Origin of the sequence: Pedobacter sp. L105 (genome assembly GCF_009765875.1) — a bacterium.
GTDB lineage: Bacteria > Bacteroidota > Bacteroidia > Sphingobacteriales > Sphingobacteriaceae > Pedobacter.
The window spans coordinates 584,205-641,875 of record NZ_LMUP01000009.1 but is presented as its reverse complement, the minus strand read 5'-3'; the positions used below and the strand labels follow the sequence as shown (position 1 = coordinate 641,875).

Sequence of the window (57,671 nt, the reverse complement as noted above, 5' to 3'; positions counted from 1 at the left end):
ATGATATCCATCAGCTGCTGCGATTTAGGAAACTCACCCTGGGCAATCTGCCCTGCGATCCATTCACTACCGATATTCGAGGTAAAAAGGATCAGTGAATTGGAAAAGTCACCTTCTTTACCTAACCTGTCATGCATATGCCCTTCGTCCAGGATCTGCAGAAAAGTATCAAATACCGATGGATGCGCTTTTTCTATCTCATCAAATAGCAACACCGAATAAGGCTGCTGCCTGATTTTATTTACTAAGAGCCCACCCTCTTCATAACCCACATACCCTGGAGGCGCCCCATAAAGCAAAGCAGCAGAATGCTCTTCTTTAAATTCCGACATATCGAAACGGATCATCGCCTTTTCATCATTAAAAAGAAATTCAGCAATGGACTTGGCTAATTCCGTTTTTCCTGTTCCTGTAGGTCCCAGTAAAAAGAATGATCCTATGGGCTGGCCTTTCTTGTTCAGTCCGCTCCTCGATTCAAGAATGGCGTCAGAAACAGCTTTTAAAGCCTGATCCTGCCCAACCACCCTCCTTTTCAGAAATTGTTCCATGTTCAGCAGTTTTTCTTTCTCCTGTGCCTGGATCTTTCCTAAAGGAATGCCTGTTTTGTAAGAAACGATAGAGGCAATATCCTGTTTACTCACTTCATCTGTTTTTTGTACAGCAAGTACCTGCAGGGCATCCAGGTTTCTCCTCAAATATTCCTGATATTCTTCTGGCTGTTCAAACGCTTCTGCCTGCGTTTCGTCTGTCAGCTGCCCCAGTAAAACCGGGCTCACTTTATCCTGAAGCTGGTGGTAGAGCCACTTATAATCTTCCAGCGTATTTTCTTCAAGTGCTGATAATTCAGCCAGTGATACGTTCAGTTCTTCCAAAACTTTCTCCGAAGTATCATTCATCATCTTCATCGCTGCCATGGTACGGTCTAACAGGTCAAATGCAGAATCAGGTAACCTGCGGTCTTTCATATAGCGTTTTGCCAGCCTTACACATTCAGGAATAGCTTCCGGATTGATTTTCAGCTGGTGATGTTCTTCGTATTTATCCGTTAATTTCTGCAGCATTTTGATTGCAGAAGCTTCATTAGGCTCATTAACCTGCAATACTTCAAACCTTCTGCTAAAGGCCTGTTCAGGTTCTATGATCTTACGGTATTCATCGATCGTAGTGGCACCGATCACTGTTATTTCTCCTCTTGCCAGCTCAGGCTTCAGCAAATTGCCAACCCCGCCCCCTATAGGGCCTTTGTTATCAAGTAAGGTATGGATCTCATCAATAAATAAGACAGCCTTATCAAATTGTTTAATTTCTTTTAATATATTTTTCAGACGGTCTTCAATTTCCCCTTTGTACGATGCACCCGCGATGAGTGATCCAAGGTCAAGCTCAAACAACTGTACGCCTTTTAGCAATGCAGGAACATTATCCGCAATAATATCCTGTGCAAAACCATCTACCAATGCAGTTTTTCCTACCCCCGCATCCCCCGTAATGATCACATTAGGCTTAGTCCTGCGGCAAAGGATCTCCATGATTTGCCTTGTTTCCTTATCCCTGCCAATGATCGGATCAGTTTTTCCATCTCTGGCAAGGGCAATTCTGTCAATACAGTATTTATGCAGGGCAGTTGCTGCACCCGCACTTTTCTCTGAATTTCCCGCTGCTGATTTGCCTGGTGCAACTACCTGCTGCAGCTCTTCATCCCTGATATACAGATCAAGCAACTCCCGTTCCTTGATTGGGAACGACTTCAATTGGTCTGGCTTAAATCCCACTGCAGGCTTACATAAAGCTGTAAGCACGCAAACAGGCGTAATCAAATCCAACCCAAGTTTTATCCTTACCAGATCAGCTTCTTCAAATACCATGGCAATTTCACGGCTACCTTTTACCTCATCCGGCGCAGCCGATATTTTGTCCAGCTCCTCGATCCTTACTTCGGCCCATTCACTAATGTATTCTTCATCTTTCCCTATCGACGATAGAAAACCTCTCAATCCAACTTCCTTATGCATCAGCCCTTTCAACAGGTGAGCGGCGGTAAATTCCGGATTATGATATTCTTTAGCTAAGGATTGTGCCACCCTTAAGGCTAATTTTACCGATTCACTAACGTTAGTAAGACTCATAATTAAGGGTTTTCCTTTTCGGTTTTCTGAACAAAATTGTTCTCAGTGATATAGTAGTAGTTTTTTCCGTTAGAAATGAATTGCTGACCAAACTGAACACCTCTCCTGATATTTTCGCTGGAGCTGATCAGGAACTTTAAATAAGCTTCGAAATCAACCTGTGGCATCCTGCTTTCCCTTTTCAGATCATTAACCTTGTATTTGGCCAGCAGCTCATTTTCTACAGGCAAACCGGTTACCATTTTTAAATAATTACCCAGTGTCATCGACCTGATCTCCCCTTTGGAAATGTCTTTAGCCAGCAGTACCCTTTGTATAGCGATATAATTTCCAACCAGTTTTTTTCTGAATGAAGACTGATCCATTTGAAGGTTTTGACCAATCATCATCGAAAGCACATCATTTAGCTGTTTGAATTCCATAGTATTGAGTACCAGAGCATACTGCATCATGCTTCTGTGTTTTTCCACCACATCAACAGGAACTGAAGAAGTCATGTAATATTTAAATCCGTTATGTGGCATATGGTCGGCAACCTCATCCGTTACAGGAGCCACTAGTTGCCCTTCTACGGCAGCCGACAGGTTTTTACGCTCAATACCGGTTAATCTGAATGCGCTGTCTAAAGAATTGATCTGGTTGCTGATATCCCTGTCAGTTTCTTTGATGAAACGGCGCATGGCAATATTCATGGATTCATTCGAATTCACGGAACCTTTGGTAGGGAAAACTACCCCCCCCTGGATCAAACTATTTTTTGGATAATCCAGATAATAAGAAATAGAATCCAGGCGGCTTGTATTATAAGCCTGCGTATCGCTCAGCCCTTCTCCTTTAACCAGAAATCTTCTTTTCTTTTTTGCGGCGTAAACTGCTGATTCAGAAACCAGCTTTTTAGATTGCAGTACAAAATTATTGAATGTTTCATCATAATCACTATACATCTGAATAGACAACAGCCTTGCGTCAGCAACACCAAACTCATTTACCAACTGGGTCAGCTGATTGCCGGAAGAAGTTTCATTCCCTGTACTTCCAACCAATATAATCAGGTTAGTTTCGTTAGGATGTTTTTTTATCAGGCTTAAACCTGCCCTCACACCGTCATATACAGGTTGATTGGCCACCCTGCCATCACAGCGCTCTGTTTTTTTAGCTTCAACCGTTAAAAAGTTCATTAACTTCCTGTAATCCGGGGATAATTCTGGTGTAGTTAATACGCCAGGTGTTGAGCAGCCTGATTCTCCACGGTATACCACAGCGCCATAACTCAATTTGTTATTCCTGCCGTACTCATTAAAAATATTTTCAAAAGACTGAATCGTATTGGTTAGCCCCGAAAAATATTTAGTCATTGGGCTTCCTCCGTCTACCACGAATATCACATTGATCTTATGGATATTTTTTCTAAGCGTAAGGTAATTCGGATAAGTCAGCGCCGCACCACTGATAGTAATGATTCTATTATCCGTTTTTTTATACACATCCCTTGCTGCTCCAACGGTAAAACTTCCTCCATCATCACCAATAATCGGAGCGGCTCTAAGGATAATATCGTTTGCATCCAGCAGTGGATCTACATGTACATTATTCAGTGTCATAGACACAGAATCACTCAGATCATCAGAATCATTTGCCGAAGGGGCGATATATAACCTGTCTCCCCAGCTGTGAACGGCATCTGCCGCAATCCATCCATAAATACTTTTTCTGGCACTGTCAGCTACCAGCTGATCTTCATTACCGATCAGGTATTTCTTCCCGTCTTCAGATTTTTTGAAAATATAACTAATTTCATGCAGCCTGATCTTTGTAGCTTTTTTCTTTAACTCCGGAGTGGTATATACATAAGCAGAATCCGTATTGTCATAGTAGAATTTCGATTGTACCAATGGTAATGTGCCATTGATAATTGCGATTGATTTTTCCGGATAACCTGATTTCTGGTTGGAATATGACCGTTGCCATAGTAATAATTTAGAAACCGGGATCCAGCCATAGCTAATTGCACTTTTCTTATCGTTGATCTTCCGACCCCTGATCATTCCAGCTTTATATTTGATCAGTTTCACGTAACCGTTTTGCTCTTTTGAAACATAAAATGGCTCCATGAAATTCAATTTTTTCATGATCAGACTTCCTCCCGGTGCTGTGGTAGTGTAATTTTCGTCCCTGTCTGAAAATACTACCCATGGCAGTTTAGTTTTACCGCCGCCATCACTCACATTTGTAGTTGAAGATGGCTTTTCAAAAGCTTTAGGCATATAATTTACTTTCTTTCCAAAGGCCGAGGGTGATTGTGCCATTACAAAAACAACCTGGATCAAAAGGATAGCAAGAGATATAATTCGTTTCATAGATCTATTTTTTTACGGTATTAGCTGAATGTTGTTTGATATTTAACAGGCTGGCGCAGGTAGAATTAGGGCTTATAGTTAATTGCGCTTCATCTACTACGATCTCGCCTCCGAAAGTTAATCCCATGCAGTAGGAATAAAAGTCGGTTGATTTTTTAACGCTGTCCTGCTCTACAGCCACAGTAACCTTCTCATTGTTACACAGGTATCTTCTGATCAGGTAATAGTAATTTGAATTAAAATCTGCTCCGTTGGCAATTGCCTGTAAGCGTGCCCTGATATCATCAATCACTTTGCGCTCCCCTTCCCCGGGTTCTACAATAGCTGTTTCCAGATCTGCATTGGGGTCTGTAATAAAAATGGTATGATAAATCGCCCTGCGGCTATTATCAGTATTTAACTTCACCAGGAACTTACCGGGTGTATGAAAAGTATATAACGCTGTTCTGCCTTTTACGTCAACCCTGTTCGTTTCCCCAAAAGACCACTGAAAAGTATTCGCTTTACCTTCAGCTTCCAGTCTTACTTCTTCATTGACCACGCCTGAAGTAGGGCCGCTGATACTAACAACCGTGTCTGGCAGAGCAATGACCGTATCCCGTACCGTTACAGGAAACTGCTCCCGCAGCTGTCCGTCTACGGTTAATCTTACAATGTAAGAGCCGGATTTAGCATAGCGGTAATTTCCGTTTTGGGTAGCTAATTTTGCTCCGTTACCAAATTCCCATAGCCACTTCTTAGCATTTTTTGTGTTATCTGTAAACACAAGGTCTTCGTTTAAATACAATTCATCTTTTAAGATCCTTGCATCAACAGTCCGTTTATCAAAAAGCGAACTTTTAAAGAGAAATATGATCCCGGCGAGGATCAAAATAGCAATAAAGATGTACAGAAAGACGTACCCCTGTGAATTACTGCTTACTGATTTTCCGTTAGTAGTGGTTTCGGACATAGGTGCTTTTATTTGTTTTTTATATGATTATCTTGGTTGATTACCTATTGTTTGCCTTAACTGGCGTGTAGAAAGTTTACAGTCTTCCAGTGATTTGCTGAGTTTATCTATATCACTGTTATTTCCTTTCAGTTCCCTTCTGTTATAAAAAAGATCATTGTATAACTGCGATGCCTCAAGAAATGACTTGTAACGCTGGTCGTAAGCTTTTCGCTCATAAACCGATTTAATGGATGCTAAAGAGTTTTTGATATCGTTCTCCAGAAAAACCGCCTGCACGCCAGGATCAAAAGTGATGATCTGCTTGTAAGTGCTGTCCACAGTTGCCCTTTGTTCCTTAACTGTAGATTCAAAATCGGCATCCTGCGAAAGTTTTTCTGCCAGATCCTGTTTAGAAACCATCCTTTCATCACCATAATCGTGAAAAAGGCCAAATCCCAACAATGCTGTAGTGAAGAGAAATATCCCTATAAAAAACAGGAACTGTTCCCTTCGTTCTTTTATACTCAGTTTAATCATAATTATCTTCTGAATTTGCCTGCTCTTAACTTATCGGCGGCCGACTGGTTTGTATGTAAACATGATTCCAGCTGCGTTCTGATATTTTCAATCTGAAATTTGGTAGTGAATAATGAATCTTCGATCCCCGCCATTTGCGTTACATCGTCAGACATCTTTTTGTATAAAAGAAAACTGCTGGTAGCCGGCTGCTGGTTTTTAAGGATCTCCTTAATTTTAAAATTATTGTTCTGAATATCTTCCAGCAGAATTGCCTGGTTATTTAACTCTTCAGAATTAATAGAGCTATACTTCGAGAGCTCGTTAAATTTTAACAGGATCATATCAAACCTGGTATTGATCTCTTTCCTTTTGGAAAGGAGCTGATCAGTTTTTTTCACTTTATCTTCCAGAATCTGATACTCGTATTTTGAAGCAATAAAAAAAAGATACACACAAATCAATGCGAATGAAATCAGCAAAACAAAGTTTAAAATGAAAAGCTGATAGGACCTGGTCAGTTCCTGAGCGTTTATGGGCTTCATAAAATAGAGACGTTATGAGATTGCATTTATTAATTTATATTACAACATTAAGCCAGCATGATCTAACAATATTCACTTGTTTGAAGTTTGGACGTAATATTGATTAACCTTTTACCAATTATTGTTCCATTGAATAGCAACATATGTCAGATTTCTTATACAATAAGCCATTTCGATTAATAAACATTTTTGAACACCGGGATTTGCAGGAAGCAGATGCGGGGAAGTCCATTTCACAGCACATTGAGCTAATTATCTTTACGCGTTTTGGAGAGCATAGGCACAACAGCAATTTTGGTTGCGAAATATGGGATCTGGATTTCGAACTGATCGTCAGCGAAACTACATGGGAAGAAAAATTCAGGCAATCCTTGCTAAAATCTATCACTGAATATGAAAACAGGCTGTATCAGGTAGAAGTAGAAATAAAAATGACCGAAGTAGAGAAGTCCTTTACTATCAGGAATGTTACAGAAATTAAGAAGAAAGTGGACATTTCCATACGAGGTAAAATCAATATTACAGGAGAAAAATACTATTTTAATACGTCATTGTTTTTAAGTCCGCTATCAAGTTAACACAAACTGTTCTATTTTAAAGATAGTATGATCTAAATTACATACAGTACTATAATTCTAAAAAACATATTATTTCAAATATCAATGAAAAACATATTTTATTCTTCAAAAGACGAAATTAGAAACAGGATTTTAAAAAATGCACGTGACTACTGGGGAATAAAGAATACCAATGATTTTGACCCTTTAGTTAAACTGTTGATTGAAGCACTGAGCACAGAGCTTTTTAACGTATCAAACGACGTAAAAAACCTTGAAAACAGGGTTCTGGATAAGATCTCACGTATCTTAGCATCAGATACATTAACCTCTGCATTACCCGCGCATGCTATCGCCCATGCCCGCCCTCATGAACCCTCAGAAATCATAGATACAAAAACACAGTTCTACTTTCGGAAAAAGTTAAAGGACATGAACGAAAACAGCACAGAAAACTCGGCAGACATCTTTTTTAGTCCTTTAAAGCCAATTAAGGTATTTAATGCAGAGGTAGTTTATCTGGCCAGCGGAAGCAACTTATTTCAGGTTGACAGTCAGCATCATAAATCACTTCTTACCCATACCAATCGGGGATCGGCCCTTGAACCGAACACTTTATACATAGGAATCCGCCCTCCTTCCACTTTAAAGATACTTAACGGTATTAGTTTTTATTTTGATTGGAGAAATTATGCAATCAATAACAACATATATGATCTTTTAGCCCTGTCTAAGTGGTCCGTAAACGGCCTTCCTGTAAACACAGCTTTAGATAAGTTCTATATCACCCCCGCGCTGAACTCAAATTCTCCGTTTGATAACCATGATATCCTGAACCTGCTCACAGAAGATGTGCACTCATTCTACGCAAACAGGTTCTTGACTATTGATGATGATCATCTTAATCCCCAGCACTTTAGTTTGCAATTATACCCCAAAGAATTTGAACAGCTCTTCCAGCCCGGCAGCCTGGTTAACTTAAAAAAGGAACTGCTGTGGTTAAAAGTTGTATTTCCGGCAGCAATCACAGAAGTAATGCTGGATGAGCTGCATATCTCTATCAATGCCTTTCCGGTGGTTAATAAAAGAATTCACGACTTTAAACACCGCCTTAAAATGATGACGAATATTATTCCGGTTAAAGTACAAGACCATGATCAGTTCCTCAGCGTTCATTCATTGGGAGATAAAATGGGCAACATTTATACAGAAATCCCTCACAGCCATGATGACGACAGCAGCGCAGGCTCTTTTTCCATCCGTTACGGCGGCTCAGAGCGATTTGATAACAGGAACGCGAAAGAGGTGGTAGATTATCTTTTCGAGCTGCTGAGGGATGAAAAAGCATCTTTTTCGGCCTATGGTTCAGACTTCCTGAACAGCTCTTTAAAAGAACTGGAACAGAACATCTCCATTATCCAGCAAAAAACCAAAGCGCAGCTCGCTACGATGAAAGAATTGCTGAACTATATCATTGTTAAACCGCTGAACAATGCGGATATCATGTTCCTTGAATTTTGGACAACCAATGCAGAAATGGGCAACCAGATCAGGTCAGGCAGCCGTTTACAATCATTTGAAAACAGCAAAATGATTCCTGACAGCATTTTCCTGCTGAGCAATACGCAGGGCGGAAGATCCAGATTAAATGCAGCTAACCGTGTTCAGGCTTTTAAATACGGCTTAACTACAGCAAATAGAATTGTTACACAGTCGGATGTGATTAATTTCTGTTCTTATGAACTTGGAAATAAGATCAAAGGACTAAAACTTGCCAAAGGATTAATGGTGGCGCAAAATCCAAAAGAAGGATTTATCAAAACTACGGATATCATCATTACTCCGGCAAATCAGCACGACCTCAACAAGGATGAATGGAAGTCAATTCTGGAACTTACGCAGTCAAAATTAGAAAACCGCAGTATCATGAACATCCACTACAGGCTGCTGCTGGCGTAATTAAACCACAATTTAAAGATAAACGGTAAAGCCAAGGAAAGAATTATTGCTTCCGGCACCTAGCGCACCAACCTGGTTTTCTAAATTGGGAACCAGTTTTATACTGATCTCATTTTGAACTGGCAAAAGATAAGAAACTGCCAGATCAATGATATAAGTACTTGGTGTTCCTGGCATAAAACGAACCAGTTTATCGGTATCTGCCGGCCCTACACTGATTACAATATCTTCATCATCAGTCAGAAAGCTATTGCCGATAGTAGAGTCTATACCCAGACTACCGAAACCCAGCCTGAACTGCATTTTCTCTTCAATTGGTGCCCGCTTCAGGTTCCTCAAACTCAACGCAGCCTGAACAGGCACTTTAAACAATAAAGACAGCAATTGTCCCAAAAAATCCAGATCGTTACGCTTCTCGCTGATCAATGGCAAGAGATGCATCCATATGATACTCTGTTCATTATCAAGCAATTCAAATTCCTTCCATTCCGCACCGAATATCCTCGTCAGATCATTATAAGTAGTTCTTTTATCCAGTCTGTTTTCATACAATTCAAGGATCGTCCTAAGATGATTCAACTCTGCTTCAAAAGGCATAAAAAATTTTCTCGCATCTTTTTCTTCTGCTCTCCGTGCCTGTACATCGGCTATCATTTCCTGTTCAGAAAGACCCGAACTACCTGTTGGTGGCTGATGAAAAAGCCCTTCAGGCAGCATATCATATAACCCTTCCCTATTCAATTCAATGACCAGGCAATCTTTGCGCTTGCTATCAGAATAATAAAACGAATAATTACCAAGGTCCTTTGCGTAAGCGCTTTGCCGCCCTCCAACGGGCAAAATAGCAATCTGATCAGTTTCAAAATCTCCATTCTCGATCAGCTCTGCCGCTTTTGTGATCGCCTTAAAGTCAGTATTCAGATCGTTCTTCAGCTGTAAATTTTGCTTCATGGATGATTTGCGTTTAGATAATAACACATACCTCTAATAATTATACCATTTTCATTAATGCAGAATTTCTTTAGCAGTTATGGCACTTGCATGAGCTTGTTTTTTATTATTTTTTTTTACTGTAAGCTCATGCAGGTTTTATGACATTTATTTTAAGGTATCATATTTGTGAAGACATCAAAATAAACATCAAGTATAATTTAATGGACGTTCAATCATTCTTTCTTCGATATTTACTATTTCCACTTATTTTCCTCGTTTCCGCAGCTTTGATTTCTATTGTAAATAAAAAGAATCAATTTCTTAACAACAAAAGACTAATCGTTAGTATCCTTATCTTAAGTATCATTCTCGCCTTACCAGGTTTTATGGGTTTTCTGAGCTTTGACTTTATGCCCTGGGGTTATATCATTTGCCAGATCTATTACCTGGGAACAGGCTGTCTCTTCGTTTACCTGGCTACCCGCTATTATCCAAAGGAACTGCTGGAAAGAAAATTCTTTTTCATATTTGCTGTCCTTATTAGTGCATTGCTCGGCTTTTTCCTATTTCAACTGGCCTTCAACTGGCTTAGTGATATCCACTTTGGAATCTGGGCAGCAACCAGTCTTATGACATTTATTATCCCCCTGCTATTCTGGTGGGCCTACGTTGCACTTATCAGTATTCCTACAGAAATCTACAAGATCTGGAAATACCCTGCCACCCCTATCCATATTGAAATGGATCACCTCGACTTTGACCATCTGCTTGTTTTGGAACTTGAATTATACAAGAATACTAACGATCCGGAACCAATTAAGGTAAAGGCTAAAGCACCAGAAAACATGATTTTCGGAGAGTGGTTCTATAAATTCATCGAGGATTACAATCTTAAATTCCCCAAAAGTCCGGTAAAATATTACAGTGACGAACAGGAATCCTATAAATGGATATTCTTTATCAAAACATCTTTCTTTAAAAAGAACGTATTCATCGACCCTGATCTTGATATCCTGAACAATGCCATTACTGAGAAGGTAACCATTTATGCCAAAAGAGTATCTGAAAACGCCAATAAACCACAAATAACGGGAGACGAATCAATTTTTATATAAACAGAAAACTATGATTTCACCATTAAAATATAAACCCGTAAACTGGGTGGATGGAATGAAGCTATCCAGCGATCACTTCGTTGCTACAGATCAGTTCAATCAGGATTTTGTAAGGGATGCCAGTTCGGTATTTCTCAGTAGTTTCAACTATGGCCTGCTTCCCCCCTTTGCCGGGCAGCGCAGCTCGCATGATATTGAGATTCTGGAAAAAGCCACAAATCATATTGAAGTTAGAGTTAGACACTGCAATGCAATTACCGCCGATGGTTGCAGGATTGATATTGTAGAGTCTTCAAACTTCGATAACCAGCTCAGCTATACTCACTATTTTAACAGTGACAATGCTGATTACTCTAAGGTTACATTATATAATGTCTTGCTAATGGTTAACCCTTTTGAGCGTATACCCTCTGGAAATCCAGATCCGGAAGACAATCCGCCAAGGTATCCTGATGTTACCAAAAGCTATAGCATTGCCATACTTCCCGCTGCCGAGATGGCCCCAAAAGCTACAGGCAGTTATCACCTAACCATCGGGCAGCTGATCCTGGAAAATGGAAGGATTACCATTAATTCAAATTATATCCCGCCAAGCAGCAATATGATTAGTCATCCCTCACTGATCAGATATTATGAATTGTTCAGTACCCAGATCAACGAATTGCAGCTGGCAGCTTTTAAGATCATCGATAAAACAAGCAGTAAAGACTCCATCACTCCCCTGGGAAAAAATATTAGGTTACTTTCAGAGAAACTGCTTGACTATATTGCCCAGATCTTTTTTAGCTACAGAAACTTTGGTTACCAGCAATCCCCGGTGCATGTTGTAGGTTACGGCTCAAATCTTGCCCACGTTTTTTTTACAGGAATCAAACTCATCGAATCTAAAGAACGTGAAGAAATGCTCAAATATTTTTACGAATGGCGGGACGTAACCCCGGGTAATTTTGAAGAATTGCTGGCACGTAATATCGAACTGGTTTATGACCATCAGAACATTTACGCAGCTATGTCTATGACAGAAGAGTTCTTAAGGGTAATGATCGCACTCTGGAATAAGCTGGGCACACTTGAATATATCGGTCAGCGAAAAGAAAACATTGTTGTTGCCGAACAGCAAATGGTACAGCAGGTTCAAACTAAAAGAACATGGACGCTGTTGGATTAAAAATTTAAGATGAACAACTATTACGGTTGAGTGGTGAACAATGCCAGAAGAAGTTAAACGACATCAAAACCAACAAAAAGCCTGCAAATCGAAAGACGAGCAGGTTTTTCTCATTTAATGGAAGTCTATTTGATCAATAAATTCTAACCTACCAATCACAGGTCTGAGCTACATCTACTACCCATGATGTTTTTCAATCAATTATCTTATTTAACATATCAAGAACATCCTGTCCCCGAAGGTTTTTAGCAATTATTTTTCCACTAGGATCAAGAAGGAAGTTTCTTGGAATTGCTATGAGTTTATAATATATCGAGACACCATTGTTCCACCCTTTCAAATCAGAAACATGCGTCCAATTTTGCAACCCATCTTTACTGATAGCCTCCAGCCAGTCACTTTTTTTACTATCTAGAGACACGCTGATAATATCAAACTTTTTATGATCATACTTTTTCATAGCGGCTACCAAATGAGGATTTTCCGCCCTGCATGGCTTACACCATGATGCCCAAAAGTCTACGAGTATATATTTACCCCTAAAATCTGAAAGCTTTATTGGGATACCACTTGTATCAGCTTGTACAAAGTCGGGCAATATTTTTCCTACATACAGATTTTCCTTAATAAATTTCAACTCGTTAAAATAAGTACCCTTTCTATTCGCATCAGGAATTAAATTAAATAAGCGGGAAATTTCATCATCTGACACATTATTCAATAATGTTGTAACCATCATATAGGTATTCAGTGGTGAGTCCACGTGATTCTCCACCCACGTTGTCAATGCCCTGTTCACTTCTTCTTGTGTAAATTCTCTCCTATTTGTAATGGGTAATATTGAATTATTATATAGGCCATTTATATTGTTACCAACCAAAGTGTAATTCACAAGCGAGCTATCTAAAAACTCGATTTCAGTTTTTTTGGGAAGTAAAAGTAAACTAACAAAATCGTTAGGACTATGATCATTTTTAAATCTAATATGGTATTGTTCCAGTGCTGTTGCGGGAATAGAGAAAAAGAATTTGCCATCTTTAATTATGCACTCTGTTTTTGTAGTAGGCAAGGTGTTAGGAAATGGATAAACTTTCTCCATCGTTATGATTTTTTCATCAAGCCGCTTGTCAATTTTACCAATAATAATCAAACTATCCTGAGCTTTAACAGCAAAAGAAGAAAGTATTGAAATCACACCAATAAAAAAAAACTGTTTAAATATTTTCATAATTCCCCGTACAAATAAACAATAGTTTAACAAAGTAATATGAAAGAAAATCAAACCACAAATATTGTTTAATAATTTAATCTCTAAATTACAAAGAATTACCAAACAATTTAACAAATTATTTTTATTTAGGTGCTTTTTTACATCAAATAACTCTTTACCGTTGTAAAACCCAATATGGTTTAGGTGAAAAAAGATATCCCTGTATTAACGACAAAGATCAATCACTGCTATCTCTTATTATCCGCTTATCCGCATGAACGAATGATAATAAAATAGGCTGCTCCAGGTAAAGCAGTAACCTATTTTTTATTAATACGAAGTTTCATCCGCTCCTATATCCACCCTGCTATGCTGAACTCTTGTTTGACTATCAATATCCAATTCATCTGTCGCAGCCGTAAAACCTGGAAGCCCTTTGTTGATACAAGCTGTAGCAGTGCTTAACAGATGCAGATTTGGCGTTGGCAGACTCGGGCTGGTAAAACCAGGCAGAGCATAAGTTGAATTTGCTTCAAGCCCTGTAGCAGCGGTAAATGCAGCTAAAGAGCCATACCACTGACCGTTAATACCTCCCCAATCAAAGCTAACAGTACTTGCGGATCCGGATGCAGAGTAATAATTGTTATAATTCATGGTCAGGTTGGTTGAAGTATAATTGAGTAAGGCAATCACCTCCATATCATTTCTGGACTGAATGATATTGTTAATGAAACTCAGGTGATCAGTATTCTGAATTAAAATCTCACCTCCATATCCTCCATCAGAAAAATTCTGAAAGAAGGTATTATTTGATACCGTAGAATTGGTCACCTTTCCTGCAGGCTGGTTAGAACCAATTAAAATACCACCTCCTTTGTTATTATAAATCAGGTTATCCCTAACGTTGATATTGTCTGCATTAAAATTATTGTTCTCACATCCCACAGTGATTCCTGCACCATTCGCATAAGATGTATTGCCTTCTATGTTGATATTAGCACCACCGTCAACATAAATCCCGCCAGAGGTAGCTACCTGCGAGACACAATTATAAACAGTGTTATGTTTTACATTGCCTGACCTGGCGTAATTGACCGCAGCCGGTGCACCCGTCCAGCTGTAATGACCGGTCATATCAATACCGATGTTAGGTATATCATGTACAGTATTACTTTCAATGAGGAAATTCTCTACGTTTCCAGATAAGGTGAGCCCCTCGCTGTACCCTGTATTACAGTTATATATCTCATTGCTTCCAATGTAAACCTGGCTGTAAGAAGTAGCGCCTGTTCCTACTACCGTTAACGGATTAGCATTATCAGTAGAGGTAGGAATAGTCGTAGGACTGGTTGTCCAGCCTACATTATATACTTTACAAGAAGTAACCTGCACATCAGTACCACTTCCTACGATGTAAATCCCAAATGCTCCTGCCCTGATATTATTGGTAAATCTGATGTTATTGATCCTGAGGTAACTTTTGCTGGTTACAGTGATCAAAGAATTTTGAGTTGATGCAGTGGTAGTGCTGCCATCTACAATCACTACTCCTGAATCATAATTGGTTAACGTGATCGGTGCGCCCGAAGCTCCGGAATGTGGCCAGTTGAGTCTTTCGTTATAGGTACCACCCGCTACCCATACAGTTGCTGCTACTCCTTCAGCAGTCTTATTCAAACCAGCCTGAATTGTTTTTAAAGGACTTGTTGCTACTGTGCCCGCGTTGGCATCATTTCCGGTCTGCGTATTTACATAATAATTGAGACCTGTTATGGCAATAGTCTTTTTACCAGCCAACTTTGACAGATTATCCTGCTCAGGGTTGACAGCTGATTTTTCACAACCACAGAGCACCACAAAGAGTAATGGAATAATAAAGAATTTTTTCATAGTAAATTGTTTAAGTTATTAAACTAAATTCCAATTTTAAATAGGCCGATGAAAACGTCTTTCTTAAAAACACAGAAAAAAGTGTTACGCAAACGATTGTTTTATCTTATGCAAACGGTTGTTCAATTTACTTACATTCAGTCATTTAAATAGATTATTTCTGAATCAAGGTTAAACTGATAATATTTATGGTCTGATTGTAAGTGATGCAGTTCTCCATTGATTAATTTCATTAGCACTTCAGCAGCTATTTTTCCCTGTTCAGCAGGAAACTGCTCGATAGATCCAAAGGGCTTATGATCATAGTATTTCCAGTCTGGCTGGTTTGCAAAACTGATAAACTTAAATTGATCAACCAGGCCTTTGGATTTGATCAGTGAAAAACAATCCAGTAAAACATTATCATTGAATACAATGATGGCAGATGGAGGATCGCTTAACTCAATCAAACTATTCATTGCAGCTATGTTTCCAGCCGGACTCAGGTCTGTAGTTTTCATCAAATCTGATCTTACTGGGATATGATGCTCGTTCAGTCCTTTGATATAGCCAATTAGTCTTTGCCGCGTTGCAGACAGATTAACAGGGCCGTTGATCAACGCAATTTTGAAGTGACGCTGCGCAACCAATGCATTGATCCCTTTTAAAAGACCTGTATGTAAGTTTGAAGCTACGTAATGAAGATATTTATCTTCCGGAACACAATCAAAGAAAACGACGGGAATATTCAGCTTTTCGAGATCGGTATAAGGCTGGAAAAATTTATGCTGCTTAGAAATAGAAACAATGATACCGTCTACCCTATGATCTATGAATTTTTGAAGTACTGTCATTTCTGTCTCTACATGATCGTGAGATTGTCCAATCATGATATTATAATTTTGGGCAGAAGCTACTTTTTCAATAGCATTAAGGGCTGTACTGAAAAATGGTTCTGATAAATTTGGTACGATCAGTCCGAGGGTATAAGATCTTTTTTGATTAAAAAAAATGGCCGACTTATTCAGGACAAAATTATTTTCCTTTGCAATCTTTTGTACCCTTTCCGTGGTAATACCACTTATGCTGGGATGCCCCTTAAGTGCCCTGGATACAGTGGAAGGTGATACGTTTAAAATCTTCGCAATCTCCTTTATTGTAATAAGTTTTTTGCCTTCCATAAATGAAAATAAAATTTGATTTAATCGCTCATTCTACCTTAAACTCATTAATATTTACTAAAAGCATTACCAAATAAAAACGATTAGAAATAAATGAGATAAATTTATACTAAAGATAATAATTATTTGCGTGTTCGTGCACAATTTAAATTGCATGATTATTATTTAAAATACCGATAATTGGAATTCCCCTTATGGCATTATTCCAATCTATGGTTCTGCTGTTGAAATCAAGATCAAAAAGAGAGGCTTGTACCTATCCTAAGCTGGTAAAAATTAATGTTTGATCCATTAAATTGAGTGGCTATCTGATTATTGTTTTGCAGGTATGAGTCATCAATCCCTTTAGATGTTTTTTTACAACCAATATCACCATTCAATAATAAGTTTAAAGATGAATTCAGCTTGTAGTTCAGACCGATATTACCTTCCAATACGTAACCGTTAGCATGCTGTTCAAAACTAATCGGATGCTTAAAAATTTCAATTAAATTCCAATTGGCTTTAGAATTATATTTTAGCAGCCCATAAGATATAGTCCCGAGAATAGATAAATTGGGCGTCAGATGATAACTGTTTTCCACGGAAAGCTGAGCACTCCTCCATTTTGCTTTGTAGGTGCTATTTAAGTTATCGAAATCAGAATTGAGGATATAAAAATTTTGAACAGAAGAGACATAATAAAATGCAGTTTTCAAACTAAAATCAGCTTTAGATATGAAATAAAATCCCGCTCCGGTTCGGAAATTTTCCAATTGTCCTTTGTCACTGGTAAAGGGTTCCTGATAAGTGATAAACTTACGATTGTCATCCTGATAATCTGCATCGTTACCCTGACCTGAAACTATCCCATTTTTCTGATAGTAGACGTTTAGTTCCAATCGTTTTAATGGTTTGTAAATGCCGTTAAAAAAAACACCCAGAGAAGTAATCTTTTTAAAAGTAAGTTCTGATAATATATTAGGTGATTGTCCTTGTAAGTTTCCGGCAATAGACCATTGAAAATTACTGATATCACCTACTCCACCAGCTTCAAGTGTGAAATTTCGGCTCTGACAATAACTTGCATGGACATTAAATAATACTAACAAAAAAAAGAAAATGAATTTTAGAATGATAAATTCTGCCGCACCTATAGTATTAGTTTCTATAATTTTGCCAGTTAAAGACAAAAAGTAGCGAATTCCTTCGCTACTTTTTGATATCACCAAATTTTCCAACTATTAAAAAGTATTTGTTAAACGGCAGCAATTTGGCGGGGTGGAATTACCATTGTTTAATTGCGCCTGAAGACTAAGGCGTTCCTGAGTTGTCATAACAGTACCATCAGGTTTATAAACTGTTGCTGCTAATTCAGAATATACATCTGATCTGGCAATATAAGGTATATAAAAAGTATTAATCCACGACTTGTCTAAAGTCGATAAATCAAAACCCTGATTAATATAAGTTCCATCTTTTTTGGTATACATTGGCTGATTAACATCATAAACTACCGTTGAAGCACCATTAACTCCGGATGTAAATGAATAATAGCCCATTACGGAATTAAAATCATAAGTTCCAAGCTCGTAATAATTTGTAGTTATTTTTGAAAACTGAGCTGCCCCGCTTGGTTTCAGGTTCGCTGTATTGATCGTAACATAAGTATCTCTATCCGGACGTTGCGCTTCATGAAACATACCAATGGCATGGCATATTTCATGTATGATGGCTTCCGGTTGAAACTGTACAAAATCAGCAAGATTGATTTTTTGCATGCCACCCTGGCGCCCTACGTATGAATCACTGACATCCACACTACCAGCATAATAAAAATCGACATAGGGATAGGCAAATCCATAAGTGGGATCTACCGTCGGCTGACCAGTAGCATTATAAAATCTTACATTGGATTCGTTTTGTATTTGGGTTAATACACTGCCAATCTCTGTTTTTAACCAGTCTGGCAGGTTCGCATCATAGGTAAATCTAACCATTGCCCACATATTATAGGACGTTGGATACTGGCTAAATGCTCTGGGAACAGCCTGATTATTGGGGCCGCTTTTCATCGGGATATTAAAGACAGGATTAATCGTTGTATCTGGCCCCAGATAGGTAGGTTGTTTGGTGAAAAATGAACCAGTTTCGTCCAGTGCTTTTAATTGTGTAGAGGATAACAATATATCTCCTCCCCAATAATAATTGTCACCTTTTTTTTCCACTACAGCTCCCGACTTTAGCGTAACCAGTGTCCCCGGACCAGCTTTTCCAAGAGGATCTACAGGATGTAAAGCATCTTTACCGTTAATTCCATCCTTTTTGGAACAGGAACTCATCGCAATGAGTAAAATTACCGATAGATAAAATAGTTGTTTTTTCATAAGTGAGAGGTTAATTTAAAAATGAGAGGTTAATTGATATGATTTGAACATTAATGCATGCTATGGGATTTCAACCTTTGTTTTAGATAGCACCTCGATCAGCGTATAAGTCTCGGCCGGGCCGTCAGCCATCGGTTTGGCTATAGGTGTTACCTGAACCTTAATTTTGTATTGATAGCCCTCCACATAATCAAATCCTTGAATAGTACCTTTTGCCAGCGTATACTTTTGATTGGATGAATCTTCAATAATGCTATAGTAATAGACAGCAGCAGGATTATCCGGAGAAGCCGGAGGAGCTGCTCCTCCTATCACTAATTTAGGCGCTACATTCATCGTTACTACTTTTCCTGAATTGTCGTTTTTCTTACAGCTTACCGCTGTTATCAGCAGCAACAAAACAGCAATTAATAATATATTTTTTGATCTGTAACCATGCATACAATTTTAATTAGAGGTTAATTATTATATAAATCTACACAATATTCCCGCATACGGGAAAATATTAAATGTAACTATTTCATTACAATCAAAAACGAGGTTTCTCCCGGTTATTAATTTTATACTGATTTAACTACAAAATACACTTGTATGTAGATAATTTATATATTTGAAATACATTAACTCTCAACTTATGTCTGCAACACACAACATCGATTTTAAAAAAGCATCATTTAAGGATTTCGAAACCATCGATGATTTAAATGCTTTTCAACGCGCCGAAATTTTCAAAGATTTTACTGATTATATGGAAAGTCAGGGGCACATGAACTATCGTTTTGTAACCAGTAATGGTTGCGGACCGGAAATGTGGGTAAAATCACCTTTCCAGGAAGCCCCTCAGAAATGTGTGAGCCTGGTTTCAAATGATTACTTAAATTTCACACAGCATCCTAAAGTTAAGGCAGCAGCCATCGAAGGGATACAAAAATATGGTACCGGGGCAGGCGCATCCCCACTGATAGGCGGCCATCACGAATACCACGTGATGCTGGAAGACAAACTTTCTACTTTTTTCAAACGGCCCAAAGATTCTTCAATCGTTTATACCACTGGTTATACAGCCAATAGCTCTACTTTATTAGCCCTGCTTAAAGCAGGGGACTGTGCAATTGTAGATATGGCCGTACATGCGAGTGTATATGAAGGATTACTGGAAACCAATGTCAAAAGGTTCCCGCACAATAGTCTTATCCATTTAGAACGTGCCCTGGCAGAAGCGCAGTCAAAATATTTCACTCGTATTGTTGTTATAGACGGTGTTTATTCACAGGATGGTGATCTTGCTAAAATGAAAGATATTTACGATCTGACAAAACAATATGGTGGTTTCTTAATGGTTGATGATGCGCACGGTATTGGTGTTTTAGGTGATACCGGCCGGGGGGCTATAGAAACCTTTAATCTGCTGGATAAGATTGATATCATTTCAGGTACGCTAAGTAAAGCATTTGGACATATTGGAGGATTTGTAATTTCAAAGCCAGAGGTAGCCAATTATCTTAAATTCCAATCGCGTCAGCAAGTTTTTTCTTCCACCTCTACCCCTGCTGCCGCTGGTTTGTTAAAGGCTATTGACCTGATTGATGAAGAACCTGAGTGGCGTAATCAACTGGCGGATAATGTTGCTTATTACAAAAAAGGACTCCTTGACCTCAAATTTGATATCGGCCTAACCGCCTCACCTATTATCCCCATCAAAATCGGCGACCCGCATAAAACGGGCGATGTTGCCAGAATGCTTCTAAAAGCGGGCGTATATGCCAACGCTATTGTTTATCCCGGTGTTTCCCGAAAGGATGCCAGAATAAGGACCAGTCTTATGGCCACACATACCCGTGAACATCTGGACAAGGCTTTAAATGCCTTCGCAGATGTAAACCAAAAGTTTCACATTGTTAAAAACGAGTAATCATCCCTCAGCGCATTTATTGGTGATAATTTATTGAAAATTAGAAGCAGTAAACGGATAATATTTAATTTAGTAAAATGATTAAAAAACGTTATCAGGGAGAATCAAATGATAAAGAGCGCTCTATGCAGAAATTGATTGATGCCGTAGGCGAAACCATTAAAACTAAAGGTTATACCGGTTTAACGGCCACCAATATTTCAAAGACTGCAGGTCTGAGTCGCCGTTTAATAACTTTTTATTTCAATTCAGTAGAAAATCTAATTGAAACCTACATTAAGGGAAAAGACTATTGGGTAACCGCTTCAGGTAATGCAGGTGCTTTATTAGAAAGCAAAAAGACTTCAGACACAAAAGAAATACTCGAAACCTTGCTGATCAATCAATTGGATTATTTCCACAGAGAGGATGAAATGCAAAAAGTTGTTCTCTGGCAAATTAGTGAACGCAGCAAGATCATGTTTGATATAGCAGAAGAAAGGGAAAAGCTGGGTTCGGTATTTTTTGATCTGGCTGATCCATTTTTTCAGAAAACGGATGTAGATATCAGGGCTGTATCCGGACTACTGGTGGCCGGAATCTATTATATGGTTTTGCATGCAAAATCTAACGACAGTTTGTTTTGCCAGATAGACATTAATTCGCCGGAAGGGCTGGCAAGGATAAAAAAAACAATTACTGCTATAGTGGATGACACCTATAAAAGAGCTCAAAATGAACTTGATTCTCTAAAAGAAAATGGCTAAATAATTACCTGCTTCCAGTTCAATTATTTAGCCGTTATCATGAGTTACATTTTTTTTACCATAAAATCAACGGGACTAGCCAGATTGGCGAAACATACCATGGATCATAATAGGGTTCATAATATTCAACAGTTTCGTAAACCTGCGTTTCCTCAGTACCACCACCTTGTTGTTCATCTTCTTTCTTTTGTTTGGCCTCTTCTTCCAACAGACTGATCATCAATTCCGAGCCCTGTTTGATCATATCTGTCAGTGCATCCAGGGCTAAATCCGAAGATTGGATAGCGGTCTTAACAATCTCTTCTATCTCGCTCCAGGTATTACTTGAAACCAGGTCCATCTGCCATCCGGTAGCGCTTGTATCAAACCTGTTCTCATTAATAAAACTCATGAACACAATTTCGGCCGGATTAACCTTTTTAAACTGTGCAACAGCAATACGCAGGTCGTCAAAACGCTGATCCTGCTTAAAATTATCCCAGGCATCATCTGTATCGAAATCAAAATACCGGGAAAAAGCAAATTCCCCTTTTTCAAGGTCTACAAATGAAAATACATCGTAAACCTTCAGGTATTCGGTATAACGCTGCATGAAATTATCAAATACCTCTGTCCCCTTAGCCGTGATAACATAGTTGATACCCGAAGTCTGAACATATCCTTTAGACATTAGCTCAACAAACAAAGGCTCCAGGATTTTATCATCTCCATTGGAAACCGTCTGAAACTTATGGTCGCCATTAACCAGTTCATTCAGCAGGATAATGGCTTTATAGGTCTTTTTATCGTCTTCAGTTAGCATCATTCTCTTTGTTTAATAATTTAGGTGCAGGTGCCTGCTGTAATTGTCTCTTTGCTCTGATTGCATCTAAAGCTGATGATGAACTGCCAGTATTTAAAACCTTATTGATCTCCTGTTCGGTTGATAAAGTAGAATCTTCAAGCTGTGCATAAGCAGCAGCGCGAAATTCCTGTGCTGAAGCTTTTTCATCCATGCGGTTCAATGTCTGCAACAAACCATCAGTATCCACATTCGATAAAGTTTTATTGATTTTCTCTGATACCTCGGCAGTTTTAGCGCGCGACTGAATCATTTTTGCACGTTCTTCAGTCTGAGCAATCTGATCTTTGATCTGTTTGATCTTCAGGTCCATCACATTTACAGCACTCTCTTCCTTTTCGGCCATAGCCGCATATTGATCAGCTTCTTTTACAGCATCGGCATGCGCCTGGGCAGCTTTGGCGGCGAGGTCATTTCCCTGAACCTCGTCCAGTTCTTTACTGTCTATTCGGTCCAGTAACTGGTTAGTTTTATGCTCCCATTCATCAGCCTTATTGCGGGCCTGTAATTCACTGGCGCGGTGCGACAGGGCAAGCGCCTTAATTTCGGCTTCGCCCTGAATGGCCTGCTGATAATTTGCACGCAGCTCGCGTAATATCTGATCCGCCATTTTAGATGGATCTTCCAATTTATCTACTGCGGCATTTGCTTCCGCTTTTCCAATTCTGAATAATCTGTCAAATATGCTCATAGTTGTATAATGATGTTTAATAATTAAATCGTTTTTACCAGCGACCTGCTGCTTTTATCTCCGTCTTCCAAACCCTGAACGGCTGCCACCAAAACTCCTGCGTGAGGAACCAAAGCCCGAACTTCTTGATGATGAACTGCTGCTTCCAAAACCTCCGCTGCGCACAGGCTGCGAATTATCACGCGTGTGAAAAGAACGTTGTGAGCCAGATGGTGAACTTAAGCTGCTTCTGCGTGGAGAACTTACTGCCGAACTGGTAGTTGGCCTGTAATTGGTGACCACACTGGTACGCGTATAATGTGATGGGTAACTGCCATAATGATACAATGGCATATAGTAGCTATGCGGACGCATCAGGTAGCTCAGCAATAGAAAGTCAGTGAACGAAAAACTAGAGTGATAATAGTTGTTATCACCTGCATAACTCGGATTACCCTGGATATTCAGATCAGCAGTATTGTTATTTGTTGGATCAACTTTAATGCTGGCCACTGTTACCGACTGACTGCTGCTGATATCATCGACTACCTGCAACTCGTTTTTACCAGGCTCAGTCACCTTCAGGTAATCAACCTTACCATCTTTATCCAGATCGAGGTTGTTGATACGGTTATTCGGATCATTAACTGCTTTTTCCAGCACCTGTGGATCAGTACTGGTCTTTACCAGATCACCCAATTTATTGACGTCAAAGCCAGCAGTAGTATTACTGGATATGCTTACATTATTTTGCTCCGGACTTTGTCTGCAACCTGTGACTGCAAAGGCAAAAGCTATGATTATCGCTATTTTTTTCATTGGAATATAATTGTTTTAGAAGTATTATTTTGTTGTTTTTATTGTTTTCCAGCTGCCATTGGCGGTTTTAAACATGATGAAGCTGTCATGTTATTTTGATTATAGTAAATCATTATGGTTTCATTTGTATTTGATATGCTTATGTAAATATATAATTTGTAATCTATCTAAAGCAGATTTTATTGAGTTTAGTTTGATCGCCAAAAAATGCTTACAGATGATATTTTATTTAGATACCGGCGGGATAAACTTGTTACAAAACCTTTCTCATTAAGTTCATATTTATTTTCCTTTAGAAGCAAATGTATAGCTATTGCTGGAGAAGACAAAAGTATAACTATAGACGGACAAGACAGGTTGAGCACTAGTTAAGCCTGGGTAGAGCCCGGAGTGATACCATATTGCTTCTGATCTCCCTCCAATATGACTCTAATGTTTTTACGGAATATATTGGAGTCATACTGGAGGGAGACTGTAGTGAGACTGCTCTCATTCCGAGCTCTACCCAGGCACTATCCGGGCATACCCAGAAAACACGTACAAACCTACAGGAAAGACCCGGCAAGTTCATTGAAGCTTGGCTAAGTCAGGTCGTATAAGATCTAATTTTCCCTGATTTTTTTGGCTAGTAGACTGGCAATTATTTCATTTCCTTTATCGGAAGGATGTAAACCGTCGTAAGTATAATTCATTGCGTCAACAGGATAAGGATAATCATCTGTTGCCGGATCAAAAGCGACACCCTTATAATCAGGATACTTATATTTTTTATAATTGCCTCTTAACGGATCTTTCAGCATTTTGAATTTCACTACATTGCCTGTATTGATACCACTTTTGTTAAACAAGTCGACCACCTTAACATGCTCGTAACTGCCTATTTGATTTACAGCATCTGCAAATTGTGAAAGCAGTTGTCCATTTTTAGCGTCGTATGATCCGGTGGCATTATTGTGGCTATCGGCAACATAAACGAAATCTCCCCGCTGCAATGGGGTAAGAAGGATAATTTTAGCTTCGGGATTTAAAGTTTTGATTTTATTGATGATGATACGATAGGCACCACATACGGTGTTAAGACCTGTGTTGTTTTTGTAATCATCAAGAGTACCCAGCGGCAAGCCTGCCCACCAGTCATTTGTGCCAAGGAGCACGGAATAAATATCGGTTTTTGTTAAGCCCAATTTGTCAATTTCCCTGGCTATTCTTATGGCAGTCCAGCCGTTATGACCCTGATTGATGTATTTGATATTTGGCAGTTTCTCTACGGTTCTGGTCAGATATCCTTTGCTCACCCTATTCCCTGTTTCGTTTAAATGATCGTTAAGATAAGTAATCGAATCGCCAATGGCTGTCCATGTAGTTTCAAACGGCTTAAAAGACGTAAAAGACAATAAAATGATGGCGAGTATGAGTTTTATTTTCATGTTAACTATCGTTTGATCTTCCCTCCTAATATCGAAAAAAGAATTTACGTTTTAGCTTCACCTTTGAATTTCATGCATCTCGCTCAAAATGAATACAAATTAAAACCTTACAATACTTTCAGGAACCCTTTTTTTCCGGGGCTAAAAAGTATTGTAGGATTACTCATACTGTCCTGAAATTTTGAATGGAAATCAAAACTGCCGATCAGCATATTGGTAAATTGGATGGTCTCGTCATTTTTGAAGACTATCTCAAAAGCTTCTATAAGATTAGGATTTTTGGATGGGCCTCTGTTTCCATAGGATCTGATTTCCTTTATTTCCGTTTTATGATAAACATTTACGGTGCGGGAGGTATAACCAAAAGAGAAAACATCGCTCCCTCTTGATATTTGCAGGTAATTATCCCGGTTAACAAAGGCATTGTAAAAGATCCTGAAGATAAAATAATAGAATAATACCGATGCAATTCCTAATACTAAACCACCCGGCCATCGACTATATTTAAAAAACAACGCAACATCTCCAATCGTTAAAAGAACAGCATAAACCAACAGCATTACATTAAGCATTAAAATACGCCATGGATTTTCCCTGTATTCAAAATAGCAGGTTTCAAAATGTGCCTTATTGCCTATATTAATCAGGTGTTTTTCGAACAGGGAAAGATCAAGGGCAGAATTAAAAAAATTGGTCACCATTTGGCTTACATCTTCCATTTCCTGGGCATGGTATTCGTATAAATGATTATCGTTGTCTAAATAATACAAGCAGTACTTACCATTAAAAAACAGCCCTATTTTTAAATAATTAACATCCTCATCCCGGATAGTTACCGATGGACCAGTCAACTGTACCGCTGTAAGTGTGCGTTCCATATCCCAGGGAAAAGTATTGATCAGTTCAAGCGTATCAGCAAGGCTTCTGTCTTTTTCATCAGTAAATTCTCCTTTTTCGTAAGTTTTATGCTGTACCTTTGAGTTAAATTGAGGCATCGATTAATCTAAATAATGCGTAAATATAACATTTTAAATCTTTTTATGTAATGAATCTTAAAATTGACAATAATATTTTACAAAACATATCAGGGTAAGAGTTGAGGCCAACACCTCTCTCACTTTTATCCAGCAAGATGAAACAGCGTAATATGTTTTAAATACTCTCTTTGAACGATCTGATAATGAAGCCCCGGAAAATACCCATGTGCTAGAGAATACTATCCCAAAAAACCAAAAATCACAAGTATTAGTACAAGTGTAAACCTATTTTAGTAAAATAACTAACCTGGTGTAAACTCTATTCAGTAATTAAATTTATCATTGTAAACCACAGGCAGTAAAAACAAATTTCATTGTAAACCCAATTTAGTAATTTACTTTCTTAATGTAAACTTATGTCAGTAAAGGACAGTGTAAAGCTAAAACAGGATTATACTTGAAGCCTGTATAGTTACTTTAGGATTTTATACACTAGGTGTATAACTAATCCAGGATTATCAATCATAAATGTATATTTATATTCGGACGAGACACAGATTTTCAGCAAAGATAAACAGATCTGGTTTGATTTTGACTTCGGTTTGGGTTGGTAGGGTGTTGGTAGGGTGTTGATAGGGGGTTGATAGGGGGTTGGTTCGGGTAATCGCCGAACCAACTCCGAAAATTAGCCGAAAGAACAACGTCCGAAAGCAAACCTATGTATGAACGAAATATAATGAAACCGAAAATGGATTTTCAAAATATAGTCATTGATTTTGGAAGGGTGCTTGTTTTGTTTGAGTCCATAGAGAGTCCGTATGAGTATGTTAAAAGTCCACACTGCTCAGCTAGTTAAATCGGGCGGGCTTTTAGCGGAGGGAAAAGGAAGGCAATCCGGAAAGCTACTTACTACCGGTAAAAACATTAAAAACATTAAATTGGTATCCCTATTCTTTACGGACAATCTGGCTATTCACCTCAATTTCTTTCAGTAACCCTGGTGAATTTACTGTGCTGCTGAATCCTTTATCCGGATTGGTCTGAGATATTTTAACAAGGTCGTTATTGGCCTGCTCCAATTGCCTGAAGAGTGTATTCACTTGTTTTAGATGTGAATTGTAAAACTTCACCTTATTGTTGTAGGTATTAATCTTATAGTTATTCTGAACCGCTGAAGCCTGTTTTGAAGTATCAGCAGCCATATACGCATAGGGCGATAAATTATTAACAGTTGTCTGTATCGGTACTAATGAAGGATTGTTATCTTTTGGATCTAAAGCCTGCAGACTTAACTGTACAGGATCTGGATTATAAGCTACCAAACTTTTATATTCATCTACGATCGCTGCAGTGAGATCATGCTGGTTAGCATAGATATTGGCTATGATATTGTTTTTTGTATTTTTCTTAAAGCTGTTGAACAACAAAGAAGTGAAGTCATAAGCCTTGGTGCGTAAAACGGCGCCCTGCACAGAATAGTAATTACTGAGCGTTTTATTTTTCGTGTACATCACCCCTAAATTGGTACTGAACACCTGAGCAGGTGTACTTAAAGAAAGGTCGGCTTCGTTCCCGAAATTATAATATTGCTTTCCATAAATTTCAAGATCATCTATCCGTTCATAGGAAGAAAGAAAATATAACCTGTAACGCTGATATTCCTGATCAGGATTATTAATCTGGGCATAACAGTTCTGCAAAAAGCCCTGAACAGCTTTATCATTAAACACCTGATAAATATCTGCCTCTGCAGTAGGCTTCCACCGCACTAACGAAAGCTTAGCTTTAAACTCCAGTTCAGCCGTATTGTTCACCCGCAGGGAATCAAACATTTTAGCCACAAAATATCCTACCTGGGCATTGGCCATCCCCCGCTTATCCGTATTTACCATGGCGTATAAACTATCCTGGATAGACAAATAGTTCTCACTGCTGTTCCAGAATGATGGTTCTAAGGGAGGAAGCAGCAACTGGTTTGTTTTCGTATCTACAAAGATAAATGTGCCCAAAGGATAAATATTCTGGAAGTTATTCTCCAGCAAAGAGAGACTGCTCATGGAGCTGGAATCCATCTTCAGAAGGAAATTAAGCACCTTATTGTGTTCCAGTTTCACACTCAGGCCTTCAATTGATTCGAAACTGGTAGTTTGCTTTTCAGGTATGATAATGGGAATGTAATAGATAGACCGGCTATTTTGCTTCAATACATCAAACGTCTTTTTGACCATCACCGATGTTTGATTTTCCGCGTCCTGACCATAAAAAGCAATCGTATCGCCTTTATCTATACTAACACTCTTTAACTTCTCCTCGCCCGGCTTTAAATTCAGGAACGCTTTTAATTTAAAACTGCCCGATTTTTCACTGATCCGGTAAAACACGGCTACATTCGATTTCGAGGTGTTTTTCACTTTAAATTTAAAACCTTCGGCATGGGCTATAAACGGTGAAAGACCACATACAAACATCACCACTGCGAGTCGGATGTGTTGATGAAAAGTAGTAGCTATAGATTTTAATGTTGGCTCAGATAAAATAGGAGTGGTCATTTTGATCAATTCAGGTAACAACATAGCTATAACGTGATCAGCGTGATTTTAGTTTTAATTTTCGTTTCCTCCTAAGGTCAATACTAGAACTTTTTAAAAATATTAACGGTATCCGTTTTCCATTCTATATACCCGAGCTTACCGCAATACTTAGCTACCTCCTGCTCTATTTCTCTTGGTACATCGTTTACCACTCGCCATTTAATCGTGTAACTGCTGGTATAACTGATATAAACTACCAGATCAGAACATCCAGGATAAGCGGCCCTGAGAGGTTTTAAATGTACATTTTGTAATTCCTGGGCAAGGCGCTCCAGCCTTTGGTTCATCATTTTTGATAAGGACAAACCTGTTCTTTGTGTATCTATAATAGAAAGTACAGTAATGATCATCTTATTTGAATCTAATTCACAAGTAGTAAAATCAAATACAATTACTACAATTATTAGCAAATATAATTATTAATACTTGTTAAATTAGCAATAGCATACTAATTCTTTACAATAACATTCGTCATTTACCTTATATCCCTCAAAATTAAATCGTTAAAAATAAAGAACCAATTAGGGAGAAGTCCTGATTGTTTTCAGTGGTTTAACTATTTTACGCCCAATGTTAATCAGAATATTTTTATCAGGTTTAGACTTGTGCTGATTTGTTCCTGAAATTAAGGAAGTCATCCCGTCCAGCATTCCCTTATACATAAAACCTAAAAAAGACATTCTCGGATCGCGCGTTACATTAATCGGCCCTTTTCTGAGTTTTCCATTTTTACCAGGGTTATCATTGGGCAGCAACGCATTGGCAACAAAGGAAAGTATTTTCTTCTTTTTCAGCGTGTCTGCTTTTTGATCGGGTTTTAACAAAGAGATCTTCATATGAGTGTAGTACAGATCGATATTCCCTTTTGCTGAGCGGTCATTGGCTTTCACCTTCAGCAGCATCTTCTCTACATTGGCCGATTCTATCGAGGTCATCGCCAAAGGAACAGATAAAGAATTAAGTGCACGGCCGTCCATTTTCCCTACACAGATCGTATAAGTGAATGCACCATTTTTAGCGGTTAAATTGAATTTAAAGAATACACTCAGGTTTGCCGCATCCATTACCCTCGAATGGATCACTGCGGTGGCATAATGATTTCTCTTTTTTTCTGCTGTGTTATTGGTAATATGATACACCCGGTTTTCAGCATGGGTCATAAAAAAATTAGCTACTTCCCCCGATTTCTTTGCTGCCATTTGATAACTGAGACTACTTTTATGCATAGTCAAGGTATCAATGGTCAAATCCAAAGCTAAACCCTGCAATCTTTCGTGCGGATATTTATGCTCCCGGACCGGAGGGATCTTTCTGGGTTTGAAATAATTGTTAAAGACCTCTCCTGTTGAATTGGCGATACTGATCTGGCCAATATGTAATTCCTGTTTTTTTAAAAAACGGTCTATATTTATACCAGACATCTTCATATCATTGAATACCATATGAATACGGTCTTTATCGTAGTTAACGGTTTTATAAAATGCGTTGGTACTTAAACGCGGTATAATGGATGTTAATTTAACCAGCAGCTGATGAGTTTTTAAAGACAGCTGAATACCGTTCAAATTGATATCATATAAACTATCCGGCGTTTTGATACGGCATCGACCGATATTCGCTAATGAATCAACCGTAATGCCCGACAAACTAAAAGTCAGATTTTTAAGGGCCGTGCGTTTTACTACTTGTTCATTTTCATTCAAATAGGTAAGGGTAATATTTTTCATCACCATGTGAGACACATTGATCCCTTTTAACAGGTTTTTGGCCATTTTTTTCAGTAAAGACGGAGATGAATTACTGACTGTATCGTTATAAAGACGGCGCTTATTGATAATTTTAACAACAGGATGAACAATACCAATAAATCCAATGGTGAATTTTCTGCCATTTTTAGTTTTGACAAACCTGAATTTCTTCAATATCAGGCTGTCGACACCCATTTTAAACTCGTTGTTAGGTGCTTTATGCCCATCTTCCAATTGTTTAAATACCAGGCTATCCGGAATGAGTTTTAAACCTGTAATCAAACCACTGCCCGATTTAACATCCAGCTCAAACCTGGAATAACTTATACTATACAGCCCATTACTTTCCCTGGTTATCAGTTTTTTCAATTCTTTGATCAGCAGCGGCTTAACAATTTTGCTATTCGGATTCTCCAGATCTTTTTTTAAAAAATACCAGCCTGCAACGGCAATGGCACATAAAAAGACCAGAATTCCAGGGAGCCATATCCAGATTTTATTACGTTTTGGTTTGATTTTGCGCTCCATAGCGGTATCATCATTAGCTATAAAATGATTCAGGTTTAGATAAAAAGAGATCGTTTTTTTGAGTCAGTCCATCGAAAAGATTCCCTGAAAGCATAAACAGGGATTCTTTTCAATAAACTTAAGATGGAATTGTTTTACAATCCAAAACAGTAAGCAACACGCAAACCTACCAGGCCATAGGGATCATCCTGACCAGAGTAATGATCATAGTGAACACCGAAATCCCATCTATTATTGGCATAACCTAAAGCGGGAGATAAAAGAAATTTGGTATTCCCAGCGCCGTCATGTTCCGTTTCCTCCTGGCCTACCCCAGCTTCCGCACCGAAATATATGTTTTTAGTGAAAAATTCCTTCACACCTGCTGTAACCCTGATCACGCCAAAACTGTTAAATTTAACATTTGTTCCGGGAATGTCTTTGCTAAAAAAGTGAAAGCCACCACCGGTAAGGGTAAGTGCAAATCTGTCGGTAACACCATATTGTATACGGCCATTGCCTCCCAAAGCGAAGTTAGAACCGATCCTCAAATTACCTGTGGGATCAGCAGCGTCAATGCCAAGGCTAAAACGGAAACTATGGGCAGCAGTAGTTTGGGCTTTTACATTCCTGCTGAACAGCAAAGCTGCAGCGATCAGGACTATGCCTGCTAATTTTGGTTGAGTTTTCATGGTAGTGATTTAAGCAACAGTACTTCTAGTACTGAATTTTTTAGCAATAGGTTGCCTGCAGCAAATTTTTCATTAGCTATGATCACGATCAGGTAAGGCCTTAACTAAAATTGAACCAGCAACACGGACTGTTGGTAAAAGCTAATTAAGCCTTTCATCCAACATTGGAAGGCTAAAATGAAAAACAGAACCACTACCAATCTCGCTCTCTGCCCAAATTTTACCCTCATGGATCTCTATAATTTCAGCACACAGATAAAGGCCAATGCCAAAGCCGGATATCAATTGGGTCTGGTTGCTTTCTACACGGTAGTAACGTTCAAATAAACGCTGTATATCTTCTGTTTTTATTCCAAAACCCTTATCCTGCACACTTACCTGTATGATGTCATTTAAGACCCGGTAGTGTATAGTGATCGTGCTGCCTAAAGGCGAATATTTAATGGCATTGCTTAACAGGTTAGAGATCACATTTCCAATTTTATCCAGATCAGCAAACAAGCTTACTGGCTCGGAAGGCAGAAAGAGAATCGTATGGCTGTTTTGTAAGACTAAAATATCTTCGAGGGTAGCTGTAATGAGATCATCCAGTCTGAAAGACTGTTTTTGAAGCGATATCTTTCCAGAATTGAGCCTTGAAACGTTTAAAAACCCATTGATCATCGTTGTCATCTTCTTTACCTGCAAGGCTGATTTATTCAATGCCCCCACAAAAAAAGCATTCCCTGTTTTTTCAGCTTTGGAATGTAATATTTGAACATAGCCATTCAGAGAAGTAAGGGGAGTTTTCAGTTCGTGGCTAACCATGCCAATAAAATCATTTTTACGTAATTCATCAAGCTTACGTTCAGTGATGTCCATAAACAAACCGGAATATTCAACAGGATTACCACTATTATCAAAAAATATCTTTCCAGTAGCTTTTACCCATTTACGCTCATTGGTATGGCACTGTGTGATAGAATATTCGGTATCACTTGGAAGATGACTTTCAACCGCATTTTTTAAAACATCCTGCAGCATCCCTCTATATTCGGGATCTATAGCTTCTATAATTTCATCCAGGCGCACCTCACCTTCCAGTGGAAAACCAAACATTTCTTTTACAAAATCTGATAAGATGATTTCATAAGTTAAAGGATTGAAGCTCCAGCTACCCATTTTTCCGGTTTCGATGGCCTGCTCCAGTTTCATCTGTGTTTCTGCCAGCTCATGATGGTCTGACTCCAGTTTTTCCAGTGACAGCTCCAATTGCTCTTTCGCATGGCTGAGCTGAATAGTTTTTTTCCTTAACTCTAATTGAGCCATTACTTGTTTGGCAAGAATGGTGAGGGCGTTGATTTGCTCAATTGTCAGTTCCCTGGTTTGATGATCAATGATACAGAGTGATCCTAAGGCAAAACCTTCACTGGAAACCAGCGGTACTCCCGCATAAAAAACAATATTGGTATCACCGGTAACCAGCGGATTGGCTGAAAACCGGTTATCCAGCGAAGCATCGGGTACAATTAGCAGCTCATTGGGAGATGTAATGGCATGGGCACAAAAAGAAAAATCTCTTGAGGTTTCACTAGCAGGCAACCCTTTATGTGATTTAAACCATTGCCGGTCCTGATCAACCAAACTTATTAACGCGATAGGTGTTTGACAAATGGCCGATGCCAATGCTGTCAGATCATCAAAGTCTTTTTCTTCTGCGGTGTCTAAAATGTGAAAAGAATGGAGTGCAGCCAGCCGTTCATTTTCATTTGACAGCAGAGGATATAAAGAGTTTTTTTCGGACATTAGGTTGCTATTGGCATTTAAAGTGACTGGAGTAAATAAAAGTTTAACCGCATATTAGATAAAGGTTACTCTTTTATAAACTAAAAATGAGCACTTTAGTTTTGATTAAAAGAATAAAAAGGGTGAATAAACGCATTGCACGCCGATAAAACGTAAAAATAGCATCACATTTATAGATGTAGCAGATATTATTTATAATTTAGCTCATATGGTTTACAATAAAGAGAAGATAAAACTTAAGAACATATTGAACTCAACTTTAAGTTTGGACACATTTGAAGAAGAACAAATGGAGGTTCTAAATGAGATTTTCAGGGAGTATTCAACTATTATCAACTTCCTCTACAAAAAACATCCCAACGTATTTGCAAATCAGTATAAACGTGACCTTCAGGAAATCAAAGAAAACAAGATGTTTACCAAAAAAAGTTATTCAGATGCAGCCCGCATACAAAATTTCGTTGTTTACAAAGATTCTGTAGCACAGGCTATTGAAAGTACGCTAGAATATCTTAACGATTACATCCATCAATAAGTATCAAGTGATGTGAAAGGGAATTTTAATGATTTGCCGGGAAGATTAACTTTTCCTTTTTTCGGTATATACTGCACCCCCTAAAACTAATACCAGCAGGATAGATCCGGCTAAAGAGATTTTTTCACCTGCATAGTACGAAACAGGGTGAAATATAAACTCGATTTGATGTTTACCAGCTGGAATTTCTGCAGCACGCAAAAGATAATTTGCCCTGAAATAAGGTTTCTCATTACCATCAATCAGCATTTTCCATCCATTTTTATAGTATATTTCTGAAAATACAGCAATGTTAGCTACCTGCGTATTACTCTGATAAATTAACTGATCGGGTGAGTAGCTTATCAATTCGATCTTTCCGTTTACTTTTCCTGTATCCTGCTGTTGATGGATCAAACTTTTATATTTTTGGTCCACAATAACCAGATCTTTGGGTGAGAATGCGGTTAAAGCATCCATTTCCTGATCTGCATTATCAACATATTTAACCTTGTTTACCAGCCAGGCATGACCACAGGCTTCTGGATTTTGCTGGACGGCTAAAGCCTGTGTCTTCTCATCCGAAGTAATGATATATTTGGTATTGAGCATGCTCAATACCGGAACATTGATTGTTTTACTGAATTGTGATTCGATTAATTCATCAAATCGTTTTAGCCTTACGGCAGAATAACCGCCAATAGATTTATGAAAATAAGGGGTACTCGCATCACTTGTAATACTTTTTGTTAGGTCCAGCACTTTATAATCAGGATCTTTATCCCGTAAAATCAACAAATCCACATCGCGAGGCTGAGGCGGAAGGTTATCCTGTTTTGCGGTAAAACTTTCATTATTGAGATAACGCTTATCTACGCCCCAAAGATCAATTAACACCAGAAACAAAAAGCCAAAGGATAAGATCTGAATGTTGATCTTATTTTTGATAAAAGCCCAGACCAGTAAAAAAGATAAGGTTATAAAAAAGAATGAACGTATAGCATCCGATTGTGCGGCGGAAGTCCGGTCGGCAATTAAAGCACTGCCAATCAAATTTGCTGTTGGAAGATCGATTTTAAGTGTTTGCGTGAGCTGATTAATGAAAGCCGGGTGATTCTCACTCCTGAACGATAATAACAGGCCAGGTGTAACTGCAATAATCAGGGTTATTCCGCCAGTGATATAAAAGGCGAACTTAGCTTTATTTAGTAACTCAATTTTATCTGGATTTACCACAATCTCCTTTAAGGCCAGCAGGGCTAAGATCGGAAAACATAAACCAGCTACGGCCAGAATAGATTCTACCGCCCGGAATTTATTATATAATGGAAAATAGTCAAAGAAAAGATCAGATACATAAGGCCAGTTTTTCCCAAATGACAGCAATAATGTTAAGACGATTACCCCTACCAGCCACCATTTCATCCGGGTTTTAACGATAAAAAGCCCAAAGACAAACAGGAAGCAGATCACTGCACCAAAATAAAACGATCCTTCAGTAAATGGCTTCTCTCCCCAATAGAGCGGCGCCTTGCTTTCTGAAATATAAGCAGCCTGATCTGCACTGGCGCCCATTCCCGTTAAAGCTTTGATCACGTTTGAATCTTTGTTAATGCTCCCTCTGGTACTGCCCCCGTAAGCATCCGGAATGATAAAAGTGATACACTCTTCCACGCCCTGGCTCCATTCATAAGCATAGTCCCTGGCTAATCCATTGGTAGGTTCTTTTGGGTCCTGGGTTAAATTGGAATGCCCGCGAATGGTTTCTTTAGCATATTCATAGGTACTCCATAAAGTGGAAGCATTTACAGCTACAGCGATTAAAATCGCAAACGACGCATAAGCCATTGCTTTGAAAAAATCGCCACTAAGTTTGTTTTTAACAGCATGATACAATTCAATTCCAACCAGGATCAGTATAGCCAGTAAAAGATAATAGGTCATCTGAATATGATTCGCTTTAATTTCCATAGCAAGGAAAAAGGCTGTTAAAGCCATTCCGGGAATATATCTCTTCCTGAAAAGAAGCAGCACACCGGCCAGTACGGGAGCAAAAAAAGCAATCGCAAATAATTGATTGGCATGTCCTGCGGCCACCAGGATCAGGTTATAAGAAGAAAAAGTAAAGGCAATTGCCCCCGTAGCTGCCAGCCAGGGATCGAGCCGGAGAACGCAAAATAATAGATAAGTACCCAGTAACAAGATCAGTACGGTACCAATTGGGTTGGGGAGGACATAATTGATTAGCTTCACTACCCAGGTAGTGATGTTATCCGTATAAGGCGCCCAGATCTGAAAGGCAGGCATCCCTCCATGGATCTGATTGGTCCACAGTATGGTAGTACCTTTTGCTTTATAGGCGTTAATTTCTGTCTGCGTTGATTGTGCCCTGGTTACATCATTCTGGCCCAAAGTTTTCCCGCTAAAAACAGGATTAAAGTAAACCAGGCAAATGGCTATAAAGAGTATACCAACTAAAAAATGAGTGCTGTTTCGCTTAAACCAATTGTTCATTCCGTGATTTTAATAACTGTCCGAATATAGAAAAATTAAATACAATGACAGAAAGCTTAATCTTTAAGTGCCAGTTCCAAAGCCTTTTCCAGCATTTCGTCCTTTCCTGAGCGGATACCAGATATTGAAGCAACGATCGGAATATCCGCCCCCCCTTTGGATGATGTTTACTGCCGTCATTATTCTTTATCAGCGTATGATACGCGATTTAAAACTTGATCATTCAGGATCTGGATGGAATGGATTGGGTAAAGATTTTATATCCGTTTGTCGACATTCAAACAAAAGCACATATAAAACACAAATAAGAAATAAAAATATCTTAAAAATAAGATACAAAACACTTTAGGGTAAAAAATGTTTTGTATTTTTGGATATGGTTAAAATAGCCATTACAAAGAAAGGGTTTGATGTTCATTTCAAGGGTACCTTCAAATCGGTAAAAGAAGTGATCAGGTTCATTATCCACTTGATCCTTTTTTAAGTAGCAATCGGGAGCCAGGCTCCCGATTCTTCTCTTTGTTATACAATATAATGTTTAAATAAATTAACTGATAAAAATTATGTTCAATCAACTTTTAGGATTCTTAAATGCCTGGATCCGCGGAGAAAACGCCGAGCTTCATATTGATACTACCTTTCATTTTTCATGGGCCTAGGTAGCTGTAATCAGCATAATTATTGGCTATACAGCATACTTAATCTTCAGGTAATATAAGGCAGGCACTTGTTACTAACAGGTTTCATTTATCACTACCGGCCATAAAAAAAGCCGTACAATGATCAATATGATCATTGTACGGCTCGTATCATTAGCTGGTTAATTATTCTTTTACCATGACATCATGTGCCCCGCCTTCCACTATGCTCACTGAAGAGACCAGCGTAAGTTTGGCTTTTTGTTTAAACTCACCAATGGTAGTGAATCCGCAGCTGCACATGGTTGATTTGATCTTACCCACAGTGATAGCCAGGTTATCTTTTAAACTTCCTGCATAAGGAACATAACTGTCTACACCTTCTTCAAATTTTAACCCGGTTGAACCGCCCATATCATAGCGTTCCCAATTACGGGCCCGATTGGAACCTTCACCCCAATATTCTTTCATGTAATTACCGTTTACCAGCAATTTACGGGTTGGACTTTCATCAAAACGGGCGAAATACCTGCCCATCATCATAAAATCTGCACCCATGGCCAATGCCAGTGCCATATGATAATCCTGGGCTATTCCTCCATCAGAACAAAGAGGAATATAAATTCCGGTTTCACTAAAGTACTCGTCTCTTGCTTCAGCAATTTCAATCAGGGCAGTAGCCTGGCCCCTTCCAATACCTTTTGTTTCCCTGGTAATACAGATAGAACCACCGCCTACACCAACTTTAACAAAGTCTGCTCCTGCCGCTACCAGGAATAAAAAGCCTTCTTTATCCACTACGTTGCCAGCGCCAACTTTAATGTTTTCACCAAATTCTTTTTTGATGTATTGCAGTGTTTCACGCAGCCACTCAGAGTAACCATCAGAGGAATCAATACACAACACATCCGCTCCGGCATTGATCAGGGCAGGAACCCTTTCTTTATAATCCCTTGTATTGATACCAGCGCCAACGATAAGTTTCTTTTGTGAGTCTGACAATTCAAAAGGATTGTCTTTATGATTATCGTAATCTTTTCTGAAAACAAAATACTTCAATTGATTATTTTCATCAATCACTGGCAGACTGTTCAATTTGTGCTCCCAGATGATGTCATTAGCTTCACTTAGAGAAACACCAACTTTTGCAGTAACCAGTTTAGAAAGCGGGGTCATAAAGTCTTCGACTTTTTTATCCATTGAATCTTTACCGATGCGGTAATCCCTGCCGGTAATTAAACCAACCAGTTTCCCTTCAGCAGTACCATTGTCAGTGATGGCTATAGTAGAGTGTCCGGTTTTTGATTTAAGGGCAATAACATCTTTTAATGTTTTCCCGGTGATCAGGTTAGCTGTGCTAATCACGAAGCCAGATTTATATTGTTTAACCTTTTCAATCATTTCTACCTGTTTCTCTATGGTTTGAGATCCGAAGATGAAAGATACACCACCGTTTTTTGCCAGGGCAATTGCCATCTGGTCGTCTGAAACGGACTGCATAATTGCAGAAACAAAAGGTACATTGAGTTCTATTGCAGATTTTTCGCCTTTTTTGTATTTAACCAAAGAGGTTTTTAAGGATACATTGTCGGGTACGCAATCAAAAGACGTGAGACCAGGTATAAGGAGAAATTCGCTAAAAGTTCTCGAGGTTTCTTTTAAGTATTGAGCCATTTGCAAAGATAAGCGGTTTAACCGAAAAAGCATCATCTATTAGTCGCCTGCACTCATTTTATTGAATTCACCCTATATTTTTTACGATTATATTATAATTACCATGTAGATCAGCGTAAACAAAAAGCTATTTATGCAATTGTGTCAATATGTTAATGCATATCCACCCTGCTCTACCGCAGCCTTAACTGCAGCTGCATATCCCGGTAAAATTTTTATCTGTACCAGTGCTACAATCTTGCCATTCTTTGCCTGGGACAAATCCAGTTATTTCAAAGCCCAAGTTTAGTCTTATAAAAAAACCGGGAACTTAGTTCCCGGCCTGGTAATAAATAGTATATCTTATCTTAAATTATTTGTACAAATCCGGTGCTGTATTCAGCATTGGAAACTGGCGCTGATGCCAGTATGGATAAACAGGGCGAATATCACTGGCAGCATCCAGCCTTTTCACCTGATCGGTAGTTAGGTTCCATCCTACTGCTTCCAGGTTTTGCTTTAGCTGCTCTTCATTTCTCGCACCAATAATAATATTGGCCACGGTTGGACGCTGTAATAACCAGTTCAAAGAGATCTGGGAAATTGTTTTACCGGTTTCTTCAGCTAACTCATCTAAAACATCAACAATGTTATATAAACGCTCATCATCAACTGAAGTACCGATTACAGGGTTACCACCCTGGGCAACTCTTGCATCTGAAGGGTACGACTGACCACGACGATACTTACCTGTTAATTTTCCACTTGATAAAGGACTCCATACAATGGTACCCACTTTTTCTTCAATTCCTAAAGGCATTAATTCCCATTCAAAATCGCGGTCGAGCAATGAATAATAAGCCTGATGAGCAATATATTTCGACCATCCGTAACGTTCTGATATGGACAATGATTTCATCAGGTGCCACCCAGAAAAATTAGAACAGGCAATGTAACGTACTTTACCACTTTGCACAAGGGTTTCCAGCGCTTTAAGTGTTTCTTCTATAGGCGTATTGGCATCAAAACCATGCATATGATAAATATCAATATGGTCGGTACCCAGTCTTTTTAAACTAGCTTCACAAGCGTTAATCAGATTGATACGGGAAGAACCATAGTCATTAATACCATCTCCCAGTGGGAAAGTAGCTTTGGTAGAAATCAACACCTTATCCCTCAGTCCTGTTAAAGCTTTACCCAGAATTTCTTCTGAAGTGCCATTGGAGTAACCATTTGCTGTATCAAAAAGGCTAACACCTGCATCAAGACACAGGTTAACCAAACGCGTAGCCTCATCTACCTGTGTATTTCCCCAGGCTTTGAAAAAATCATTGGTACCACCAAAAGTAGCTGTACCAAAACTTAATACGGGTACCCTTAGGCCCGAGTTTCCTAACTGTCTGTATTCCATTTTTTTTATAATTTATTATTAATCTTCAACCTGATTTAAAAGGATAAGATGAGAACCATCACCTACTAATTACCCTTCAGAAAATCAAGAAAAACCTTTGTATGTTTTGCATCCTGATGCAATTAAAAGCTTCTGCACAAATAAACACTTCAAAAAATACAATAATGTCATCCATTTCTACTTTAGTATTAAAAATAAACAGTTCGCATCCACTTCCTTTACTTCTTTCTTCGCATAACGTCTAGGCTGCTGCTTCAGATCTTGTACATCGTGGTAAAACGTTCATTCTGCGAGAATAGTAATCCTGTCTGATTTTTTCGGGTTTTGTCTGTGATTATCAGTATTTCAATTTAACGTTGATCCAAACAACCTACGGGCAAATATTGCAGCGCACTTTTTTCTGTAATCATGATATTGTTTAAGACCATAAGCAATTTGCGTCCTGTAAAACCGGTGCAGTTGAGGTTTTTACCAGAACCTGTTCAGCTAAAATGTATTCTCTGATTGCTACCCCTCCCGCTGGCGTATTCATTTGTATATCCAGCCCTACCAGTGATAACTTTTCCAGCTGCTCCAGCAATGAACTTCCCTGTTGTTTGGTTATTTTTTCCGGCAGATGGATTACCAGATCAAGGTCACTCGTGTCTTTAATGGAGGAAATACCTGTCGCCAGTTCAAAACCGGAACTGCCCGTTGGCCCCCATCCATATCCAGTCATCTGCATTACCGGTGCGATCAATGTTAAAGTCTGGATAGTTGCCGGCATAGTAAACGGATAAGCTATCTTCCAATGTGCAGGATTGATCAGGGAACCCGGTGTAATCACTTCCAGTATTTTGTCCGGATGAAGCCATGCTGCAAAGCGCTGCCCTCTTTCTGCTCCCCGTATGCCTACCGGAACACCATCAATAATATGTTCTGCCCTTCGTACCACTACATAAGGAGCTTTTACCAATGCAACTCGTACCCAATCAGGAAATGGGCAACCTGAATACAGGTCTTCCATTCCTTGAATACGCAGCAGATCATGCGGGTTTAGTTCCACTGTTCGGCTAGTTTTGTACGTACTAAAATTGAACTTATTCTTCCCTTTGTTATCGCCGGTTCAGTTTTCAGGCGCTGGCCAAGAGTAAAATCGCCAGCCGTTATTGCTTTTGCCAATTCATCGTTTACTTTTTTTACAGCATCTGCATCCGGTGCATCTGCATTTATGCCATCAATTAATACATCAACTGCACCAAGCGAATAAAAGTTAACAATATCATAAGCCATGGCAGGCACTTTTTTAGTCGCCTCTTCCAGTTCTGCTATAGTTCTTTTAGTGATTCGCGCAGCAGACTGTTTAGACATCGCCTGTACATTAATTTCCTGATCGTTCAAGGCAATCAGACGGCTGGATTGTAAACCATGCGCCAAAAATGCGCCTGATATTGCATTCCCTACAATTAAACCCGTTACAGCATGGCCTCTTAACCTTGCTGTAGCATAAGCATCTGTACTTGCAGCACAGGCATAATGGATACCTAACATCTCTTCATTATAACCATAAGCCTGACTTGGCACGTCAATAATAGCTACGATATTCCTTTTTACTGCATTTGTGGCATCCTCTTCAATTGCCTGACGGATATATTTTGCCAGTACCCAACCTTCCTGCAGCCCCACTTCTCCATGTACTGCACGCGGATAGCGGTTACTTGCATTGGAGACAACGGCGATAAATCTGGTCAGTTTACCATTGAATGGTATATCTGCCACCAATACACCTGGAAAATCACTCACTGAAACAGCGTTAGCTGTAAGCGCAGCAAACCAGGTGCGTCCGCGGCCGGGGGTTTTCGCATCTTCAATAACCGGCACTTCGTTCACCGGATTATTCAGATAACCAATTACTTCAGTTCTGGTATGTTTAACCTTAGGATCCAGCTGATTAATGGCAGAAAGAAAACGTTCTACCTGATGGGTACGCGGTGTAGTTGGTTTTTTATCTATAGCGGTTTGAATTGCCGCTCTGAAAGCGGTAATATCATCTTCCACCAGCTGATCAACCAGTCCTGTTTCAAAACGTGCTTTCCCACCAATAGTATCCCAGATCAGTTTACGGTCGCGGGAATTAAATTCCTGTATACCTGCTTCCTGCTCAATGACCTCCGGGCCGTTCAACCCAAACCGCGCGGTATTGGTCATGATCAGATCAGAGCATAATGCTGCCGTAATAGACATGCCGCCAAAGCTGCCTACATTCCCCGGAATTAACCCGATAACGGGCACGTAATCACGCAAGGCTACAATGGCCGACTGAATTTCTGAAATGATCAGCAAGCCGTAGTTTGCTTCCTGTAAACGAACACCGCCTGTATCAAAAATGATCACAGGAATGATCTTTTTGCCGTTTTTATTGTCGGCCAGTACCCTTTCCAGGGACCCTGCGATTTTACTTCCGCAAACCTCGCCTACACCGCCGCCCTGAAAGGCCCCTTCTATAGAAAGGACTATCATTTCCTGACCGTTAAAGGTGCCACGGGCAATCACCAATCCATCATCACTCTCCGGCACAATACCTTGTGGGGCGAGGTGCGGCGATTCCAATTGATCAAAAGGGCCTAATAACTCATTAAAACTATTTTCATCCAGCAGAGCCAGGGCACGCTCGCGTCCTTTTAACTCTATAAAGCTTGTGTTCATCATGATTATTTGATTTTATTTGCAAGTTCGAGTACTTGTGCCAGGCGCAGGCTCACTACGCCGGGGGTAGCGCCAAAGTCGTTCAGCGTAACTACAGCATCAATATCATTAAGCGCTATAAAACGCTCAAATACAGCTTTCCATATTTCCTGAAAGCCATCAGCAGCAGTACGTACAATAAATTCTGTTTGATTGTTATTTCCTGGTTCCAGGAGTATTTCCAGGTCGCCTGAACCAACTACCCCGACGTGGGCCCTTTGCGCAACTTTTTTACCCGCAGGGTATTTGAAAGAAAATGATTCCATCCGATTTAAATTTTATGGTGTAATATTTTTTGTAAAAAGATTGTCGCTGCCAGCAGATCTGCACTGCCACCGGGCGATATCCAGTGAGTGGTAATGTATCCATCAAGGAGCAGGTAAGCTTCCTGGTTTGCAATCAAACCCAGGCCGCCTTTATTCAGGATGTCCTGAGCCCTATGCTGCATTTCATGTAAAACATCCATATCACTTCTGTTAAGAATGCAGGTGTCATCTGTCACGGCCATTAAAGCAAGCAGCACATTTAACGTTCGTATATCTTCAGGTTCATCGTTATACTTTTTCCATGCCGGGAAAGCTATTTGCTGCAATGCAGGAAAACATGCGATAGCTTCCTCACGAGCACTGCGCACAGGATAACGTTTACGTACTTTAGTACCATTGGTTTGATGCACAGGCATAAACCGGTCTTCGAAGCCGGCAATAGCACCAGCGGCAGAAAGCAGCGCATTGAGCGTAACATTCTTAGCAGTTTTATGTGAAAGCAGCATTCCCGCAGCGCCTGTCAATAGTCCTAATGTCCAGATGGCGCCCTTATGGGTGTTGACCTGTCCGGTAACTTCCAGCATCTTTTGCTCGCCATAACGGCCTATGGCTGCCAGCTGCTCTCTCAGGTATTGAGAAGGCTCTTTCTCTATCGACGCAATGGCCATCTCATAAAAAGTGATGTATAATGAAATGGCAGATTTTTCCATCAGTTCCAATGTCAGGTCATGATGACATCCGTTGTTATAGCTATCTACCAGACCCGGTTTAGGACTAAGCCGTACTTCTTCCAGCAGTGCTTCTACCGCAAACCGGGCCAGTTGCTTTGCAATTTTTGTTGCCGGATTTATACTTTGAAGAATTAACATAAGCTGATATTTTAATAGACGAAAGGTTAGATTACCAGTTTTTGAATTTTGCCGGCGGGTTATATAAACCTCCAGACCATTCTACCAGTTCCTGTACAGTTTTAGCAGCTAACAGGGAACGTTTTGCTTCCGTACGCTGTACCCCCAGATCTTCAGGATAAGCTACCACGCCTTTTTCTCTTAAAGAACGGATGATACCGGCGTTTGCGGTAAGCCCAACAGGTGTTACCCCGGCAATAGCACTCAATGCCTGGCGGCGTTCCTCTTCGCCCTCTGCTTTATAGATGTAAGCCACGCCTTCTTCTGTGACCACATGGGTAACGTCGTCACCATAAATCATCACAGGGGCAATATCCAGATGGGCTTTTTTGGCTACTTCAATGGCATCCAGGGTTTCAACAAAAACCGGTGTATTGCCATTCTGGAAAGTTTCTACAGTTTGTACTACTAACTTGCGTCCCTTAGCCAGTGGATCATTTGTAGTGATCATATCCAGCCAGGCTTCAGACGAATGTCTTCGCCCCCTTGGGTCATGCCCCATGTTCGGCGCGCCGCCAAAACCTGCCAGCCTTCCGGAGATCACAGTAGATGAATTTCCATTCCTGTCTATCTGCAACGTAGAACCTACAAACATATCCACCGCATACTGCCCGGCTACCTGCGCAAAAGCACGGTTTGAACGAAGGGACCCGTCTTTACCGGTAAAGAAAACATCAGGTCTTGCCGCGCAGTAGGCTTCCATCCCTACCTCGCCTCCAAAACAGTGTACTGTGTCTACCCAACCACTCTCAATAGCAGGGATCAGCGTTGGATGAGGATTTAAAACCCAGTTGGTAGCAATTTTGCCTTTCAAACCTAATTTTTCTGCGTACGTAGGCAGCAGTAATTCAATAGCAGCAGTATTAAAACCTATACCATGGTTCAGTGTTTTTACCTTGTGTTTTTCATATACACCACGGATAGTCATCATACCAATCAGAATATGTAATTCTGTAATTAATTTAGGATCACGTGTAAATAGTGCTTCTAACTGATAAGGTTTATCGGCCTCCACTACAAAGTCTACCCATGAACCCGGAATATCTATCCTTGGCAGTACGTCTACGATTTCGTTTACCTGAACAATGACAATTCCATCTTTAAAAGCTGTTGCTTCCACAATGGCAGGCGTTTCTTCTGTATTGGGACCTGTGTATAAATTACCGAAACGGTCGGCCTTATCCGCAGCCACCAGAGCCACGTTAGGGATCAGATCAATGAATAACCGGCCATACAATTCCAGATAAGTGTGGATACCGCCAATTTCTAATGTATTATCCTCTATCATTTGTGAAACACGAAGGCTTTGAGGCCCTGAAAATGAGAAATCTATCTTTTTTGCAATACCTTTTTCAAAAACATCCAAATGTTCGGGGCGTGATATGCTGGACATGATCATATGCAGGTTGTTTACCTTTTTAGCATCGACCTGAGCCAATGATTCTGATAAAAAAGACGCCTGCTTCTGGTTATCACCTTCCAATACCACACGGTCTCCAGGCTGAAGCAAATGCTCCAGTGCTTCCACTATGTTCTCTTTTTTGAGCACTGAATTAGTTGTTAAATGTGCAATGCTTTTAATCCTGCGTGCTTTTTCATCGCGCTTTGTAGTCCATGACGTTCCAGACATTTTAACCTCCTGTTATTTATATGTAATTGATATTAATTTTGTTCATGCTGATAGTTGTTCCATAACCAGACAACGGTATCGATATTTGTTTCTTCCAGTTCTATCACCTGCGCTTCAGGAAAGGTTGACCCAGCCATTTTTGACAGTACTCCCGAAGGAGCCATTTCTATAAAAATCCTTGCGCCCAATTCATAAAGCAGCGTAGTGGCGTCATACCATCTTACTGTTGCAGCCACACTTTTCCATAAATCGGTTTTGATCGCTTCCGCGGTTTTTAATAACCTGCCGTTATGATTGGATGCATATGGAATTTGTGGTTCTGATAACTGCAGCGGGGCTAATTGTTTTGCCAAAGCCACTGATACATCATCCAGCAAGGGACAATGTGAGGGCACTGATACATTGAGCAGCTGTGCTTTTCTGATGCCGGCTTTTTGTAAGGTTATTATCAGGCTATTCAGGCTTTCGATTTCCCCTGCTACCACCTGCTGATCAGCAGTATTGATATTGGACAGGTAAACTTCCGGATGAGCGGCATTGTGCTCTTGTATATAAGCCTGCAGGCGCGTTGCTGAGAACCCTACCATTGCCGCCATTCCATAACCTTTAGGGTAGGCTTGTTCCATCAGCATTCCCCGTTTATGCACTAGCCTTAATGCCTGCTCAAAAGATAGCACCTCAGCTACAACTGCGGCAGCAAAGGCACCTACAGAATGTCCGGCTACATAATCTGCTTTAATACCTTTAGCCAATAGCCTTTTTGCAGAAACCACACCAATAATCAACAGGCACAGCTGCACGTAGACTGTTGATGTTAATCTTTCTTCCGTATCCAGGGTATAAACAGACACACCCAATACTTTTTCAGCGATGCCGAAGATCTCCGCTACTGCAGGATCATTTAAAGGAAGTTCCTTTAACATACCTGCTCTCTGAGAGCCCTGACCCGGAAATAGAAAAACAGTTTTCATATTTAATTAAGATCTATACATCAGTTCATCTGATGATTTGAGTGAAAAGATGTCAGATTTATTTATAAATTACCACCACAATACATCAGTTCATCTGATGACTATAGTTAAACCTTTTAAGGTTTTTTGTGCATTGTTAAACTTATTTTAACTGCTTTTTCAGTATCCTGTTCAATAATACTCTCCAATAGTTCTTTATGCAGCAGCGTTAAACGATGCATAGATATTGGGGCTGCATATTGATCACCAATAGATTTTTTTAGCTGTTGTTCTGCAAAGGTTTTATATAATTCTACCAGTATTGGGTTCTTACAGGCCTCTGCAATACTGATGTGAAAATTGATATCTTCTTCCAGCCAAAGTGCCAAATTGTTCTGATCTGCGGCTTTATTCCTTTTCTCCAGGCAGCTTTGTATATTTGCTATATCTTTTTTTGTACGGTTAAGCGCTGCTTTTTCAACAATCTTAAGTTCAAGCAACTCCCGGACTTCCTCTACATCTTTATCCCTTGCTGTATGCAAACGTTTTGATAATGGTTCAGCTACCGTATTTTTTGAAGCTACAAAAGTACCTACCCCCTGCTGTACCCGCACCGTACCAATATTTTCTAATTTACGGATAGCTTCCCTGATGCTGGATCGTCCTACTCCAAACTCTTTCATCAGTTCAGGTTCAGTAGGTAATTGCTGCTCCAGTTTATAAGCACCAGATACAATCTGTTCCTGCAATCGTTCTGCAACTACTTCTGAAAGGCTTTTTCTAACAATTAATTCACTCATATTGATCCTATCATCTGATGACTCAAAGGTATAACCCAACGCTTATATTTCATAGAAAGTATTGTTTAAGTTATGTCATTAAATTATTCTTCCTATCAGATGCTTTCAGGACTATTAGCAGTCCCTGTAGAAGGTTCATATTATTTAATCCATTTTACAATGTTTTAGAGTGATTTGTTATTTCATTTGGAGCACACTATTATTAATCGTAATATTGCAATATAGATTATGGGACTTACAAAATCAGAAATATTTACTGAAGAGCAAAACAGACTGGCTGTATTGTTGAAAGCAATGGCCCATCCTGCAAGAATAGCTATCCTACAATACATCATTCAGTCTAATGCTTGTATTTGCGGAGATTTAGTAGATGAGTTAGGATTGGCGCAAGCCACTATCTCCCAACATTTGAAAGAGCTGAAAACTTCAGGGATAATTCAAGGTACTATCGAAGGTGTCTCCGTATGTTATTGCATCAACCCTGTTATTTGGGCAGATCTGCGAAAGCAGCTTTCAGGCTTTTTCGATTCTTACAATTTTAAAACTGGTTGCTGCTAAAAAAATTTGGACAAATAGATCGTAATATTACAATAGAATCAGACAATATAAATCAATATTATGGATAAATTAAAGGCAATAAATTGGAAAACTTTTAAAGAAGCCTTGGAAGAAAATCCTGCCCTGACATTGCAATTTCAATATGCAGAAAATAAATGGGTGGACGCTTCTTACCATATCACCGAAATAAAACAGGCTCCGATTGTGTCTGTAGATTGTGGCGGCGTGATGAATAGCTGGACAGAAATCATCGTACAATTGTGGGAACCTCAAAATGAAGATCAGGACAGAGCGATGGACGTAACTAAAGCCTTATCTATCATAAACCTTGTTGAAAAATCACTGCCTCTAAATCCACTGGGCACAGTTAAAATTGAATTTGGGAATTCACAATTTGATACCAGGCAGATGTTTCCGAATAGTTTTATCATTTCTGAAGGAAATCTGATTATCGACTTGCGTCCTGACGCGGTACAATGTAAAGCCATTGAAAGAGGTGGAAGTTGCGGCATTACAGCCGCTGGTGAAGAATGTTGTGCTCCTGAAAAACCTAAAGTAGAATTAAAAAATCTGGCGATAACCGGAGATGTATGTACACCAGGCTCCGGATGTTGTTAAACTGATTAAATGAACGGATTAAAGCAAGAAAATAGATGAAAAACATATTAGTGTTATGTACAGGAAATAGTTGTCGTAGCCAATTGGCAGAGGGATACCTTAGGTACTTTGCCGGAGATAAAGCAACGATCTACAGTGCAGGAATAGAAACACATGGTGTAAATCCAAAGGCAATCCAAGTGATGGCAGAAGATCATATTGATATTTCTGGCCATACGTCAAACCATGTGGATGAATATCTATCTATTCAATTCGATGATGTGATTACTGTTTGTGATAACGCAAATGAGGCTTGTCCGTTTTTCCCCGGTGGTGTTACACGTTTCCACGAAAATTTCCCCGACCCTGCAAAAGCAACTGGATCAGCAGAAGAAATTATGGATGAATTTAGAAGGGTCCGCGATTTAATTAAAGTTTATTCATTGAATTTTGTTCAGACACAAATTAAAAATCAGGTTACGCCATAGGGATTCATTGCCCTTATCCTCTTTAGATGATTATTGTAAAACAGCAATAAACAATTGTATAATATCCAACATAAAAAAAATCAATGTCAGCTAACATTTGCGCACCGGCTAGCGAAAGAAAAAAGCTTAGCTTTTTAGATCGCTTCCTCACTTTATGGATTTTCGTAGCAATGGGAGCAGGAATTTCTATAGGATTCTTTATTCCTTCCTCTTCTGGTTTTATTAATTCTTTTTCAAGCGGCACTACTAATATTCCACTCGCTATTGGTTTAATTTTGATGATGTATCCCCCATTGTCGAAAGTGAAATATGAAAAAATGAGAGAAGTATTCAAAGACACTAAGGTATTGTCCGTTTCATTGCTGTTAAATTGGATTGTCGGGCCTTTTCTGATGTTTTTTCTGGCAATTACCTTTCTGAGGGATTATCCTGAATATATGACTGGACTGATCTTGATCGGACTTGCAAGATGTATTGCAATGGTGGTGGTATGGAATGAACTGGCTGAGGGAAACAGGGAATATGCAGCTGGCCTTATTGCCTTAAACAGTATTTTTCAGGTATTGCTGTATGGTGTGTTAGCCTATGTCTTCATCACCGTGCTTCCTCCATATTTTGGATTAAAAGGTTTGACAATTCATATTACTATCGGAGAAATTGCTAAAAGCGTAGGTATTTATCTTGGGCTTCCTTTTGCGATGGGTCTCATCACACGCTATAGCCTGATCAGTTTAAAAGGTGAAGAATGGTTTCAAAACAAATTTGTACCCTTTATTTCACCAATTACCCTTATCGCACTGCTATTTACCATTGTGATCATGTTTAGCCTCAAAGGCGAATTGATTGTTCACATTCCAATGGATGTAGTAAGGATTGCTATCCCATTAGTGATCTATTTCTCCATTATGTTTGTATTTAGCTTTTTCGCCGGACGTTATTTCGGAGCCGACTATTCAAGGAGTACTTCGATAGCGTTCACCGCAACGGGAAACAACTTCGAATTGGCTATAGCAGTTGCTATAGGTGTGTTTGGAATAAATTCAGGTGAAGCGTTTGCAGGTGTTATTGGGCCTTTAGTTGAGGTACCTGCTTTGATTGCGCTAGTGAATTTAGCTTTTTGGTTCCGAAAGAAATACTTTAAGGCCGTACCAAATAATATTGCTTAGTATAATTGTAAATAAAAAAGACCTCATTTATAATAATCCTGGTTAGCTATTGTAATGCCCCGATTAAGTCAATTAAGGACCAGTGCAATATCCAACCAGGACGCTGAAAAAATTAAATCAGGATTAAAATATCATTTCACGGTTCCAAGAATATGTGCTTAGCTTACCAGTATTGAACTCCGGTTAGCCTCGCCATTGCGAGCTGTGCAATACAAAGCTGATATTCATACTGCAGGTGGGTTAATTCTGCCCGCTGAACGTTAGTACTGGCGTTGGTCAGCTCCAAATTTGTTCCAATCCCATTTCTATATCTGCTTTGCGCCAGCTTTTGTGCTTCCTTAGCTTCCTGGATCTGTTGCGCCGCGTTGACCAGACTTGATTTGTTGCTGTTGATATCTATCAATGCCTGTTGAATATCTTTTCTATAGGTGTTATTTAATGTTTCTTCAGAGAGTCTCGTTTGCAGGACCTGGCTTTTTGATAAGCGTACTTGTTTTCTAGCTCGTCCGCCCGCATAAATAGGTATGTTGAGGGTAATCCCTGCTGAATAGTTGAACCTGAACTGGTCAATCTCCGGTGTATAACCATTGGCGTACCCTGTCCCTGCATTTAAAGTTAAAGAAGGTTTTCCGTTGGTGCGGCTTACTTTAAGGTCGGCCTCGGCCTGCAGGATCTTGTCTTTGATCAATTTAAATTCCGGGTTACTGTTCTGTGCATTTTCCAATGCTTCATCTGTATTTTTGTGGTTTTCTACAGGAAAGACAAAATCTGAAGATCTAAGAGTTACTTTACTGCCTGTGGTATACTCCATCAAGGCATATTGTTTATCCAGGCTATTTTGCAAGTCTATTTTCCTATTACCTTCCTGATCGATATTCGATTGAATAGAAAGTACGTCATATTTTAAAGCATCCCCATTTTTAAATTTTACTTCCGTATCTTTTTTATTGGCGTCGAGGAAGTTAATTACGCTATCCTGAATAGCAATCGCTTCTTTATAATAGGCTATCTGGTAATAAATACTGCTTACCTGGAAAGCCATTTGATTACGATTGTAATCCAGGTTATCCTTAGCATATTGGAGGCCAGTTTTTGCACGGTCTACTCCTGCTTTTACCACACCAAAATCCCAAAGTGCATAACTGGCATTCACCATGGTACTATAATTATTGTTAGGCATAATTTGGAAATTAACCACCTGGTTTGCCAGGGGAAGGTTAATTTCGGAGACAGGATTCATATACCGGTAACTCCCCGTGGCCTCTACAGAAGGAAGCCCCGCTGCTTTTGCCAGTTCAATGCGCTGCTGTTCTACATCCAGCGCCTGGCCCAGTTCTTTAAACTCCGGGAAATAAACAAAGGACTGGTTGATTAGTGTTTTAAGATCTGTTGTGTTTTCCTGAGCACGCAAGGCTGAAGAAACAGAAAGGATAAATATAATAGTGAATAATTTTTTCATGTTTTTTTGATTAATATTAATGCGCCGCTGCAGCTACCCTTGCCCTTGTTTCTGCATCCATTGTTTCATTTTTAAGCAGCAGCATAAATGGAATTGTGCAGACAAAGAATAAAGCAATCAGCAGGAAACCATCCAGGTAGGCCTGCATCTGTGCCTGATTAGATACACTATAATCCAGAGAACTGTAAGCAGCCTGTCTGGCCAGGTGAGGGTTAATACCTTTGGCGATCATTCCATTTGTTAAACCATTGATCCGTTGTATCAGTAAAGGGTTATTTCCCTGAAGATTGGATACCAGATCCGAACGGTGAGTGGCGAAACGTCTGGTGGCATATGTATTCATGATAGCTATACCGAATGCTCCGCCCAGCTGGCGAAACATATTATTCAGTGATATCCCGTAAGGCATGTCCGAGGGTTTTAGTCCTACTACGGCCTGACTTAATAAGGGTACTGTCAAACAGCCTGTTCCTACCCCGCGGCAAATCTGAGTAATGATAAACCACCATTTATTGGCATCAGGAGCAGCCTGTGAGGCAGTATAACCATGCGCAATGAACAGGGCAAATCCCAGCGATACGAAATAAATAGGCTTAACCCCTTTACCCAAACCGGCACCAATAAAAGGCATAGCAAAAATGGTAACCAATGCACCTGGAATCATAGATAGCCCTGCTTCTGTGGGTGTATAACCCATTACCCGCTGCACCATTACCGGAAAGAGATAAACCGAGCCAAACAAACCAAAACCACAAACAAAGGTGAGTACATTACTGCCGATCAGGTTACGGCTTTTCATCACCCTTAAATTGATAGCCGGGTTTTTAGTATGCAGTTCCCACCAGATAAACAGGCCTAAACCAGTTACTACCGCAAGGCTCAGGTAACGGATCAGTTCATCTTCAAACCAATCGTCAGACTGTCCTTTTTCTAAAATATACTGCAAAGCGCCAATACCAACGGTAAGTGATAGAATACCTACATAATCAATTGGGATAGATTTTTTATCAATATTGTATTCATCAGGTTTTCTGTCCACAAACTTCCAGGTAAGCAATGCTGCCGCAATACCAATAGGAATATTGATATCAAAGATGAGTGCCCAATGGTAATTATCTACGATATAACCGCCCAGAATAGGGCCAATAGTTGGCCCAATCACGATCCCCATCCCGAAGATACCGCCCGCGATACCTTTCTCTTCTGGTTTAAACTGGTCGAACAATATCCCCTGCGAAACAGAGAGCAGTGCCCCACCTCCTATTCCCTGCATAAAGCGCCAGAATACCAGCATCCAAAGCGATGATGAATTGCCGCACATATAAGAAGCAAAAGTGAAGATGATGATAGATACCAGATAGTAATTCTTCCTGCCAAAATATCTGCTTAAAAACCCCGTTAAGGGGATAATGATTACGTTGGCAATTGCATAAGCTGTTACTACCCATGAAGCATCCTCCAGTGTTGCCCCCAGTGTCCCGCTGATATTGTTCAAGGCAACGTTGACAATAGAAGTATCGATCAACTCCATGATCGCGGCCGTGATACAGGTAATCACAATGATTATTTTAATGAATTTATTTTTATTGCCATCCATTTTCTGAGGTGTTTAGTAAAGAATAATCATCTATTTTACTTTTACATCCACGTCCACGCTTAATCCGGCTTTCAGGATATCTTTCAGCGTTTCTGCTTTGTCAATAGTAATTGTGACGGGAACCCGCTGGGTAACTTTTACAAAGTTCCCTGTAGAATTATCCGGAGGAAGCAAAGAGAATTTTGCACCCGTCGCATCACTAAAACCAGCAATTTTACCGGTGATATCCTGGTCGGGATATCCATCGATGACAATCTTTACCGTCTGACCAACTTTCATGTATTCAATCTGCGTTTCTTTAAAGTTGGCCACGATCCAGTATCGGTCGTTACTCACTACACTAAATAACTGCTGCCCTTGTTGCACAAACTGGCCTGTTTTAAGATTCGTCTTGCCTACCTTTCCACTAGCCGGTGCGATGATCTTTGTATAAGTAAGATTGAGCCTGGCTTGGTCGAGCGCAATTTCCTTTGCCCCTATGGTAGCTTTTGAACGCTGGATCTGGGCTTTGGCACTTCCTGTTTGCATACCGGCCTGCTTAAGCTTGCTCTTGTTGGAAACCAGCATTTGAACTGCTGTCTGATAAGAAGACCTGCTTCTTTCATATTGACGCTGTGTAATAGAACCTTCTTTGAATAAAGATTCGTCGCGGGCAATGTCCCGTTTAGCCTGTTGCAGCGTCACTTCTTCCACACTGATGTCCGCAGCAGCCACATCTTTATCAGATCCAATGGTAGGAAGTTTTGATTCGGCGCTAGTCAGATCGGCCTGGGCGGCTAAGAGATCAGCTTCTGCCTGTTTCACTGCCAGCAGGTATTCGCGGTCGTCAATTACAGCAATGGTATCTCCTTTTTTAACCTGCTGATAATCCAATAGTTTAAAATCACTAATATATCCGGACACCCTGCTAAGGACAGGTACCGAATTAGATTCTATCTGGGCATTATCTGTATCTTCATATTTTAGCGCGTGGCCGATTTTTGTAAAGGCGATATAACCTAATACAATAACAGCTACTCCAATAAGAATTGGTTTTAATACTTTACTGGTTGGTGACGGGATTTTTTCTTCTGGTTCCATAAGTCATATTTAACACCACAAATGTAAACTTAGTTGACTATATTAGTCAACTAAGTTTACATTATTATTTTACAAAATTATCAAAATGATATTGGTATGACATTTTAATTTTACTGTAATAGTTGAGATTTAATCCTAATTTTACAACATGGAACCGATTGATGATAACGAAAGATTAATGTTTAGGTTAATCTATTATGTTAAACGCCTTACTGATAAATGGGCAGTTTTACGTTTGCCAGAAATGACGGCTGTAGATTTTAACGTGACCTTTTTGCCTTATTTTATGAATATTGGAAACACTGGTATTTCCAATCACGAACTGGTGAACAAGATAAAAGTAACCAAACAAGGTGTTAGCAAAACGGTAAAAGAATTGGAAAATTTAGGTTTAGCCTATACCGGGAAAGATGAAAATGATGCAAGGTCAATTATGATTTACCTGACTGAAGATGGCAAAGCTTTATATGCAGCAGTAAAAAAAATGGCAGATGAGTTATCCCAGGAATATATTAAATTGGTTGGAGCAAAAAAATACGATAGTTTTATTGATACCCTGATAAAAATTGCGAGTTTCCACGAGGGCCTTGATCAATCATAACGTGCATTTACTGTCTCGCAGCGTTCAAAATTATAGCTGAATAAATTTTCTTCATCATGATTAGTACCGTAGGGACAATGAACAAGATTTTTACAGCAGTGACCTGCGTGATAGCTGGATGGCCAAAGCCAAAAGTAGCACACCGCAATTGATAGAAAAAATTAACCATCCGGTTGGAGTAGTAAAACTGGTTCATGATCAGGCTGCTTTCCATGGATGGAAAGCGTCAGCTTCAGGAGCTATAGATAGAGTTGTTTAATGCAGGCTATTGTAGTGGCATAAAAACAAAAAAGCTGGAACCCAATCCCATATCACTTTTGAAATCTATCCTGCCTCCCTGCCGCTCTGTAAATTCCTTGCACAAAACCAGGCCTAAGCCAACTCCCCTTTCATTATTGGTACCAAATGAGGGTTCAGACTTAACGGAAAAAATCTTTTGCTGCTGATCTTGCGACATACCATTCCCGTTGTCGTTGACGGTTATTCTACATTCGTCTGCTATTATTTGGGCGTCTATAGTTATCAGGCCTCCATATGGGGTAAACTTCACCGCGTTACTGATTAGATTGCGTACCACCAATTGAAGCATATCTACATCAGCTATGATCACCAGTTGAGGTGAAATGTTATAGCTCAGGATGATATCCTTTTTTGAGGCATGTGTTTTTTCCATTTCCAGGGTACCTAAAAGTACGGTAAGGAGATTTACTTCCAGCAAATGTACTGAAGGGCCTTCCATTTGTGATTTCGACCAATACAACAGATTAGAAAGCATTTCCATAGCATTATCGGTGGCTTTGAGCAATGATTTTTCCAGTACCGGGCGGTCTGCACTCTCCACATCATTTTCATTCAGTAACAATAGGTAGTTCTGTATATTCATCAGCGGCATCCGCAGGTCGTGCGATATGATCGACATCAATTTATTTTTTTCTGCGTTACTTTTTTCCAGCAGATCTTTTTGCACCAGGATCTGTTCCTTGCTGATCTCTACGGCCAGTGTTTTTTCTTCAGCAGCTTTCTTCTCTTTATCATAACTCTGCCTGATGAATTTAATGATGATATATATCGCCACTACAGGGATAGGAAATGCTGTAACCCTATCAATAAACTGCCCCCTGCCCGCAATAAAAGGATGTTTTACCAAAAAGGGATACTCAAATTCAATAATGTGTAATATTAAAAAACATAACAAATACATCATTAGCCATTTGGCGTGCTGGCTATAAGGTGAAATGGCAAATACGAGTAACAGATATACAGGCCATATTAAATCGGTAGACCCGTCAATACCCGAATTTGTAAAATAATTGACGGAAAAGATTAAGATACCCATCAACCCAAATACCGCGTTATTATACTGTTTGCCATGAAATCTGGAGTAATAATACTGGTAGAAAAAAAACAAGCCGAATATTAACGCGGATAGAGAACCAGTATATAGACCTTCATAAAAATTATAAGGAACGTAGATACCATTCAGAATTATTAAACCGATACTGATAGAATGAAATATCCTGGTTTCCAATGGGAACATCGAAGGGCTCCCTATCAGCTCAAACCATAAAGTACTTTTTCTTTTTATAGATGGATGGTTTAAAATACTGTCGAATTTTAGCATGCAAAAATTTTAAGGCGGATTCTTCTCAACTTGGAGATTAATAAATGACTAATATAACGCAGAATTAGGTGAATTTACTTAAAATGCTGAAATCAATTCAGCATATTGTAAACTGTTTCATTAAATGGATCTTTTAAATTAGCTATCTGTTATTTCATATCCGGAATAGTACTGGCGATCGCTCAGTACTATTATTTTCCTTTGTTCACAATTAAGAATCAGAGCTCATCAGCACTCTAAATTCGGCTCATTTTATCTGAGCCTAACCAGCTATAAATGAAGATGATATTAAATGAAAATAAATGAACCAAAAATGAATTCATTTTAAGATGAATACATTTTACAATTGCCGGATGAAAATAAAAACTTTTAACATAGTCCTGCCATTGAGTATAAAAAAGGGATTGATCCTTTTTGTTATCGTTATTGGTTTAGGGGCTCCGGCATATTGTCAAACCCTCTATGTAGATGCTGCTAAAGGCCGTAACGGAGCGAAAGGAACAGTTGATGCCCCGCTGGCAAGCCTGGAAGAGGCCGTCAGAAGAACCCATGATTTCAAAGGAAACCAGCCTGTAGTGATTCGTTTAAATCCAGGCCTTTATGTGATTAAGAATAAACTAGATATCAAAACAGCTGGTGGAACAGGGAATAACCAGCCTTATAACATTGAGGCAGTCATTATGCCTGGGGCTGCTGGTTATGAACCTTACAAAATGCCTGTCATTCAATCCGTATGCGGTACTAATGATACCTTACAGTTCCCCCATTGCGAAGCTTTATTGGTAGAGAAAAACAATGTGCACATCGCAGGAATCAAATTTGTGGGTAATCCGAATCCTGAAGTCCATACCTATTACCCGATCAGAAGGGCCGATAAAACACTCAAAGGGCTTTCAGTATCACAATGTTATTTTATAGGGGAGAAAAACTCATCGGCAATTC

Annotated in this window: 50 protein-coding genes (1 of these 50 only partly in view); 14 read left to right on the top strand and 36 right to left on the bottom strand. The window is 39.4% G+C overall.

What is annotated here, in order from left to right:
- The 5 genes in view from GSQ84_RS21155 to GSQ84_RS21135 are tightly spaced (at most 27 nt apart) and all read right to left on the bottom strand, a layout consistent with a single transcriptional unit that may run on beyond the window.
- Positions 1–2,126, bottom strand: the 5' portion of a protein-coding gene (locus GSQ84_RS21155; protein ID WP_158799326.1) for an ATP-dependent Clp protease ATP-binding subunit. Its footprint begins 382 nt before the window's first position; 2,126 of the gene's 2,508 nt are visible here — the first part of the coding sequence; the start codon lies at positions 2,124–2,126; its stop codon lies beyond the left edge, outside the window.
- Between the two features lie 2 nt (positions 2,127–2,128).
- A complete protein-coding gene (gene tssR, locus GSQ84_RS21150; protein WP_158799325.1) occupies positions 2,129–4,483 on the bottom strand; it encodes a type VI secretion system protein TssR domain-containing protein in 2,355 nt (784 codons plus the stop codon).
- A gap of 4 nt (positions 4,484–4,487) precedes the next feature.
- Positions 4,488–5,435 (bottom strand): PKD domain-containing protein, encoded by a 948-nt coding sequence (locus GSQ84_RS21145; protein WP_158799324.1) that lies wholly within the window; start codon positions 5,433–5,435, stop codon positions 4,488–4,490.
- 27 nt (positions 5,436–5,462) lie between these two features.
- Complete coding sequence (locus GSQ84_RS21140; RefSeq protein WP_158799323.1) at positions 5,463–5,954, bottom strand: type VI secretion system transmembrane protein TssO; 492 nt, start codon at positions 5,952–5,954, stop codon at positions 5,463–5,465.
- A 2-nt stretch (positions 5,955–5,956) separates the two neighbouring features.
- Positions 5,957–6,478, bottom strand: a complete 522-nt coding sequence (locus GSQ84_RS21135) for a hypothetical protein (protein ID WP_158799322.1) — start codon at positions 6,476–6,478, stop codon at positions 5,957–5,959.
- Positions 6,479–6,621: 143 nt separating this feature from the next.
- On the opposite strand from GSQ84_RS21135, the gene GSQ84_RS21130 reads away from it, so the two are divergent.
- Together GSQ84_RS21130 and GSQ84_RS21125 are read left to right on the top strand one after the other, a co-directional pair.
- Positions 6,622–7,056: a GPW/gp25 family protein gene (locus GSQ84_RS21130; RefSeq protein WP_158799321.1), complete on the top strand. Its 435-nt coding sequence runs from the start codon at positions 6,622–6,624 to the stop codon at positions 7,054–7,056.
- A gap of 84 nt (positions 7,057–7,140) precedes the next feature.
- On the top strand, positions 7,141–8,994 hold the full coding sequence (locus GSQ84_RS21125) for a type VI secretion system baseplate subunit TssF (RefSeq protein ID WP_158799320.1): 1,854 nt from the start codon (positions 7,141–7,143) through the stop codon (positions 8,992–8,994).
- 12 nt (positions 8,995–9,006) lie between these two features.
- On the opposite strand, the gene GSQ84_RS21120 is transcribed toward GSQ84_RS21125, so the two are convergent.
- On the bottom strand, positions 9,007–9,945 hold the full coding sequence (locus tag GSQ84_RS21120; RefSeq protein WP_158799319.1) for a type VI secretion system baseplate subunit TssG: 939 nt from the start codon (positions 9,943–9,945) through the stop codon (positions 9,007–9,009).
- 203 nt (positions 9,946–10,148) lie between these two features.
- Between GSQ84_RS21120 and GSQ84_RS21115 the strand changes: the two genes are divergently transcribed.
- Entirely contained in the window at positions 10,149–11,042 is an 894-nt protein-coding gene (locus GSQ84_RS21115; protein WP_158799318.1) for a TssN family type VI secretion system protein, read from the top strand.
- A 10-nt stretch (positions 11,043–11,052) separates the two neighbouring features.
- Positions 11,053–12,210: a hypothetical protein gene (locus tag GSQ84_RS21110; protein WP_158799317.1), complete on the top strand. Its 1,158-nt coding sequence runs from the start codon at positions 11,053–11,055 to the stop codon at positions 12,208–12,210.
- 193 nt (positions 12,211–12,403) lie between these two features.
- Here the strand turns inward: GSQ84_RS21110 and GSQ84_RS21105 are convergent, their stop codons facing one another.
- The 6 genes from GSQ84_RS21105 to GSQ84_RS21080 all read right to left on the bottom strand — a co-directional run bounded on the left by GSQ84_RS21105 (position 12,404) and on the right by GSQ84_RS21080 (position 19,277).
- Positions 12,404–13,438: a TlpA disulfide reductase family protein gene (locus GSQ84_RS21105; RefSeq protein ID WP_158799316.1), complete on the bottom strand. Its 1,035-nt coding sequence runs from the start codon at positions 13,436–13,438 to the stop codon at positions 12,404–12,406.
- A gap of 312 nt (positions 13,439–13,750) precedes the next feature.
- Positions 13,751–15,310: a right-handed parallel beta-helix repeat-containing protein gene (locus tag GSQ84_RS21100; RefSeq protein WP_158799315.1), complete on the bottom strand. Its 1,560-nt coding sequence runs from the start codon at positions 15,308–15,310 to the stop codon at positions 13,751–13,753.
- A 137-nt stretch (positions 15,311–15,447) separates the two neighbouring features.
- Complete coding sequence (locus tag GSQ84_RS21095) at positions 15,448–16,485, bottom strand: LacI family DNA-binding transcriptional regulator (protein ID WP_256377538.1); 1,038 nt, start codon at positions 16,483–16,485, stop codon at positions 15,448–15,450.
- A gap of 221 nt (positions 16,486–16,706) precedes the next feature.
- Entirely contained in the window at positions 16,707–17,561 is an 855-nt protein-coding gene (locus GSQ84_RS21090; RefSeq protein WP_158799313.1) for a hypothetical protein, read from the bottom strand.
- A gap of 132 nt (positions 17,562–17,693) precedes the next feature.
- Positions 17,694–18,836, bottom strand: a complete 1,143-nt coding sequence (locus GSQ84_RS21085) for a M12 family metallopeptidase (protein WP_158799312.1) — start codon at positions 18,834–18,836, stop codon at positions 17,694–17,696.
- Between the two features lie 60 nt (positions 18,837–18,896).
- A complete protein-coding gene (locus tag GSQ84_RS21080; RefSeq protein WP_158799311.1) occupies positions 18,897–19,277 on the bottom strand; it encodes a DUF4377 domain-containing protein in 381 nt (126 codons plus the stop codon).
- A gap of 193 nt (positions 19,278–19,470) precedes the next feature.
- Between GSQ84_RS21080 and GSQ84_RS21075 the strand changes: the two genes are divergently transcribed.
- Together GSQ84_RS21075 and GSQ84_RS21070 are read left to right on the top strand one after the other, a co-directional pair.
- Entirely contained in the window at positions 19,471–20,748 is a 1,278-nt protein-coding gene (locus GSQ84_RS21075; RefSeq protein ID WP_158799310.1) for an aminotransferase class I/II-fold pyridoxal phosphate-dependent enzyme, read from the top strand.
- 77 nt (positions 20,749–20,825) lie between these two features.
- Entirely contained in the window at positions 20,826–21,494 is a 669-nt protein-coding gene (locus GSQ84_RS21070) for a TetR/AcrR family transcriptional regulator (protein WP_158799309.1), read from the top strand.
- 55 nt (positions 21,495–21,549) lie between these two features.
- Here the strand turns inward: GSQ84_RS21070 and GSQ84_RS21065 are convergent, their stop codons facing one another.
- From GSQ84_RS21065 to GSQ84_RS21020, 10 genes are all read right to left on the bottom strand, one after another.
- On the bottom strand, positions 21,550–22,299 hold the full coding sequence (locus tag GSQ84_RS21065; RefSeq protein ID WP_158799308.1) for a hypothetical protein: 750 nt from the start codon (positions 22,297–22,299) through the stop codon (positions 21,550–21,552).
- On the bottom strand, positions 22,286–23,026 hold the full coding sequence (locus GSQ84_RS21060; protein WP_158799307.1) for a PspA/IM30 family protein: 741 nt from the start codon (positions 23,024–23,026) through the stop codon (positions 22,286–22,288). The genes GSQ84_RS21065 and GSQ84_RS21060 overlap by 14 nt, the downstream gene beginning before the upstream one ends.
- Before the next feature lie 54 nt (positions 23,027–23,080).
- Positions 23,081–23,824: a hypothetical protein gene (locus GSQ84_RS21055; protein WP_158799306.1), complete on the bottom strand. Its 744-nt coding sequence runs from the start codon at positions 23,822–23,824 to the stop codon at positions 23,081–23,083.
- Positions 23,825–24,426: 602 nt separating this feature from the next.
- A complete protein-coding gene (locus GSQ84_RS21050) occupies positions 24,427–25,251 on the bottom strand; it encodes an SGNH/GDSL hydrolase family protein (protein WP_158799305.1) in 825 nt (274 codons plus the stop codon).
- Between the two features lie 107 nt (positions 25,252–25,358).
- Positions 25,359–26,246 (bottom strand): hypothetical protein, encoded by an 888-nt coding sequence (locus GSQ84_RS21045; protein WP_158799304.1) that lies wholly within the window; start codon positions 26,244–26,246, stop codon positions 25,359–25,361.
- Between the two features lie 929 nt (positions 26,247–27,175).
- Positions 27,176–28,777, bottom strand: coding sequence for a hypothetical protein (locus tag GSQ84_RS21040; protein ID WP_158799303.1), 1,602 nt, complete (start codon positions 28,775–28,777; stop codon positions 27,176–27,178).
- A gap of 83 nt (positions 28,778–28,860) precedes the next feature.
- Positions 28,861–29,169: a hypothetical protein gene (locus GSQ84_RS21035; RefSeq protein WP_158799395.1), complete on the bottom strand. Its 309-nt coding sequence runs from the start codon at positions 29,167–29,169 to the stop codon at positions 28,861–28,863.
- Positions 29,170–29,340: 171 nt separating this feature from the next.
- On the bottom strand, positions 29,341–31,095 hold the full coding sequence (locus GSQ84_RS21030) for a hypothetical protein (protein WP_158799302.1): 1,755 nt from the start codon (positions 31,093–31,095) through the stop codon (positions 29,341–29,343).
- Between the two features lie 134 nt (positions 31,096–31,229).
- A complete protein-coding gene (locus tag GSQ84_RS21025) occupies positions 31,230–31,766 on the bottom strand; it encodes a hypothetical protein (protein ID WP_158799301.1) in 537 nt (178 codons plus the stop codon).
- A gap of 141 nt (positions 31,767–31,907) precedes the next feature.
- Positions 31,908–33,551 (bottom strand): ATP-binding protein, encoded by a 1,644-nt coding sequence (locus GSQ84_RS21020; RefSeq protein WP_158799300.1) that lies wholly within the window; start codon positions 33,549–33,551, stop codon positions 31,908–31,910.
- Between the two features lie 208 nt (positions 33,552–33,759).
- On the opposite strand from GSQ84_RS21020, the gene GSQ84_RS21015 reads away from it, so the two are divergent.
- Positions 33,760–34,086, top strand: coding sequence for a hypothetical protein (locus GSQ84_RS21015; RefSeq protein ID WP_158799299.1), 327 nt, complete (start codon positions 33,760–33,762; stop codon positions 34,084–34,086).
- Positions 34,087–34,131: 45 nt separating this feature from the next.
- Here GSQ84_RS21015 and GSQ84_RS21010 read toward each other — a convergent pair whose 3' ends face one another.
- From GSQ84_RS21010 to GSQ84_RS20965, 10 genes are all read right to left on the bottom strand, one after another.
- Complete coding sequence (locus GSQ84_RS21010; protein ID WP_158799298.1) at positions 34,132–36,579, bottom strand: YfhO family protein; 2,448 nt, start codon at positions 36,577–36,579, stop codon at positions 34,132–34,134.
- Positions 36,580–37,403: 824 nt separating this feature from the next.
- A complete protein-coding gene (locus GSQ84_RS21005; protein ID WP_158799297.1) occupies positions 37,404–38,891 on the bottom strand; it encodes an IMP dehydrogenase in 1,488 nt (495 codons plus the stop codon).
- A 352-nt stretch (positions 38,892–39,243) separates the two neighbouring features.
- Entirely contained in the window at positions 39,244–40,284 is a 1,041-nt protein-coding gene (locus GSQ84_RS21000; protein WP_158799296.1) for an aldo/keto reductase, read from the bottom strand.
- A gap of 418 nt (positions 40,285–40,702) precedes the next feature.
- Positions 40,703–41,329, bottom strand: coding sequence for a malonate decarboxylase holo-ACP synthase (locus GSQ84_RS20995; RefSeq protein WP_158799295.1), 627 nt, complete (start codon positions 41,327–41,329; stop codon positions 40,703–40,705).
- Entirely contained in the window at positions 41,320–42,972 is a 1,653-nt protein-coding gene (locus GSQ84_RS20990) for a biotin-independent malonate decarboxylase subunit beta (RefSeq protein WP_216849004.1), read from the bottom strand. Before GSQ84_RS20990 ends, GSQ84_RS20995 begins: the two co-directional genes overlap by 10 nt.
- A 2-nt stretch (positions 42,973–42,974) precedes the next feature.
- Positions 42,975–43,274, bottom strand: coding sequence for a malonate decarboxylase subunit delta (locus tag GSQ84_RS20985; RefSeq protein ID WP_158799294.1), 300 nt, complete (start codon positions 43,272–43,274; stop codon positions 42,975–42,977).
- A gap of 5 nt (positions 43,275–43,279) precedes the next feature.
- Positions 43,280–44,143 carry a triphosphoribosyl-dephospho-CoA synthase gene (locus GSQ84_RS20980; RefSeq protein ID WP_158799293.1) on the bottom strand — a complete coding sequence of 288 codons (864 nt, stop codon included), beginning with the start codon at positions 44,141–44,143 and terminating at the stop codon, positions 43,280–43,282.
- Positions 44,144–44,174: 31 nt separating this feature from the next.
- Positions 44,175–45,812 (bottom strand): malonate decarboxylase subunit alpha, encoded by a 1,638-nt coding sequence (gene mdcA, locus GSQ84_RS20975; RefSeq protein ID WP_158799292.1) that lies wholly within the window; start codon positions 45,810–45,812, stop codon positions 44,175–44,177.
- A gap of 32 nt (positions 45,813–45,844) precedes the next feature.
- Entirely contained in the window at positions 45,845–46,783 is a 939-nt protein-coding gene (mdcH, locus tag GSQ84_RS20970) for a malonate decarboxylase subunit epsilon (protein WP_158799291.1), read from the bottom strand.
- A gap of 116 nt (positions 46,784–46,899) precedes the next feature.
- Entirely contained in the window at positions 46,900–47,562 is a 663-nt protein-coding gene (locus GSQ84_RS20965) for a FadR/GntR family transcriptional regulator (RefSeq protein WP_158799290.1), read from the bottom strand.
- Positions 47,563–47,790: 228 nt separating this feature from the next.
- Between GSQ84_RS20965 and GSQ84_RS20960 the strand changes: the two genes are divergently transcribed.
- The 4 genes from GSQ84_RS20960 (at position 47,791) to arsB (ending at position 50,371) form a co-directional block, all read left to right on the top strand.
- Positions 47,791–48,120, top strand: a complete 330-nt coding sequence (locus GSQ84_RS20960) for a helix-turn-helix transcriptional regulator (RefSeq protein ID WP_158799289.1) — start codon at positions 47,791–47,793, stop codon at positions 48,118–48,120.
- A 60-nt stretch (positions 48,121–48,180) separates the two neighbouring features.
- The gene (locus tag GSQ84_RS20955) at positions 48,181–48,738 is read left to right on the top strand and encodes a DUF6428 family protein (RefSeq protein WP_158799288.1); all 558 of its coding nucleotides are present in this window, start codon (positions 48,181–48,183) and stop codon (positions 48,736–48,738) included.
- A 35-nt stretch (positions 48,739–48,773) separates the two neighbouring features.
- The gene (locus GSQ84_RS20950) at positions 48,774–49,205 is read left to right on the top strand and encodes an arsenate reductase ArsC (RefSeq protein ID WP_158799287.1); all 432 of its coding nucleotides are present in this window, start codon (positions 48,774–48,776) and stop codon (positions 49,203–49,205) included.
- Between the two features lie 83 nt (positions 49,206–49,288).
- Positions 49,289–50,371 (top strand): ACR3 family arsenite efflux transporter, encoded by a 1,083-nt coding sequence (gene arsB, locus GSQ84_RS20945; RefSeq protein ID WP_158799286.1) that lies wholly within the window; start codon positions 49,289–49,291, stop codon positions 50,369–50,371.
- 163 nt (positions 50,372–50,534) lie between these two features.
- Here arsB and GSQ84_RS20940 read toward each other — a convergent pair whose 3' ends face one another.
- The 3 genes from GSQ84_RS20940 to GSQ84_RS20930 are packed head-to-tail and all read right to left on the bottom strand — an operon-like array spanning position 50,535 to position 54,507.
- Positions 50,535–51,830 (bottom strand): TolC family protein, encoded by a 1,296-nt coding sequence (locus GSQ84_RS20940; RefSeq protein WP_158799285.1) that lies wholly within the window; start codon positions 51,828–51,830, stop codon positions 50,535–50,537.
- Positions 51,831–51,846: 16 nt separating this feature from the next.
- Positions 51,847–53,427, bottom strand: a complete 1,581-nt coding sequence (locus GSQ84_RS20935) for a DHA2 family efflux MFS transporter permease subunit (RefSeq protein WP_158799284.1) — start codon at positions 53,425–53,427, stop codon at positions 51,847–51,849.
- 30 nt (positions 53,428–53,457) lie between these two features.
- On the bottom strand, positions 53,458–54,507 hold the full coding sequence (locus GSQ84_RS20930; protein WP_158799283.1) for an HlyD family secretion protein: 1,050 nt from the start codon (positions 54,505–54,507) through the stop codon (positions 53,458–53,460).
- 148 nt (positions 54,508–54,655) lie between these two features.
- Between GSQ84_RS20930 and GSQ84_RS20925 the strand changes: the two genes are divergently transcribed.
- Both GSQ84_RS20925 and GSQ84_RS20920 read left to right on the top strand, forming a co-directional pair.
- Positions 54,656–55,108 carry a MarR family winged helix-turn-helix transcriptional regulator gene (locus GSQ84_RS20925; protein ID WP_158799282.1) on the top strand — a complete coding sequence of 151 codons (453 nt, stop codon included), beginning with the start codon at positions 54,656–54,658 and terminating at the stop codon, positions 55,106–55,108.
- Positions 55,109–55,226: 118 nt separating this feature from the next.
- A complete protein-coding gene (locus tag GSQ84_RS20920; RefSeq protein ID WP_158799281.1) occupies positions 55,227–55,367 on the top strand; it encodes a hypothetical protein in 141 nt (46 codons plus the stop codon).
- Positions 55,368–55,373: 6 nt separating this feature from the next.
- On the opposite strand, the gene GSQ84_RS20915 is transcribed toward GSQ84_RS20920, so the two are convergent.
- A complete protein-coding gene (locus GSQ84_RS20915; RefSeq protein ID WP_158799280.1) occupies positions 55,374–56,729 on the bottom strand; it encodes a sensor histidine kinase KdpD in 1,356 nt (451 codons plus the stop codon).
- A 353-nt stretch (positions 56,730–57,082) separates the two neighbouring features.
- On the opposite strand from GSQ84_RS20915, the gene GSQ84_RS20910 reads away from it, so the two are divergent.
- The coding region (locus GSQ84_RS20910) for a hypothetical protein (RefSeq protein WP_158799279.1) at positions 57,083–57,671 on the top strand (589 nt) is incomplete at its 3' end.

What these genes read in the sequence shown, in the direction of transcription:
- tssR (WP_158799325.1), bottom strand. Translation starts at nt 4,483, where the DNA reads ATGAAACGAATTATATCTCTTGCTATCCTTTTGATCCAGGTTGTTTTT.
- GSQ84_RS21145 (WP_158799324.1), bottom strand. Translation starts at nt 5,435, where the DNA reads ATGTCCGAAACCACTACTAACGGAAAATCAGTAAGCAGTAATTCACAG.
- GSQ84_RS21140 (WP_158799323.1), bottom strand. Translation starts at nt 5,954, where the DNA reads ATGATTAAACTGAGTATAAAAGAACGAAGGGAACAGTTCCTGTTTTTT.
- GSQ84_RS21135 (WP_158799322.1), bottom strand. Translation starts at nt 6,478, where the DNA reads ATGAAGCCCATAAACGCTCAGGAACTGACCAGGTCCTATCAGCTTTTC.
- GSQ84_RS21130 (WP_158799321.1), top strand. Translation starts at nt 6,622, where the DNA reads ATGTCAGATTTCTTATACAATAAGCCATTTCGATTAATAAACATTTTT.
- GSQ84_RS21125 (WP_158799320.1), top strand. Translation starts at nt 7,141, where the DNA reads ATGAAAAACATATTTTATTCTTCAAAAGACGAAATTAGAAACAGGATT.
- GSQ84_RS21120 (WP_158799319.1), bottom strand. Translation starts at nt 9,945, where the DNA reads ATGAAGCAAAATTTACAGCTGAAGAACGATCTGAATACTGACTTTAAG.
- GSQ84_RS21115 (WP_158799318.1), top strand. Translation starts at nt 10,149, where the DNA reads ATGGACGTTCAATCATTCTTTCTTCGATATTTACTATTTCCACTTATT.
- GSQ84_RS21110 (WP_158799317.1), top strand. Translation starts at nt 11,053, where the DNA reads ATGATTTCACCATTAAAATATAAACCCGTAAACTGGGTGGATGGAATG.
- GSQ84_RS21105 (WP_158799316.1), bottom strand. Translation starts at nt 13,438, where the DNA reads ATGAAAATATTTAAACAGTTTTTTTTTATTGGTGTGATTTCAATACTT.
- GSQ84_RS21100 (WP_158799315.1), bottom strand. Translation starts at nt 15,310, where the DNA reads ATGAAAAAATTCTTTATTATTCCATTACTCTTTGTGGTGCTCTGTGGT.
- GSQ84_RS21085 (WP_158799312.1), bottom strand. Translation starts at nt 18,836, where the DNA reads ATGAAAAAACAACTATTTTATCTATCGGTAATTTTACTCATTGCGATG.
- GSQ84_RS21080 (WP_158799311.1), bottom strand. Translation starts at nt 19,277, where the DNA reads ATGCATGGTTACAGATCAAAAAATATATTATTAATTGCTGTTTTGTTG.
- GSQ84_RS21075 (WP_158799310.1), top strand. Translation starts at nt 19,471, where the DNA reads ATGTCTGCAACACACAACATCGATTTTAAAAAAGCATCATTTAAGGAT.
- GSQ84_RS21070 (WP_158799309.1), top strand. Translation starts at nt 20,826, where the DNA reads ATGATTAAAAAACGTTATCAGGGAGAATCAAATGATAAAGAGCGCTCT.
- GSQ84_RS21065 (WP_158799308.1), bottom strand. Translation starts at nt 22,299, where the DNA reads ATGATGCTAACTGAAGACGATAAAAAGACCTATAAAGCCATTATCCTG.
- GSQ84_RS21060 (WP_158799307.1), bottom strand. Translation starts at nt 23,026, where the DNA reads ATGAGCATATTTGACAGATTATTCAGAATTGGAAAAGCGGAAGCAAAT.
- GSQ84_RS21055 (WP_158799306.1), bottom strand. Translation starts at nt 23,824, where the DNA reads ATGAAAAAAATAGCGATAATCATAGCTTTTGCCTTTGCAGTCACAGGT.
- GSQ84_RS21050 (WP_158799305.1), bottom strand. Translation starts at nt 25,251, where the DNA reads ATGAAAATAAAACTCATACTCGCCATCATTTTATTGTCTTTTACGTCT.
- GSQ84_RS21045 (WP_158799304.1), bottom strand. Translation starts at nt 26,246, where the DNA reads ATGCCTCAATTTAACTCAAAGGTACAGCATAAAACTTACGAAAAAGGA.
- GSQ84_RS21040 (WP_158799303.1), bottom strand. Translation starts at nt 28,777, where the DNA reads ATGACCACTCCTATTTTATCTGAGCCAACATTAAAATCTATAGCTACT.
- GSQ84_RS21035 (WP_158799395.1), bottom strand. Translation starts at nt 29,169, where the DNA reads ATGATCATTACTGTACTTTCTATTATAGATACACAAAGAACAGGTTTG.
- GSQ84_RS21030 (WP_158799302.1), bottom strand. Translation starts at nt 31,095, where the DNA reads ATGGAGCGCAAAATCAAACCAAAACGTAATAAAATCTGGATATGGCTC.
- GSQ84_RS21025 (WP_158799301.1), bottom strand. Translation starts at nt 31,766, where the DNA reads ATGAAAACTCAACCAAAATTAGCAGGCATAGTCCTGATCGCTGCAGCT.
- GSQ84_RS21020 (WP_158799300.1), bottom strand. Translation starts at nt 33,551, where the DNA reads ATGTCCGAAAAAAACTCTTTATATCCTCTGCTGTCAAATGAAAATGAA.
- GSQ84_RS21015 (WP_158799299.1), top strand. Translation starts at nt 33,760, where the DNA reads ATGGTTTACAATAAAGAGAAGATAAAACTTAAGAACATATTGAACTCA.
- GSQ84_RS21010 (WP_158799298.1), bottom strand. Translation starts at nt 36,579, where the DNA reads ATGAACAATTGGTTTAAGCGAAACAGCACTCATTTTTTAGTTGGTATA.
- GSQ84_RS21005 (WP_158799297.1), bottom strand. Translation starts at nt 38,891, where the DNA reads ATGGCTCAATACTTAAAAGAAACCTCGAGAACTTTTAGCGAATTTCTC.
- GSQ84_RS21000 (WP_158799296.1), bottom strand. Translation starts at nt 40,284, where the DNA reads ATGGAATACAGACAGTTAGGAAACTCGGGCCTAAGGGTACCCGTATTA.
- GSQ84_RS20990 (WP_216849004.1), bottom strand. Translation starts at nt 42,972, where the DNA reads ATGATGAACACAAGCTTTATAGAGTTAAAAGGACGCGAGCGTGCCCTG.
- GSQ84_RS20985 (WP_158799294.1), bottom strand. Translation starts at nt 43,274, where the DNA reads ATGGAATCATTTTCTTTCAAATACCCTGCGGGTAAAAAAGTTGCGCAA.
- GSQ84_RS20980 (WP_158799293.1), bottom strand. Translation starts at nt 44,143, where the DNA reads ATGTTAATTCTTCAAAGTATAAATCCGGCAACAAAAATTGCAAAGCAA.
- mdcA (WP_158799292.1), bottom strand. Translation starts at nt 45,812, where the DNA reads ATGTCTGGAACGTCATGGACTACAAAGCGCGATGAAAAAGCACGCAGG.
- mdcH (WP_158799291.1), bottom strand. Translation starts at nt 46,783, where the DNA reads ATGAAAACTGTTTTTCTATTTCCGGGTCAGGGCTCTCAGAGAGCAGGT.
- GSQ84_RS20965 (WP_158799290.1), bottom strand. Translation starts at nt 47,562, where the DNA reads ATGAGTGAATTAATTGTTAGAAAAAGCCTTTCAGAAGTAGTTGCAGAA.
- GSQ84_RS20960 (WP_158799289.1), top strand. Translation starts at nt 47,791, where the DNA reads ATGGGACTTACAAAATCAGAAATATTTACTGAAGAGCAAAACAGACTG.
- GSQ84_RS20955 (WP_158799288.1), top strand. Translation starts at nt 48,181, where the DNA reads ATGGATAAATTAAAGGCAATAAATTGGAAAACTTTTAAAGAAGCCTTG.
- GSQ84_RS20950 (WP_158799287.1), top strand. Translation starts at nt 48,774, where the DNA reads ATGAAAAACATATTAGTGTTATGTACAGGAAATAGTTGTCGTAGCCAA.
- arsB (WP_158799286.1), top strand. Translation starts at nt 49,289, where the DNA reads ATGTCAGCTAACATTTGCGCACCGGCTAGCGAAAGAAAAAAGCTTAGC.
- GSQ84_RS20940 (WP_158799285.1), bottom strand. Translation starts at nt 51,830, where the DNA reads ATGAAAAAATTATTCACTATTATATTTATCCTTTCTGTTTCTTCAGCC.
- GSQ84_RS20935 (WP_158799284.1), bottom strand. Translation starts at nt 53,427, where the DNA reads ATGGATGGCAATAAAAATAAATTCATTAAAATAATCATTGTGATTACC.
- GSQ84_RS20930 (WP_158799283.1), bottom strand. Translation starts at nt 54,507, where the DNA reads ATGGAACCAGAAGAAAAAATCCCGTCACCAACCAGTAAAGTATTAAAA.
- GSQ84_RS20925 (WP_158799282.1), top strand. Translation starts at nt 54,656, where the DNA reads ATGGAACCGATTGATGATAACGAAAGATTAATGTTTAGGTTAATCTAT.
- GSQ84_RS20920 (WP_158799281.1), top strand. Translation starts at nt 55,227, where the DNA reads ATGGCCAAAGCCAAAAGTAGCACACCGCAATTGATAGAAAAAATTAAC.
- GSQ84_RS20915 (WP_158799280.1), bottom strand. Translation starts at nt 56,729, where the DNA reads ATGCTAAAATTCGACAGTATTTTAAACCATCCATCTATAAAAAGAAAA.